This is a genomic window from Vibrio sp. 1401 (assembly GCF_033340295.1).
In genome coordinates this window covers 1-57,671 of sequence record NZ_JAWOWF010000012.1, presented here as the reverse complement: position 1 = coordinate 57,671, position 57,671 = coordinate 1, and the positions used below count along the sequence as shown (strand labels likewise).

At 47.4% G+C, this 57,671-nt stretch carries 42 protein-coding genes and 2 pseudogenes (1 of these 44 running past the window's edge); 25 read left to right on the top strand and 19 right to left on the bottom strand.

All coding sequences use genetic code 11. The annotated features are described in order from the left end of the window. Positions 1 to 1,003, bottom strand: partial view of a maltoporin gene (locus tag R7Z77_RS08735; protein WP_005374784.1) — the 5' portion only. 269 nt of this gene lie to the left of the window's left edge; the window shows 1,003 of its 1,272 coding nt (coding positions 1-1,003); it begins with the start codon at positions 1,001 to 1,003; its stop codon lies beyond the left edge, outside the window. 446 nt (positions 1,004 to 1,449) lie between these two features. Between R7Z77_RS08735 and glgX the strand changes: the two genes are divergently transcribed. Continuing rightward, positions 1,450 to 3,441 (top strand): glycogen debranching protein GlgX, encoded by a 1,992-nt coding sequence (glgX, locus tag R7Z77_RS08730; RefSeq protein ID WP_005374781.1) that lies wholly within the window; start codon positions 1,450 to 1,452, stop codon positions 3,439 to 3,441. A gap of 78 nt (positions 3,442 to 3,519) precedes the next feature. Here glgX and R7Z77_RS08725 read toward each other — a convergent pair whose 3' ends face one another. Then, positions 3,520 to 4,890, bottom strand: coding sequence for an L-serine ammonia-lyase (locus R7Z77_RS08725; protein WP_005383410.1), 1,371 nt, complete (start codon positions 4,888 to 4,890; stop codon positions 3,520 to 3,522). An 11-nt stretch (positions 4,891 to 4,901) separates the two neighbouring features. Beyond that, positions 4,902 to 6,443, bottom strand: coding sequence for a sodium:solute symporter (locus R7Z77_RS08720; protein WP_170889941.1), 1,542 nt, complete (start codon positions 6,441 to 6,443; stop codon positions 4,902 to 4,904). 339 nt (positions 6,444 to 6,782) lie between these two features. Between R7Z77_RS08720 and R7Z77_RS08715 the strand changes: the two genes are divergently transcribed. The 3 genes from R7Z77_RS08715 to R7Z77_RS08705 all read left to right on the top strand — a co-directional run bounded on the left by R7Z77_RS08715 (position 6,783) and on the right by R7Z77_RS08705 (position 10,459). Next, a complete protein-coding gene (locus R7Z77_RS08715; protein WP_017634479.1) occupies positions 6,783 to 8,078 on the top strand; it encodes an MFS transporter in 1,296 nt (431 codons plus the stop codon). A gap of 101 nt (positions 8,079 to 8,179) precedes the next feature. Continuing rightward, positions 8,180 to 9,196, top strand: a complete 1,017-nt coding sequence (locus R7Z77_RS08710) for a nuclear transport factor 2 family protein (protein WP_005374772.1) — start codon at positions 8,180 to 8,182, stop codon at positions 9,194 to 9,196. A gap of 177 nt (positions 9,197 to 9,373) precedes the next feature. Beyond that, complete coding sequence (locus R7Z77_RS08705) at positions 9,374 to 10,459, top strand: porin (protein WP_213967510.1); 1,086 nt, start codon at positions 9,374 to 9,376, stop codon at positions 10,457 to 10,459. Between the two features lie 69 nt (positions 10,460 to 10,528). Here the strand turns inward: R7Z77_RS08705 and R7Z77_RS08700 are convergent, their stop codons facing one another. The 4 genes from R7Z77_RS08700 to hisD all read right to left on the bottom strand — a co-directional run bounded on the left by R7Z77_RS08700 (position 10,529) and on the right by hisD (position 14,342). Beyond that, positions 10,529 to 11,242, bottom strand: a complete 714-nt coding sequence (locus R7Z77_RS08700; protein WP_213873735.1) for an alpha/beta fold hydrolase — start codon at positions 11,240 to 11,242, stop codon at positions 10,529 to 10,531. Between the two features lies 1 nt (position 11,243). Beyond that, complete coding sequence (locus tag R7Z77_RS08695) at positions 11,244 to 12,248, bottom strand: cupin domain-containing protein (RefSeq protein ID WP_213869927.1); 1,005 nt, start codon at positions 12,246 to 12,248, stop codon at positions 11,244 to 11,246. 65 nt (positions 12,249 to 12,313) lie between these two features. Further along, a complete protein-coding gene (locus R7Z77_RS08690; RefSeq protein ID WP_025768659.1) occupies positions 12,314 to 13,048 on the bottom strand; it encodes an SDR family NAD(P)-dependent oxidoreductase in 735 nt (244 codons plus the stop codon). A 1-nt stretch (position 13,049) separates the two neighbouring features. Then, the gene (gene hisD, locus R7Z77_RS08685; RefSeq protein WP_005374756.1) at positions 13,050 to 14,342 is read right to left on the bottom strand and encodes a histidinol dehydrogenase; all 1,293 of its coding nucleotides are present in this window, start codon (positions 14,340 to 14,342) and stop codon (positions 13,050 to 13,052) included. Between the two features lie 289 nt (positions 14,343 to 14,631). Here hisD and R7Z77_RS08680 point away from each other — a divergent pair, with 289 nt between their 5' ends. The 12 genes from R7Z77_RS08680 to R7Z77_RS08625 all read left to right on the top strand — a co-directional run bounded on the left by R7Z77_RS08680 (position 14,632) and on the right by R7Z77_RS08625 (position 27,827). After that, positions 14,632 to 15,381 carry an HpcH/HpaI aldolase family protein gene (locus R7Z77_RS08680; protein ID WP_213967511.1) on the top strand — a complete coding sequence of 250 codons (750 nt, stop codon included), beginning with the start codon at positions 14,632 to 14,634 and terminating at the stop codon, positions 15,379 to 15,381. Between the two features lie 150 nt (positions 15,382 to 15,531). Beyond that, positions 15,532 to 16,488, top strand: coding sequence for a LacI family DNA-binding transcriptional regulator (locus tag R7Z77_RS08675; RefSeq protein ID WP_025768661.1), 957 nt, complete (start codon positions 15,532 to 15,534; stop codon positions 16,486 to 16,488). 267 nt (positions 16,489 to 16,755) lie between these two features. Then, a complete protein-coding gene (locus tag R7Z77_RS08670) occupies positions 16,756 to 17,751 on the top strand; it encodes a TRAP transporter substrate-binding protein (protein WP_213967512.1) in 996 nt (331 codons plus the stop codon). Between the two features lie 58 nt (positions 17,752 to 17,809). After that, positions 17,810 to 18,373 carry a TRAP transporter small permease gene (locus tag R7Z77_RS08665; RefSeq protein ID WP_085569423.1) on the top strand — a complete coding sequence of 188 codons (564 nt, stop codon included), beginning with the start codon at positions 17,810 to 17,812 and terminating at the stop codon, positions 18,371 to 18,373. Beyond that, complete coding sequence (locus R7Z77_RS08660; protein WP_054578612.1) at positions 18,370 to 19,650, top strand: TRAP transporter large permease; 1,281 nt, start codon at positions 18,370 to 18,372, stop codon at positions 19,648 to 19,650. Before R7Z77_RS08665 ends, R7Z77_RS08660 begins: the two co-directional genes overlap by 4 nt. Positions 19,651 to 20,163: 513 nt before the next feature. After that, on the top strand, positions 20,164 to 21,138 hold the full coding sequence (locus R7Z77_RS08655; RefSeq protein WP_053307979.1) for an ester cyclase: 975 nt from the start codon (positions 20,164 to 20,166) through the stop codon (positions 21,136 to 21,138). A gap of 49 nt (positions 21,139 to 21,187) precedes the next feature. Next, entirely contained in the window at positions 21,188 to 22,183 is a 996-nt protein-coding gene (locus R7Z77_RS08650; protein WP_206970576.1) for an ester cyclase, read from the top strand. Then, positions 22,176 to 23,909: a sodium:solute symporter family transporter gene (locus tag R7Z77_RS08645; protein WP_318136645.1), complete on the top strand. Its 1,734-nt coding sequence runs from the start codon at positions 22,176 to 22,178 to the stop codon at positions 23,907 to 23,909. The genes R7Z77_RS08650 and R7Z77_RS08645 overlap by 8 nt, the downstream gene beginning before the upstream one ends. Positions 23,910 to 24,125: 216 nt before the next feature. Further along, entirely contained in the window at positions 24,126 to 25,133 is a 1,008-nt protein-coding gene (locus tag R7Z77_RS08640) for a LacI family DNA-binding transcriptional regulator (protein WP_017820101.1), read from the top strand. Positions 25,134 to 25,279: 146 nt separating this feature from the next. Continuing rightward, positions 25,280 to 25,924: a recombinase family protein gene (locus R7Z77_RS08635; RefSeq protein WP_047102429.1), complete on the top strand. Its 645-nt coding sequence runs from the start codon at positions 25,280 to 25,282 to the stop codon at positions 25,922 to 25,924. Then, positions 25,921 to 27,105: a multidrug effflux MFS transporter gene (locus R7Z77_RS08630; protein WP_318136644.1), complete on the top strand. Its 1,185-nt coding sequence runs from the start codon at positions 25,921 to 25,923 to the stop codon at positions 27,103 to 27,105. The genes R7Z77_RS08635 and R7Z77_RS08630 overlap by 4 nt, the downstream gene beginning before the upstream one ends. A gap of 77 nt (positions 27,106 to 27,182) precedes the next feature. After that, positions 27,183 to 27,827, top strand: coding sequence for an START domain-containing protein (locus tag R7Z77_RS08625; RefSeq protein ID WP_017820098.1), 645 nt, complete (start codon positions 27,183 to 27,185; stop codon positions 27,825 to 27,827). 81 nt (positions 27,828 to 27,908) lie between these two features. On the opposite strand, the gene R7Z77_RS08620 is transcribed toward R7Z77_RS08625, so the two are convergent. Further along, positions 27,909 to 29,663: a hypothetical protein gene (locus R7Z77_RS08620; protein WP_213967515.1), complete on the bottom strand. Its 1,755-nt coding sequence runs from the start codon at positions 29,661 to 29,663 to the stop codon at positions 27,909 to 27,911. A 427-nt stretch (positions 29,664 to 30,090) separates the two neighbouring features. On the opposite strand from R7Z77_RS08620, the gene R7Z77_RS08615 reads away from it, so the two are divergent. Beyond that, positions 30,091 to 31,044, top strand: a complete 954-nt coding sequence (locus R7Z77_RS08615; protein WP_053307982.1) for a M23 family metallopeptidase — start codon at positions 30,091 to 30,093, stop codon at positions 31,042 to 31,044. Then, positions 30,948 to 31,400, top strand: coding sequence for a polymer-forming cytoskeletal protein (locus tag R7Z77_RS08610; RefSeq protein WP_080276973.1), 453 nt, complete (start codon positions 30,948 to 30,950; stop codon positions 31,398 to 31,400). The genes R7Z77_RS08615 and R7Z77_RS08610 overlap by 97 nt, the downstream gene beginning before the upstream one ends. An 87-nt stretch (positions 31,401 to 31,487) precedes the next feature. On the opposite strand, the pseudogene R7Z77_RS08605 reads toward R7Z77_RS08610, so the two are convergent. Beyond that, positions 31,488 to 34,238, bottom strand: a pseudogene (locus tag R7Z77_RS08605) (M16 family metallopeptidase). Positions 34,239 to 34,602: 364 nt separating this feature from the next. Between R7Z77_RS08605 and R7Z77_RS08600 the strand changes: the two are divergent. Then, positions 34,603 to 36,489 (top strand): methyl-accepting chemotaxis protein, encoded by a 1,887-nt coding sequence (locus R7Z77_RS08600; RefSeq protein WP_182038132.1) that lies wholly within the window; start codon positions 34,603 to 34,605, stop codon positions 36,487 to 36,489. Between the two features lie 117 nt (positions 36,490 to 36,606). Here R7Z77_RS08600 and fecE read toward each other — a convergent pair whose 3' ends face one another. From fecE to R7Z77_RS08570, 6 genes are all read right to left on the bottom strand, one after another. Continuing rightward, a complete protein-coding gene (gene fecE, locus R7Z77_RS08595) occupies positions 36,607 to 37,371 on the bottom strand; it encodes a Fe(3+) dicitrate ABC transporter ATP-binding protein FecE (RefSeq protein ID WP_064354988.1) in 765 nt (254 codons plus the stop codon). A gap of 2 nt (positions 37,372 to 37,373) precedes the next feature. Continuing rightward, complete coding sequence (locus tag R7Z77_RS08590; RefSeq protein WP_005374716.1) at positions 37,374 to 38,345, bottom strand: FecCD family ABC transporter permease; 972 nt, start codon at positions 38,343 to 38,345, stop codon at positions 37,374 to 37,376. Continuing rightward, the gene (locus R7Z77_RS08585; protein WP_372061600.1) at positions 38,342 to 39,301 is read right to left on the bottom strand and encodes a FecCD family ABC transporter permease; all 960 of its coding nucleotides are present in this window, start codon (positions 39,299 to 39,301) and stop codon (positions 38,342 to 38,344) included. The genes R7Z77_RS08590 and R7Z77_RS08585 overlap by 4 nt, the downstream gene beginning before the upstream one ends. A gap of 74 nt (positions 39,302 to 39,375) precedes the next feature. Next, complete coding sequence (locus tag R7Z77_RS08580; protein WP_025768676.1) at positions 39,376 to 40,299, bottom strand: Fe(3+) dicitrate ABC transporter substrate-binding protein FecB; 924 nt, start codon at positions 40,297 to 40,299, stop codon at positions 39,376 to 39,378. 101 nt (positions 40,300 to 40,400) lie between these two features. Further along, on the bottom strand, positions 40,401 to 42,539 hold the full coding sequence (gene pvuA / locus R7Z77_RS08575) for a TonB-dependent siderophore vibrioferrin receptor PvuA (RefSeq protein WP_213967516.1): 2,139 nt from the start codon (positions 42,537 to 42,539) through the stop codon (positions 40,401 to 40,403). A gap of 120 nt (positions 42,540 to 42,659) precedes the next feature. Then, positions 42,660 to 44,696 carry a TonB-dependent receptor gene (locus R7Z77_RS08570; RefSeq protein ID WP_005383467.1) on the bottom strand — a complete coding sequence of 679 codons (2,037 nt, stop codon included), beginning with the start codon at positions 44,694 to 44,696 and terminating at the stop codon, positions 42,660 to 42,662. A 250-nt stretch (positions 44,697 to 44,946) separates the two neighbouring features. Between R7Z77_RS08570 and R7Z77_RS08565 the strand changes: the two genes are divergently transcribed. Genes R7Z77_RS08565 through R7Z77_RS08545 form a run of 5 tightly spaced genes read left to right on the top strand, consistent with a single transcriptional unit; the run spans position 44,947 to position 52,194 of the window. After that, positions 44,947 to 46,158: an acetyl-CoA carboxylase biotin carboxylase subunit family protein gene (locus R7Z77_RS08565; RefSeq protein WP_053307985.1), complete on the top strand. Its 1,212-nt coding sequence runs from the start codon at positions 44,947 to 44,949 to the stop codon at positions 46,156 to 46,158. Then, on the top strand, positions 46,155 to 47,987 hold the full coding sequence (locus R7Z77_RS08560; protein ID WP_064369566.1) for an IucA/IucC family protein: 1,833 nt from the start codon (positions 46,155 to 46,157) through the stop codon (positions 47,985 to 47,987). Before R7Z77_RS08565 ends, R7Z77_RS08560 begins: the two co-directional genes overlap by 4 nt. A 5-nt stretch (positions 47,988 to 47,992) precedes the next feature. Then, positions 47,993 to 49,198, top strand: a complete 1,206-nt coding sequence (locus tag R7Z77_RS08555) for an MFS transporter (RefSeq protein ID WP_064354993.1) — start codon at positions 47,993 to 47,995, stop codon at positions 49,196 to 49,198. Continuing rightward, entirely contained in the window at positions 49,170 to 50,999 is a 1,830-nt protein-coding gene (locus R7Z77_RS08550; RefSeq protein ID WP_064354994.1) for an IucA/IucC family protein, read from the top strand. The genes R7Z77_RS08555 and R7Z77_RS08550 overlap by 29 nt, the downstream gene beginning before the upstream one ends. Next, positions 50,992 to 52,194: a type III PLP-dependent enzyme gene (locus tag R7Z77_RS08545; RefSeq protein WP_064354995.1), complete on the top strand. Its 1,203-nt coding sequence runs from the start codon at positions 50,992 to 50,994 to the stop codon at positions 52,192 to 52,194. The genes R7Z77_RS08550 and R7Z77_RS08545 overlap by 8 nt, the downstream gene beginning before the upstream one ends. A 72-nt stretch (positions 52,195 to 52,266) precedes the next feature. On the opposite strand, the gene R7Z77_RS08540 is transcribed toward R7Z77_RS08545, so the two are convergent. Genes R7Z77_RS08540 through R7Z77_RS08530 form a run of 3 tightly spaced genes read right to left on the bottom strand, consistent with a single transcriptional unit; the run spans position 52,267 to position 55,641 of the window. Beyond that, the gene (locus R7Z77_RS08540; protein ID WP_213967517.1) at positions 52,267 to 53,511 is read right to left on the bottom strand and encodes an ABC transporter substrate-binding protein; all 1,245 of its coding nucleotides are present in this window, start codon (positions 53,509 to 53,511) and stop codon (positions 52,267 to 52,269) included. A gap of 2 nt (positions 53,512 to 53,513) precedes the next feature. Next, positions 53,514 to 54,944, bottom strand: coding sequence for a HAMP domain-containing sensor histidine kinase (locus R7Z77_RS08535; protein WP_318136643.1), 1,431 nt, complete (start codon positions 54,942 to 54,944; stop codon positions 53,514 to 53,516). Beyond that, the gene (locus R7Z77_RS08530) at positions 54,934 to 55,641 is read right to left on the bottom strand and encodes a response regulator (RefSeq protein WP_029804119.1); all 708 of its coding nucleotides are present in this window, start codon (positions 55,639 to 55,641) and stop codon (positions 54,934 to 54,936) included. Before R7Z77_RS08530 ends, R7Z77_RS08535 begins: the two co-directional genes overlap by 11 nt. A 253-nt stretch (positions 55,642 to 55,894) precedes the next feature. On the opposite strand from R7Z77_RS08530, the gene ptsG reads away from it, so the two are divergent. After that, the gene (gene ptsG, locus R7Z77_RS08525; protein ID WP_213967518.1) at positions 55,895 to 57,337 is read left to right on the top strand and encodes a glucose-specific PTS transporter subunit IIBC; all 1,443 of its coding nucleotides are present in this window, start codon (positions 55,895 to 55,897) and stop codon (positions 57,335 to 57,337) included. A 94-nt stretch (positions 57,338 to 57,431) separates the two neighbouring features. On the opposite strand, the pseudogene R7Z77_RS08520 reads toward ptsG, so the two are convergent. Beyond that, positions 57,432 to 57,593 (bottom strand): annotated as a pseudogene (locus tag R7Z77_RS08520) (DUF302 domain-containing protein); the annotation flags it as partial. Positions 57,594 to 57,671 lie beyond the last annotated feature (78 nt).

The following is a 57,671-nucleotide window of genomic DNA, read 5'->3' as shown; positions in this document are numbered from 1 at the left end:
CAACAACAGACATTGTTTCCCACTTGTCTTGGCCAGCCCACATGTCTTCACCAACACCGTACACTAGCTGGTGACCCATTTCCCAGCTGTCGCCCATGCCGATTACACCCCAGTTGATTAGGCGGTAACCAGATGCACCGTTGTCAGCTTCTGCGCCGTACCAGCTACCGTCGCCGTAGAATGCCATTGTTTTTGAGTAACCTTCAGTACCGTACTGAAGCACTGTTTTGTTGAAACCAGCGTCTAGACCTTGAGTCAATTCTGCTGTGAACATTACGCCGTTTTTCGCATCTTTAGTGCCGTTTGGCGCAGCGTCAGTTTCGTTAAGAATTGCGTAGTTCAAGCCCATTTCTAGAGAGCCGTTGTCCCATAGAGGAAGACCTGCGTAACGTACGTCTAGAGTGTTTACGTTTGTTGCGCCGCCATCGTTGCCTGGGTCTGCGATATCGCCGCGGTCGTTACGAACCCAAGCGAAAGAAACTTTACCAGGACCAGCTTCGATACCTTCAACACCAGCGCCCGCGCCAGAGATGTTCCAGTAGTAGAAGTCAGAGATATGAATGTCGTGACGTTGGTAGTAGCGTTTACCTGCCCAAAGCGTTGCTTCAGGAGCAAAGTTTAGTAGGCCTTTAGCTTGAACGTTGAACTGACGTAGTGCGAATTGTGCATCGTCTACACATTTCACTTCGCCGTTATCCAAACCACAGTTAGCAGAAGTGCTTTCCCAGTCGTTTGAACCGTTAGAAGTCATTGCAACCATAGAGTCTACGTAGAACGTTTTGCCGTTGTTGTTGTAAACTTCTTTACCTAGTTGAATCTCGCCGTAGATATCGCTTTCATTACCTAGACGACCGATCTTGTTCTTTTCGAATGTTAATTGTTGACCACCGTCAGCGTTCACGCCAACGCCAGCACGCATGTAACCGTGGAAATCCACTGCGAATGCAGAACCAGCAGCTAAAGTTGCAGCTACAGCAGCAGCAATTGCACTTACTTTTTTCATTCTTAACTCCATTAAGGGTATTTATAATTCTGTCTTCCCTGCTCACTCTTTTAGGTGAATATAGGCAGTAAAAACACACCTAAAGAAAGAGAGGTAAGATGGGAACGAATCCCCGTTTGTTTCAACAGTTGTGAGATTACCCGAGGCGTACAAGGATGACTTCCTCCGCCCTAAACTAATTTAAGGGGGATGAGAAGGGAGTAGAAAATTTACCGAATGGTGTTTTTTCGAGTCAGATCACCAATCTAGGGAGGAATTAGTAAGTTTGTTCGGTTTTGAGCCGCTACAAAGTGATAGCCATTTCATATTTTTGACTCTAAGCCGTCACATAAAGTAATTAAATTACACGAATATTTTTATATTTAGGGTGGTTGACCTTAGTAAGACAAAGTTTTTAACTTATAGTTTCCTAAAGGTAGCAATAAATATTAAATAAAGTATCTCCGATGACACGACTTCTCTCTCGCCCCTACCCCCTGGGCGCAACATTGAATAAAGAAGGCTGTAACTTCTCTATTCATGCTCCGGGCGTAAAAGACATTCAACTGGCATTGTTTGCAAACGATGGCAGCTACGAGCTTCACGGTTTACCGAATGAATACGCTGGCATACGTCATACTTTTATTCCAGATATTAAGCCGGGGCAAAAATACGGTTACCTTGTCTCCCACAAGGACGAGCCACTGTTAATTTCTGATCCGTACGCAAAATCAATAGATAAAGCCCTCCACTATCACCCTCCCTACTCTCCAGCCAAAAGTTTCGATATGCCGAAGTGCGTCGTTATCGAAGATGATTTTGACTGGCAAAACACGGATCACCCGCGTATACCCAGAGAAGAGATGGTATTGTTTGAGACGCACGTCAAAGGGCTTACCCAACGCCACCCAGAGGTTGAGGACAAGCTGAAGGGGCGCTATTTAGGTCTTGCATCACCTGAAATGCTGGCCTTTTACAAACAGCAAAACATCAACACGCTGCAATTGCTACCTGTCGCAGCATGCATGCATGAGCCTCATCTACTAGAGATGGAAAAGGTCAATTATTGGGGATACAACCCTTATCTCTTTATGGTGCCCGATCCGCGCTACGCAGAACAAGACGCCGTTACGGAATTAAAAACAACAATTCGCGAATTGCATAAAAACGGCATTGAGGTGATTCTCGACGTGGTTTACAACCACACTGCTGAAGGTGGTGAAGGGCCTACAATCTTCAACCTGAAGGCCCTCGATTCCCGTTTTTACATCAAACATGGCAACCACTTCGCCAATTACACCGGCTGCGGAAATACAGTGGATCTCACCTACCAACCAGCCTTAAACCTTGTGATGGATACATTGCGCTACTGGGTTAGCGAATTTAAAGTCGATGGCTTCCGTTTTGACTTGGCTGCAACGTTAGGTCGACAGGGCGATGATTACAACCCAGAAGCAGCTTTCTTTAAAGCCGTTGCGCAAGACCCAATTTTGCGTGAAACCAAATTGATTGCCGAGCCTTGGGATATTGGTCCAAATGGCTACCAAGTGGGTAACTTTCCATTTGGTTGGAACGAATGTAATGACAAACTGCGTGATATTTCCCGCAGTTTTTGGCGCGGTGATCAAGGCTATTTAAAAGAGTTTGCCACTCGATTAATGGGCTCTCGTGACATTTATAGTGCAGCGAACTGGCCATACAAACTCACCGTAAATTACATCACGTATCACGATGGCTTCACACTGCAAGATTTAGTGTCTTACAAGCACAAACATAACGAAGCCAATGGCGAAGAAAATCGCGACGGTCACGGTGACAATCGTTCAGAAAACTACGGTGTTGAAGGCGAGACGGAAAATCTGATGATTATCGCCACGCGTGAAAAGCAAAAACGCAACCTTATTGCTAGCTTGCTGTTTGCCTTCGGTATCCCACACATTCTCACTGCTGATGTTCTGTCTCACACCCAAGGCGGTAACAATAATGCCTATTGCCAAGATAACGAAACCAGTTGGCTGAACTGGGAAGAGACAGAACGTAAGCAACATTTCAAAGCATGGATGTCACAAATGGTCGCCAACCGAAATCAATACATGGTGCCATTTATCCGAGCTTTCAGTGGCGAGAATCGCAATAACAACCGTATTTTCTGGCGCCGTACAGACGGTCGCTTAATGGAGCACGATGATTGGAACCGTTTAAGCTCTGTCGCACTTCACCTTGGTATCGGTAAAGAAGGGCAAGAGCTGGTCTACCTCATCAACCAAACTAACGCCACAGCTCGCTTTAAGCTCCCCAATGAGCGAAAGCAAGAATGGGTGACGATCTGTGATACAAACGTACGTAATCTCAACCCAGGACATGCTGAAGGCGAAGTCTTGCTGTCACCCACCTCGATGGTGATTTTGCACTATCAACCAAACCAAAGCACACCAAAAGGTGAGCAAACGCATAGCTAAGTTATAAACGCTCCAAAAAAGGAAAGCCGATGCATCTCAGTGCTTCGGCTTTTTTGTTGGTTAGATGTGCCTAACTCATTATTCGCAAGGCGGCGCTAGGTGAATCAAAGCTAACCCACCCAGTGACGTCTCGCGGTATTTCTTGTTCATGTCCTTGCCCGTTTGGTACATGGTTTCAATCACCTTATCCAACGAGATCAAACATTTACTATTACGCTTTAGTGCCATGCGAGATGCATTGATCGCTTTCATTGCGCCCATTGCATTACGCTCAATACACGGTACTTGCACTAAGCCACCTATTGGGTCACAGGTCATGCCTAGTGAGTGCTCCATGGCAATCTCAGCCGCAATACAAATTTGCTCATTGCTGCCACCACGTAGCGCGGTCAAGCCAGCTGCCGCCATAGAGGAAGATACACCGACTTCGCCCTGACAACCCACTTCGGCACCCGAGATAGACGCATTGGTTTTGTACAAGATGCCAATCGCACCGGATACAGCAAGGAAGTCTTTAAGCTGTTTAGTATCGAGCTCTTTGATGAAGCGATGGTAGTACATCAATACCGCCGGAATCACACCCGCCGCACCATTAGTTGGCGACGTTACGACTTGTCCACCAGCCGCGTTTTCTTCACTCACAGCAAAAGCAAACAGGTTAATCCAATCCATGATTTCCATCGGATCGTTTTCGATTGCTGCATTTGCTTCAAGCTTCTTCAGCAAGTTTGGCGCACGGCGGGTCACGTTCAAGCCGCCATCCAAGATACCTTCTGTCTCGAAACCGCGCTCCATGCAACGCGTCATCACACGCCAGATCTGCTCTGCGCGTTGATTGATGGCTTCCATATCCTGAAACGCTTGTTCGTTTTTCAGAATCATGCCGCCAAGGCTCATGCCATTCTTCTCTGCCTGTGCCAACATTTCGTCCGCACTGGAGAATGGGAACTCAACTTCTACGGGCGCAGTCGCGCTGCCATTTTGCAGTTCATCCGCCGTTGCGATGAAACCGCCACCGATAGAGTAGTAAGTTTCAAACCCAACCTGATTGCCGTGCGCATCTAACGCAGTAATCGTCATTCCATTCTCATGCAGAGGAAGGTTCTCTTCATGGAACAACATGTCCGTTTTGTAGTTGAATTCGATTTCATGACGGCCATCGACAGACATCATGCCCTCTTCAATCGCCTTGCGCATCGCTTTGTTCGCAGAAGCGATTTTGATGGTATCTGGTTTGTTACCCAACAGACCCAAAATGGTTGCACGGTCAGTATGGTGACCAATCCCCGTTAACGAGAGTGAGCCGTATAAATCGACTTGAATACGAACCACTTTTGCCAAGTTCGATTCAATCAAACGAGTGAAGTGGTAACCCGCGATCATTGGACCATTGGTGTGAGAGCTAGAAGGACCCACACCAATCTTGTAAATATCAAAGATGGACAGCATAAACTTACCTATTACGACAATGCAGCATAAAGCCAATCAGGGAGAACCATACAAGCAGCGATGGTCGCCACAGCGAACACCAACAGCCCATAATGGCTTGCGGTTGGCTTTGCAAAAAGATGTTTTTGATTATTGATAAAGATTTGTTGCTCGGCAGTCACAGCGCCCCAACGACGGCTCACTAACACACCAAACAAAAGGAAGACGAACGTACCAATTGGCGCGAACCACGGCCAAGCCACGTCGAGATACATCGCAGTAAACACCGCAATCACACTCATGATACTGCCAACGATCACGCCTTTCTCATTGGCTTTCACCCAGAATAAACCAAGCACGAATGAACCCAAACGGATACCAACAAAGATAGAAGTCAGACTAGCGATGGTTTTGAGTACCGATTCATTCGATACCGCCAGAAGAGCTGGCACTACCACCATAGCCGCAGCGAGCAAACTCATCTTTCTTGCGACTTTTTCGTAGTGCTCATCATCGGCACTCTTGCGAACGAAACGCTTGTAGATATCGAACGTTGCGACGGTCGCCATTGAGTTGTAGGTAGAATCCAAGGTCGACATTGCGGCCGCCGCCAATGCGGAAATGATCAAACCAACGACGATTGGGTTAGTGTGGTTGAAGACGAAATCCAAAATCACTTCGTTGCTGTTTTCAAACGATTGATCTTGATAGAAAACACTCAAAAGAACACCGAGTACCGCGAAGAATAAGTACACAAAAAATGCACCGTAACCACACAACAGCATCGACTTCTGCGCCGTCTTTTCACATCTCGTCGCTAACGTGCGTTGGATGATCAATTGGTTGGTGCCGTACACACTCAAATGCAAAAAGCTCACGGCAACCACGCCAGCCCAGAGTGTGGTATCTACGCCTAAATCAAAGTCTAAGTTGATGATATTCAGGTGATCACGAGAAAGGTAATCTGCCGCATTAATCTCTGTCATTAGAATGGCAAAGATAGCGATGCTGCCCGCAACCAATACTGCAGATTGCAACATATCGGTCCAGATCACCGTGGAAATCCCACCCGCATAGGTATAGCAAGCGGTGAAAATACTAATGTAGATAATAGCTTCAGAAATACTGATAGGCAGAACTTGCACTAAGATCAGCGCCACGGCATACAAAATCACACCCGCAGAGATACATTGAACCACAATGAACACAATCGAGTTGATGGTTCTTGCATACACCCCAAAGCGGTGCTCAAGATATTCATAAATCGAAGTCAGACCCAGCTTATAGAAAACAGGCACAAAGAAAATGACGGTGAAAAAAATAACGATGGGATAGTTAAGGTGAATACTCATCGCTTCCATGCCAGAGCTATAAACCCAACCTGGCATCCCTACAAACGTCATCGCACTAATGTAAGTCGCAAGTATCGAAACACCTGCCGTAAACCAGCCAAATTGCTTTCCACCCGTAGAAAAGTCGCCACCATTGCTGTAGCGCTTATTCACTAAATAGCTGATTAATATGGTGATTAACACGTATAACGCAATCACCACAAAACTTGAGTACGTAACCATTTCAGGGTTTCCATAATTCTGGGTGCTAATTATTTGTGCTTGGATATTACTTTAAAAAAGCATATCTAAACGATAATACCGCCATAACTGTGACTAAAATCACCAATATAGACGGTTATATATTCAAAAATGCCAAAAAGACCGATTTAATGAGACTCCCATCACTAAAAACCACTAATTGGGTACGCATTCATTTTAAAATTGATATTGATCACGGATCTAATGACCTTAAAAAAACTATGATTCACCACGACACGAAATCGAAGATGATCCCAATAAGATCGTGTTCTTTAAGTTTGAATAGCAACAAATCCTAAGTGAAATAGAGGTTTATCGGTCATGAATGCCAAAAGACACATGAGCGAAGTTCCTATGATTCAAAGGGTAGCTGCCTATCTAGCGATACTGGTTGGTTACTTTTTCTATTGTTATAACTTTGTAATTATTGACTACGTACGCCCATACATCGTTGAAGCGTATGATGGTATTAGCCTGTCAGACACTGCCCAGTTCTATACATGGCAGTCGGTTGGTGCGCTTATCGGTGCATTGAGCTGTGCTTGGTTCGCAACAAAATTTGGTAAGAAATCCACTCTTATTACCATCACAGCCCTAAACGGTGGCGCAACGATCATCAATATGATGTTCACCGACTACACAACATGGGCAGCAATGCGTTTCATCATTGGTTTGTCACTGGGTGGTTACTTCACCGTGGCAGTAAGCTTGATGATCGGCCTATTTACGCCAACGGTACGTGGTAAGTTGACGGCATTCGCGTCTTCTATGTTCTCTGTAGCACTGATGGTAATGGGTGCATATGCAGCATTTATTGCAAGCATTGATGCACCATGGGAAAGCCTAATGCTTGTAGGTGGTATCCCACCATTGGCAGCAGCTGTTGTCATGATCTTTGTACTACCTAGCGACAGCAAAGTGATCGCTTACGGTGAAGAAGAGCAAGCAAAGGCAGAAGAATCAAATGCACCAGCGAAAAAAGGCTCTTGGGGCGAAATGTTAAGTAAACCTTACCGTAAGATCACTCTAACGTGTCTATTGCTGGCTGGCCTTAACTTCTACGGTTTCCAATTCTTTGGTGGCTTCGTAACCACTTACCTACGTGATGTGCGTATGTTCGACGGTGCAACCATCGGTCTCATCTTCTCTATCTCAGCGTTTGGTTCACTGTTTGGTGCGTGGTTCTGGGGTTGGGTAGCTGACAAATTCGGTCGTAAGGTGAACGCATTTGGCTTCATCCTAGCGGGCATCATGGTTTCAATCTTCTTTGTTGCACCTGGCGACATGGTGATTGGCGGCCTAAACATGCTGGCTCTACTTGGTCTGATTTACAACTTCGGTCTGTCTTCTTCTGCGGTATGGGGTGGTTACTTCTCAGAACTGTTCCCAGCACACCTACGTAGCTACGGCGCGGCGCTATTCCACGGCGGTCGTATCCTCGGTATGTGGGCACCAATGGTACTTATCTTCATCCAAGAACGTACCGACCTACAAACCGCAATGTGGGGTTCACCAATCGTATGGATCCTTGCTGGTCTTCTATGGCTATCACTGCCAGAGACACTAAAAGGCGGCGTGTTCGATAAGAGCAAAAAAGCCGAAGCAGCAAAAGCGTAACTGAATTTCAAAAACTCCGGCTGGCTCCCCGGCCGGATGAAAAAACTTAATTTCGAGTCCTGTTCCCAAAGCCGACTCGACAGCAAATAAGAGAGTTTATTATGTCTAAATATCAAGAAGCGAAACGCGTTGTACGTGAATACTTCAGCGCAATGGAAAACGCAACTCACGAGAACGTGGCAGAAGTACTAAAAGCACACACTTCAGAAGATTACCTATGGCGTGGTGTTTACCCATTCCGTGAGCAACAAGGCGCTCAAGCAGCGGCTGACGTTTTCTGGGCTCCTTTGATGAAATCAATGACTCGCATGCAGCGTCGTCAAGACATCTTCATCGGTGGTGAGAACGAAGTAACATCAGGTGAAATCTGGGTAATGAGCATGGGTCACTTCATGGGTCTATTCGACGCTGAATACCTAGGCATGCGCCCAACTGGCAAAATCATGAACATCCGTTACGCAGAATTTAACTGTGTTGAAAACGGCAAGATCACTAAGACTGGCCTATTCCTAGACCTTCTAGGCGCGATGGACCAAGCGGGTTGTTACCCACTACCACCATCAACAGGTAAGCACTTCGTATACCCTGGTCCTCGTAACCACGACGGTCTACTGTTCGAAGACGCAGCACCAGAAGAAGGCGTAGCAACACTAGCACTAGTGAACAAGATGGTTGATGACCTATCTGCACTGAACGACAGCGGCGCTATGGGTTGCCCACCAGAAGTTCTTGAGAAGAGCTGGTCTAAAGACATGATCTGGTACGGTCCATGTGGTATCGGTGCGTCTTACACAATTCCTCGTTACCAACAGCAGCACCAATTGCCGTTCCGTAACAACCTGAAAGACAAGAAGTTTAATGGCCACGTATGTCGTTTCGCAGAAGGTAACTTCTCTTGTTTCTTCGGCTGGCCAAACCTATCTAACACGCCAATCGGTGGTTTCCTAGGTATGACAGGTGGTGAAGTACGTGCAGACATGCAAGTGGTTGACGTTTACTACCGTGACGGCGACAAGCTATCTGAGAACTGGGTACTGATCGACCTACCTTACTGGCTAAAACAGCAAGGTCTAGACGTATTCGAGCGTACTCAACAGATCCTAAACCCTTCTCTATAAGAAGTCCTAGGGGCGGATTGTCAACCCGCCTTTATGTTGCCTGAATCCCCTCTCGGTTCAGGCGACATGCTCCCAACTCGTGCCTCAAGGATGGGGCACAACCTCAAGATAGAACCCTTATTCAAAACGGGCATGAACGCACGGTGGCTTTCTGCGCCCTGAATAATGAGATTGATGATGAAAAAGTCGACCCTTTCTGCAGTGATTTTAGCAGCGCTTACTTCTAGCTCAGCCTTTGCTGCACACACTTTTGTTAATGACGCTGGCGACAGCCTAACCATCGATGGCCGTTTCGATCTTCGCTACCAAGACCGTGGCGGTGATGACAACGGCGAATGGAACAGCGGCAGCTCACGTTTCGGTTTGAAAGGCCAAATGGGTCTGGATAACGGCTGGACTGGTTTCGGTCACGCGGAATGGGGCTACAACTCTGGCGCGAACGGCGAAAACATTTACGACCGCTTGCTATACGCAGGTGTTGATCACGAAAAATATGGCAAGATTGCTGCAGGTACTAAGCAGTGGTCTACCTTCTACGACGTAGCATGGTACACCGATTTAGGTCGTGTATTCGGTACTCGTGGCTCAGGTGTTTATAACCTAGCTGACTGGGGTATCGCATCCGGCGCGGGTCGTGCAGAAAACTCAATTACGTACCGTAATTCAATCAATGAAAAAGTGAGCTACGGCTTTACTTACCAAACCACGCGTGAAGGTGTTGCTCTAGCAAATAATGCGACAGCCTCACTGAAAAACGGCATAGGTGCGTCTATCACTTACAAACCCGTTGATGGCGTAACACTGGGTGCGGCTTACCATCAAAATGAAGTTGCGGATCTAGACGCAAGCGTGGTTGGCGTAGAAAACGGCGACAACATGCGCATCATGCTATTGGGCGCAAACTACAGCAACGGTGGCTTCTACGCGGGTGCGACTTTCCACGTTGGCGAAAACTGGGAAGCAGTGAGCCAAGGCGGTACGGACGTAATGTTCGATACCCTAGGTGGCGAAATCTACACTTACTACCACTTCGATAACGGCCTACGCCCAACGTTGAACTACAACTACATGGAAGATCGCGGTGACGAGACACAAGGCTACGAGCGTAACTTGCTGATTCCTGGTCTTGAATACCACTTCCAGAAGAACAAATTCCTAGTTTGGACTGAATACCAGTTCGACCTAGGTAAAGATCAGTACGATGGCAGCAAATTCGAAAACCGTGATGATCAATTCGCGGCAGGTATTCGCTACTACTTCTGATAATACTCATCGCTCACCACCTATACCCAAGTAACCTTAAGGTGGTGAGTGATGAAGTTCTTATCAACACTAAGCAAAGTTATCTTGAAGCCAAGTAGTCATCACTTCACTAATAATTAAAGGCTGCTCAAGCGTAGATAGATGCCCACACTCAGGGATAACATGAAGTGTGACGTTTGGGATGCATCTCTCCATGAGCAGATGATTGTCTAGCGGACAAAGCTTATCTTCTTTACCTGTTATCACCAACGTAGGAGCTTGAATGTCCGCCAATAAAGGTCGAGCATCCGGGCGAGTTGCTAACGCTTTAGCATGTGCTTCAAATGCCTCCAAACCTACATTAACCGCCATGCCTTCGATACGCTCAGTTAACGCTTTGTCTTGCAAACGGCTTGGATGAATCAGCACAGGCATCAGAGTGTCAGCTGTAATGCGTTCAAACTCACCACTTAACGCACGGCTAACCAGTGCATCACGCTTTTGTGTCACCTCTGGCTTTTCATCTGCTGCATTGGTATCCATGAGGATCAAGCCTTTGACTCTGTTTGGCGCTTGACGGTACACCTCAAAGGCAAGAATCCCACCCATTGATAAGCCCCCCAAGACAAACTCCCGCGGTGCGTCTTGCAACACTCTCTGCGCCAGCTGTTCCATTGACGGCAATGAAGCCAGCGTCGGGCATGTAGGCTCAACCCAACTTGGCAACGCTCGGTTGATATCCTCAAACAATGTGCCATCACAAAGTAGTCCGGGTAGCCAAACTAACGAGGTGGGTTGCGTCATTTTATTCTCCTGCCAGCGGCTTTGGTTGATCAGAGCCAAGAATGCAATACGTCAAACTATTACCACGCAAGTTCGTCAGTGAGTATGACGCACCTTCTGGAACATTCAGCACATCACCGCGCGTTAAAACAACACTCGCTTGTTCGCCCTGATGCGTGAGGACCACTTCAGTATCGCCATCAAAGTTGATAAGCACTTGTTTTTCTTCTCGCCAGTGTTGAGGAATCGAGCCACCTTCAGAAAGCTCATAAGCCATGATGCTCACTTCATCTTCACTCTTTACTTGGAAGTCATAACTCGCCAAAGGATGACCCGTTAAGGCGTATTGTTTCACGTTGCTTCCGCCGAAATCGCCTTTGATTTCACGATAATCTTTTTGCAGAGCGACAAATGGCATCATCTCTTCTGCGGTGTATGTATCGAAGGTCGCGAGCTCTTCTTCGGTAAGCAGCGGCATCAATTCTGATTCTTGTGGCACCGGGTCGCCATTAATAGTGTCCACGAGTGTGCCATCGGCTTTGAGGTATAAACCATAACCTTGACTGTCTTTAATAACGTTTGGATGCCAAATAACGCCGCCACCTGAATCGTCGCCGCCAAGTACCGAGAACATAAAGCCGTAATCACGGCCAACCACTTCAAATCCACGGAAGAGATTGGTTGGAATCGAGATGACGTCACCGTGAGACAACACCGCCTCATGCTCTCCATCGTTCCCCCAATAAAAACGGAACTGACCTTTGAACACCAAGAAAAGCTCGGCGGTACGATGAGAGTGCAACGAATTTTTGATGCCCGGCGGTTGGCCTGCGGCACCAATGTTAAAGCCCGCCGTATCGCGAATATGAACATGTTGACGACTGCTTTCTGCCACCCCAGCACCGATAATGCAGAAGTTATCTTTCAGATCACTGCCTGGCGTGCGCGCATCAATAAACGCACTCGTACCCGGAATCAGTTCCATGTAGCGGACCAGATTATTATTCATTTTAGATTGTAGAGTCATTGTAAATCCTTGTTGTCCTTGTTTGGACCTAGCCTTTGAATTGTTAGTTACAAACCGAAAGTGTGTTACAGACCTAAAGGTCGCCCACCATCAACCGCGATGGTATTGCCTGTCGAGAAGGTCAGAAGATCTGCCGCGGCGTACACGGCTTGAGCGACTTCTTCATCATTGGCTAAACGCTTAAGCGGTGTGGATTGTTCTTGTTGATTACGCCATGCGTCATCCAAGCCTTTGACAAACTCAGTGTCGACAAGCCCTGGAGCAACAGCCAGAACTCGAACCTCGGGAGACAGAGCGCGAGCTAAAGAACGGGTCATGTTCTCCGCGGCAGATTTACTTGCACAGTAAGCAATGTTGCTCCCCATCGCAGTCTGTGCCGCGATAGAAGTAATGTTCACCACACAACCATTGGCTTGCTTAAGCCAAGGCTCAAACGCTCGAACCATGGCAAAAGGCGCACGGACGTTCACTTGGAAAATTTGGTCAAACAGCTGGTCATCTAAACTTTGCAAATCAGAGTGCGCGACGAATTTCGTCATCCCCGCACAGTTGACCAACAAATCCAGCTTGTCGCTTATTTCACTGACTTGATGTTTAAGCTGTTCAATCGCACTAGAATCTGCCACGTTCAATTTGAATGCTAGATGCTCGTTACGTGGCAGCGAGGAAAGCACATCCTCGGCCGCTTTCTGATTACTGTTGTAAGTCAGAATTACGCGATATCCCGATTCAGCTAGCTTGCGACAAATGGCGGCACCCAGTCCGCCACTGCCGCCTGTGACTAAGGCAAGTTTCGACATATTACGCCTCTTCCACTTTGCCTTTGTAACGGCGCACACGAATATCCGCTTGCTCTTTGTGGCCAGCAAAACCTTCGAGTGCACACAAGCGAGAGCAATACTCACCGACTTTGAGGGACGCCGCTTCCGTTACACGCTGGTAAGTACAGGTCTTGATAAATTTACCTACCCAAAGGCCACCAGTGTATCGCGCCGCTTTCTTCGTTGGCAGTGTATGGTTGGTACCAATACATTTATCGCCGTAAGAAACGTTGGTTTCACGACCTAGAAACAAGGCACCGTAGTTGGTCATGTTATCTAGGAAGTATTTAGGATCTTCCGTCATCACTTGAACGTGTTCAGAAGCGATATCGTCTGCCACTTCCACCATTTCTTCGTAGCTATCACACACAATCACTTGTCCGTAATCTGCCCACGCTTTACCCGCGACTTCAGCCGTTGGAAGAATGGTTAACTGACGTTCAATCTCTTTGATGGTTTCTTGCGCAAATGTTTCGCTATTGGTCAACAATACAGCGGGAGAGTTGTAACCATGCTCAGCCTGACCAAGCAAGTCTGCCGCTGCCAATTCCGGGTCACAGCCTTTCTCATCGGCAATGACTAGGGTTTCCGTTGGGCCTGCAAACAAATCGATACCAACGCGACCAAACAGCTGACGTTTTGCCTCTGCTACAAATGCGTTACCCGGCCCTACAATCATATCGACCGGTGCAATAGTCTCCGTCCCCAGAGCCATTGCACCTACCGCCTGAACACCACCAAAGCAATAGATTTCATCCGCACCCGCCATTGCCATCGCAGCGACAATCGCCACATTCGGCTGGCCATTAAACGGTGGCGCACAAGCAATAACACGTTTTACGCCCGCGACTTTCGCCGTCAGTACACTCATGTGAGCGGATGCAACCAATGGGTATTTACCGCCAGGGATGTAACAACCCACGCTGTTGACTGGAATATTTTTATGCCCCAGTACCACACCAGGCATGGTTTCTACTTCGACGTCTTTCATTGAGTCACGTTGAATTTGAGCAAAGTTTCGAACTTGTTGCTGAGCGAACTCGATATCATGACGAGTCGATTCATCAAGCGCATCCACACAGGCTTGGATTTGCTCTTCTGACAGGCGGAATTGCTCCGGCGACCAGTTATCAAACTTTTCAGACAACTCACGTACAGCGCTATCACCTTTCGATTCAATATCAGCAAGAATGTTTTCGACAATCTGACGCACTTTTGCGTCATTTGATGCTGATGCTTCTTCAGTGATTCCGTTTTTTAAAATGCGTGCCATTGGGTTTCTCCTTGAACATTGAGGCTGACGAACGGTTATTTTTATGCCTTTGGATACGAATGCAAAATCAGATTAAACACTTAATTAACATTTGACAAGTTAAGTAAACAAACCACAAAAACAATCCTTAAGCCTTTGTATTTATTAGTTTAAACAAATAAAAGCAAGTAATAAGGACCTTGATTGAGTTTAATTTTTAATCAAAAATGAGTTTTAGATCACATCATTTTTACTCATCATTTACATTTCGCCGTGTTAGCTTTTGCATACCTTTGCAAAGGAGATAATCATGAGCAATTTTAAGCAACGTCTGACTAAAGAAACGCTATTAGGTACATTTGTTAAAACCCCTCATCCTCACATTATCGAGGTATTGGCACTGGCAGAGTTGCCTTTTGTGGTACTGGATGCAGAGCACGCACCTTTCGATCGTTCCTCGCTTGATCTGTGCATCATGGCGGCCAGAGCGAATGACCTCGCGTGCGTGGTACGAGTACAAGACAGCGCCCCTTCAACCATTTTGAACGCGCTTGACTGTGGCGCGGCGGGTGTACAAATTCCCCATGTTTGTACTGCTGAGCAAGCGACGCAACTGGCGAAAATCTGCCATTACGGCGAAGGTGGCCGAGGGTATGCTGGTTCCAGTCGAGCAGCGCAATACGCCACTAAGCCCATGGTTGAACACTTAAAAGACAGCCGTGCGAATACGATTGTCATTGCACAAATTGAAGACCCTCAAGGGGTCGAAAATGTTGAAGCGATTGCCAATGTTGAAGGTATTGATGCGCTCTTCATTGGCCAAGTTGATCTCACTGTCGCTTATGGTGCTGATAGCGTTCATGATGAGAAAGTCGCACAAACAAGTATGCGAGTAATCGAAGCGGCCAGAGCCGCCAATAAACCTGTTGGCATGTTTGTCGCGACGGCTCAACAAGCTCGGGAATGGCGTGAACTCGGCGTTAGCTTCTTTTGTGTTGGCTCTGAACACAAAATGATCATTGATGGCTTCAAGCAAGAGAGAAATGTGATGAATTCTTGAGTTTTCTCTGATATTTACGCCTTATCAATGTAATGCTCTAGACACAGAAATCCCCTAGCCCATACACTCAGCACGTATGAGAAGGTTCAATGGCCTTAAATAAGGAGTATCACCATTAAAGCGAAAGTAACTTCGATCGACGTCGCGAAGATGCTCGGCGTCTCTCAATCGACGGTATCTAGAGCATTCAGCCCGACTGCGAGTATTAGCGAGAAGAAACGCAAAATGGTGATGGATGCCGCAGCTAAGCTCGGATACACACCGAATGCCATCGCCCGAGGTCTGATTTCGAATCGTTCAGGCTTAGTGGCGATTGCGTTAGATAGCGAATCAAACCCAATGTACGACATGCAATCTCGTGCTTTGGCTGTCGAAATTCAAAAGCGAGGCGGACAAGTTGTGCTTTGCCCTATCGACAAGGACGACCTCGATCTCGCCATTTCACGCGCCATTGAATACCAAGTGGACGGACTCGTTATCGCCACCAGCCGTTTAACCTCACGCGCGTTTGCCCAATGCGAAAAGTTTGGCGTTCATTTAAGCTTGATTAACCGCTACGCCGAGGGTATTAATGCCAATAGCTCTGGTATTGATAACCGATTGGCGGGCCAACAAGCAGCCGAGTATTTAACGCAGAAAGGCGCAAAACAGTGTGCTTATATCAGTGGCGATGCAGGCTCCATGACCAGTGAAGAGCGTTGGCTGGGTTTCTCTTCAAAATTGCAAGAACTCGGCTCCCCGTCACCAACCTTTATCCAAGCCAAGTACAGCTTTGAAGCAGGCTTAGAAGCGGCGAAAGCGATCTTGTCGCACACTAGCAAACCCGATGCAATTTTTTGTGCAAACGACATCCTCGCCATGGGTGTGATGGATGGCTTGCGACAAGCCGGAGCAAAGATCCCCCAAGACTTCTCTGTGATGGGTGTAGATAACATTCCGATGTCTGCATGGCCGAGCTATGATTTGACCACCATTGCTCAACCAGTCGACAAAATTGTTAAACGAGCGGTTGAAGATTTGATGAATCGAATCAACGGCAACCTGGATGCAACTGGCGAATACCTTTTCGAGCAAGGCACCTTGATCGAACGTAGTAGCACCATTTAATAAATCCATTTTTATTCATTCTTCATAAACAAAATGCCTTGCTTTCGAGTAAGGCATTTTCTGTGATCACGATTAAATTTTCACCAATCGTTATTTAATTCCTCATCAATTCATCAATCTTGTTATTGACTTGTTACTTTAATGTTTTATTTTGGATTCGTATGCAAAATGGATATGAATTGCTCAACTAATTTATAAAAACATAAAAAGTTGTGTGACTTGCCGACGAATGCCAATGGCAGGTCATACCAGAAACAAGGAAGAACGATGAAGAAAGTAATCCTTACTTCACTTACCGCACTGGGGCTTGCATTTAGCAGTATGAATACGTTTGCAACCAGTGTTATTCGTCTTGCTCATGACAGTCAAGAAACCTCTCCCGTACACAAAGCAATGCTCTATTTCGAACAAGAAGTGGAAGCTCGCTCAAACGGTGAGATAGAAGTTGAAATCTATCCGGCGAGACAACTAGGCGATGTGCGTGAGACGACTGAACTCGTACAGCAAGGCAACTTACAAATGACGTTTGGTGCGTCAGTTTTACTCTCTCCCTACGTCCCAGAGTTTAACGTGCTCGACGTGTTCTACCTTTTTGATAGCGAAGAGCAAGCACACAAAGCGCTCGACAGTGAGAAGATCGGACAACCATTGTTGAATGCTATGGAATCAAAAGGCTTTCATGGACTTGGCTTTATGGAGGTCGGCTTTCGTAGCGTGACCAACAACAAACAGCCAATTGATAGTATTGAGGACCTGAAAGGGCTAAAGATTCGCTCGGCATCTAACCCCACTCAAATAAGCGCGTGGAAATCTATTGGTACTGCGCCAACACCTCTGTCTTGGGGAGAAATTTTCACCTCGTTACAACAAGGCCTGATTAACGCTCAAGAAAGTGCTATCTACTCTATTTATGCCGAACGTTTTTACGAGGCACAAAAGTACCTCTCTTTAACTAACCATATATACACCAACTACGTGTTGTTCATGAACAAATCGTTTTGGGATTCACTGCCGGCCGCACAACAAGCGCTGATCAGTGAAGTAAGCAAAGAAACCATCGCAAAACAGCGTGAGCTCGCCGCGCAGCAAAACCGAGAAGTAATCAAAGAGCTCGAAGCAAAAGGCATGACGGTTAACATCGTCCCAGACGAGGTACGCAGCATCATGAAAGAGAAAATGAATGCGGCCGTGTACCAGGACTTGCGCAGTAAAACGGGTAAAGACTTGTTTGACAACGTGATGGCCGAGATAGAACGCCTATAACTCCCACTCTTTTGCACGATCTGGCAACAGGTCGTGCTTTCTCGTTTTGGAGGTGAACATGAAGTGGTTTCGCTTACTAGACAAATACCTAGAACCAACCCTTATCGTTATCGCGATCTCAACGATGACAACTTTACTGTGCTTGCAAATCGCCCTACGCCTGTTCGATGCAACGATCGCGTGGGCTGAAGAGCTGGCTCGTTATTTATTCGTATGGGCGATGTACCTGAGCATCAGCTACTGTATCCGAGATGATCGACACATCCGCATTCGTGTGTTCATCGATAAACTTCCGGGCAATTGGACGCAATTCAGTTTGATTGTCTCTGATCTTATCTACCTTGCCTTTAGTGCAACTGTCGCCTGGTTTGGATTTAAGGTTATAAACCGCAGCCTGCAACTCGGTCAGATTGCTCCCGCAATGGAAATACCTATTGCTTGCCTGTATGCGTCCGTTTTGGTTTGCGCAATCTTAAGCTGCGTACGCTTGGTAACCAGCATTTATCAACGTGTGAACGCGTGCTCCACCAGCAATGAACGAGTTCGCTTTTCTCGCCAACGCTATCGCCATATCAAAGCAAAGTATCGTACTTCTAACCGACTATTGGAGTTTAACGCATGACGTCTGCACTTTTGTTTGGCAGCTTTGGTCTGCTTCTGCTCATTGGCGTTCCGGTCGGTATTGCTCTGGCGGCAGCCAGTATGGTCGCGATATTAAGCCTGCCATTCCTTAACATCGAGTTTTTAGTACAAGGCTTGGTGACAGGGCTCGACTCCTTCCCTCTCCTCGCCGTCGTTCTTTTTACCTTAGCAGGTAACCTTATGAGCCAAGGAGGGATCTCAAAACGATTATTGCATGTGGCGGAGGTCTTCTTTGGCCACTTTACTGGCGGGCTTGGTATCGTGGCCATTGTGGCGTGTATGTTCTTCGCATCCATCTCTGGAACAGGGTCTGCCACTGTTGCCGCTATCGGCCTGACGATGATTCCTTCGATGGTGAAGAAAGGCTACGACCGCAGCTTTGCAGGTGCTTTAATCGCGTCCTCCGGCGGAATTGGCGTCATTATTCCACCCTCTGTGGTGATGATCGTCTACGCGATCACTGCTGAAGTCTCCGTCACTAAGATGTTCATGGCGGGCATCATTCCTGGCTTGGTCGTCGGTATGGTTTTGATCGGCTATTGTCTAATTGTCTCAAAATTGCGGGGCTACACAGGTAACGAGCGCAAAGCGACCTGGGCAGAGCGTCTTGATGCGCTAAAAGAAGCCAGTTGGGCAATGCTACTCCCCGTGATCATTCTCGGCGGTATCTATTCCGGTATCTTCACACCTACCGAATCAGCCGCCATTGGTGTGCTCTATGGCTTATTCTTTGGCATGTTTGTTTATAAAGAGCTCAAACCAGCGCAAGTTGTGAAAATCATTCTAGAGTCGTCACTGTTAGTTGGCGCAGTACTCGTCATTGTGGGTGCGTCCGTGACGTTTGGCCGCATATTGACCCTAGAACGTCTACCGACCGAGATTGCTCAGTTCATTCTATCGATTACTGAAAACAAACTTCTGATACTGCTTTGCATCAATGTCCTGTTGTTGCTTGTCGGTACCTTTATGGAAACGCTGGCAGCCATTGTTATTCTCACGCCAATTCTGTTACCCATTACGTCAGCACTCGGCATGGATCCCGTTCATTTTGGGATCGTGATGATCGTGAACTTGGCCATTGGCTTTGTTACGCCTCCTCTGGGTGCCAACCTGTTTATGGCAAGTCAGGTAGGCAAAGTACCGATAGAGTCGCTCTCTAAAGCCATCATGGGTTGGATTGGTGCAATGATAGTGGCCTTGATGTTGATTACCTTCATCCCTGCCATCTCGCTATCATTACCTGCGCTTTTATCCTGATCGTTGCACTCATAGAGCGCTTATGACTGTTATAGCCACTAGATAAACACCTTTCTAGTGGCTTATTCGTTATCTACTTCCGATTTAATAAAAAAGCCTTTAAGCATTCGTATGCAAAGGGAAAATCTGAAAGATATTAGGATAATTGACACCAAAATAGCTGAATATTAGCGATAAAGTCTATTTGGGTGCCTTGATCTGCATGATTATCAGTTTTGGCTTAATCATTTGTTTCCATTCAAACAGATCAAAATAAATTAAGCGATTAAAAAACAATAAGATACTAGAAAATTCATACAAAAAACTTTGACCTCCTTTCTTATTAACACGTCTCGATAAGAGATAGCTTCCATCTCGCCTGTACTTTTTTAGTTTATTTTCCGCTCAATTGTTAAAAATCTGATCATCAGCACGCTATTTAAACAACCGAAAAACAATCCGTTGACAAAATGGCAACATGATATATTTTGAATACGTAATCAAAACATAATTATTCAATTACGGAGGTGATTTATGGCCATGGTTGGCTTCGATGAAAAGTGGCGTGATTTTCCCGACTACATTCTTGGTATCACAAAAGAGATTTGGGAAGACCGAGGTTTAAACACCTTAGAACACTACTACTCTCCCGACATTGTTGTGCGTACTCCACTCTCTATCGTTCAAGGAAACGAAGGGGTGATCAGTGCAACAATGGCGACACTGGCCGAGTTTCCCGATCGCACGCTATATGGCGAAGACGTCATTTGGTCAGGCACCCCGGAACAAGGCATGCTTTCTTCTCATCGAATCATCTCTACTGCAACACACAGTGGCAACGGCTTCTACGGGCAAGCCTCGAACCGCAAAATTCGTTTCCGTATTATCGCAGATTGCCACGCTATCAATAACCAAATCAATGACGAATGGTTGGTTCGCGATCAAGCCGATATCGCGAAACAACTGGGTATGACGTCAGAAGAGTTTGCACGCCAACAAATCGAATTTGAAGGTGGCGTGGAATCAAGCCCATTTCCGTTCACACCTGAAGTCGACATTCCTGGACCTTATTTGGGCGTAGGCAACGACAACGAATATGGTCAGCGATACGAAGCAATTCTCAGAAGCCTTATGAATGCCGAGTTCTCTATAGTACCGAAAGAGTACGACCGCGCTTGCATCGGCGAATACAGTGGCGGTCAAACTGCCCTATCACACTCGGAAGTCGATCATTTTTGGATGGCACTTCGTGCGTCTTTCCCAAATGCTCAATTTACCGTTCACCATCGTATTGGCCGAGATGACGACATGATGTCACCACGCGCGGCAATTCGATGGTCTTTGCACGGTAAGCATGAGGGATACGGGATGTTTGGTAAGCCTTCAGGAAAAGAGGTTTACATCATGGGGATCAGCCACGCTGAGTTTGGCCCTTGGGGTCTTCGTCGCGAATTCACTTTGTTTGACGAGACCGCAATCTGGAAGCAAATCCTGCTACAACAAGGCTAACGGCTGACTAAACACTATTTATTAAAATCACAGACAGTAAGGAAGCAACATGTCACTCAACATCATCGAACAGTTCTACCAGAACTACTTCAAAGCCGCAGACATCGAGCAAAAACAGGCCGCTCTGCAAACTTTGAACCCTGACGTAAAATGGTGCGTGGCGCACCCTGTGAACGATCTTAATGGCCCAGATGCAACCCACGAATCTTTCCTCTCACCACTTGTGAATGCTTTGCCTGACGCCGAGCGCCGACCAATAATTGTGATGCACGGCGAATACGAAGGCCGCACTTGGTACAACTCTACCGGCTACTTTATCGGTACATTTGAACAACCACTGTTTGGCATCCCAGCAACAGGGAAAACACTCTACTTGCGTTACACCGAAATGGTGTGTGTGGAGAACGACCAAATCACCGAATCTTACATGATCCCAGACTTCATCGACGCGATGAATCAAGCAGGCTGCAACCCTCTTCGTAAAAGCTTAGGTCACGATGGCTTGGTTCCTTCTCCTGCGACTTCTGACGGTATTCAACAATCTGTTGTGTCTTTGGGAGAAAGTGAAAAGAGCGCCCAGCTGGTTGAAGATATGCTGTCTTGCTTGGGTCGTTTTGATGGTCAAGATCTTTTCTCGATGGATTTAGAAAACTACTGGCACAATGACTTCATGTGGTACGGCCCTGCAGGTATTGGTACTACGCGCGGTATCAAAGGTTTCCGTAACCACCACCAAGCACCATTCGTGTTCGCCTTCCCTGATCGAAGTGTCGATATTGAGGTCAATTTTTTGGCCAAAAATGACTACGTATCCACAGGTGGTTGGCCACATATGCATGGTACTCACACTGGTCACAGTGGCTGGCTCGGTCTCGCCCCGACAGGAAAACACATCGAACTTCGCGTTATGGACATTTGGCGACGCGAAGGCGATTTACTGAAGGAAAACTGGGTGGCGATCGACATCGTTCATATCCTGCTGCAGCTTGGCTATGACGTGTTTGCACAAATGAAAGAACAGTTAGAAGGACCTAATTATGCATGAGTTTGGCGCACTTAACTGGAGCATCCTTGGGGGATACATCGCCCTAACGCTAGTATTGGGTGCGGTGATTGGTAAGCGAGTAACTTCAGCTAGCCAATTCGCTTTGGGTGATAAGAGCATCCCTTGGTGGGCGATCGGTATTTCTGTCGTTTGTACTTACGTGAGTGCCATGTCGTTCCTTGGCGGGCCAGCTTGGTCTTACAAAGAAGGCCTGTCGGTTATCGCGATTCACCTCAATTATCCGCTGGTGATCTTCTTCATCGTGGCTGTGTTTATGCCGTTTTTCTACAACAGCGGTTTAACCTCCATCTACGAGTATCAAGAACGACGCTTCGGTAAGGCTTCACGACTGACTTTGTCGTTTATCTTCCTTATCAAACAAGCATTGAGCTCGGCAGCCGTACTCTACGCGACAGCAATGATTTTAGAGTTCATTACTGGTATCGACGTGATGTACTGCATCATGATCGTCACTGCAATTGCCCTTATCTACACCGTAATGGGCGGTATCGCGGCTGTCATTTGGACCGATGTGATTCAAGCAGTAATCTTATTTATTGGCGCATTCATCATCATTGAAGCCGTTTGGAATGGCATGCCTTCTCCAATGACGGAGGTCATGGCAGAGCTCAAAGCGAAAGGAATGACCGATGCCCTACAGACAAGTTTTGACCTAAGCCAAGTAACGACGGTATGGGCTGGCGTTATCGCAATGACGATGTTCCACACCACCGTGTATGGCGGTAACCAGATGATGGTACAACGTTGTATGGCCGCGAAAAACATGGGCGATGCGAAAAAGGCAATGTTGATGATGGGCTACGTGGCCTTCTTTATTTACTTTGTCTTTATCTTGCTTGGCGTCCTATTCAGCGCTTATTACGACGATAAAGAGTTTGAAAATGGCAACACCATCATTCTTCATTACGCGAGTGAATATGGAATGCCAGGCTTGATGGGCATCATTGCCGCTGCGATTCTGGCGGCAAGTATGTCGAGTCTCGATTCCGCCTTTAACTCAATGGCGACCGTTTCTGTGGCTGACTTTTACAAACGCTTCTACAAGCAAAACGAGTCGGAAGAGCATTACTTAAAGGTATCGCGTTTCTTCACGGTGGCGTGGGCGATTTTGGTCATCATTCCAGCGATCATGTTTGCCACCAGCACCGGCTCGGTACTGGAAGTGCTGAGTAAGGCAGGCTCTTACTTTGTCGGTGCGAGCTTCTGTATGTTTGTCCTTGGGTTCTACTCAAAACACATTACTGAAAAAGGCTTGTTGATTGGCGTTGCTGCTAGCTTCTTGGTGATTTGGTATGTAGCCGTTGCGACCGATATTGCGTGGCCTTGGTATTGCGTGATTGGCGTCCTTGTGAATGCCGTTGTTGCTTACATTGCTAGCCTTCTCCTGACGGGTAAACAAGATGAAATGCATCTTTACACAGTGAAAGGCCAGCAAGCGGAATATGCTCGTCTAAATAAACCAATCAAGGAAGATGGTTGGTATGTCGTTCCCGGCAAAATCGATGCTCCATGTTATGGCTTACTAGTGATGTTTGTGTTCTCTCTCGTGATGCTTTGGGGGATCAACGCGTTTACCGACAACGCTCCTATGCTGATTAACTTTATGCGTGGCTGCTCTATTCTTGTCGCAACCGCTTGCATCGGATACATGGGGTATTCACTCCTCTCCCCGAAACGTAAAGTTGCAGTCAAACAAGCAAATTAATGTTCTTTACGTAGATACTGTACGTCCAACAAACGGACAGTATCTACGCTCTAGCTCTAGTGCTAGCTCAAAGCAAATCGAATGGGTTAACCCACATTTTGCTTTTTAATACTCCAAAGCCATTATTCTACTTAGGATACCCGTTAGAACATTTATGAATACGTACCTATTTATGCTAGTCTTATGACCTCAATTACTGGCAACTAAGTTTTATTCATGAAATCAATTAAACACGTAGTCACATCAAAAGATGTGGCAAAGATGGCAGGCGTCTCTCAATCTACTGTATCGCGCGTGTTTGTTCCGGGTAGCTCAGTATCCGAAAAGACCAAGCAAAAAGTCTTTGAAGCGGCTAAAGCCCTTAACTACCGCCCTAACGCCTTTGCACGTAGCCTGACCACAAACGAATCGAAATTGATAGGTTTGGTGTTTCCTGATGCGGATTACCCTATCCATATGAAAACACTGCAATTAATTTCCAGTGAGTTACAGAAAAAAGGTTATTCTGCCGTATTGATTCCATGGCAAGTGGATGAAGAAGAGGGCCACTCAATCCCAAATATCTTCCAGTATCGCGTCGATGGTGTCATTGCTGCTTCCGCAACCTTCAATAAGTCCCTTTATGAAGAATGTGAAGAGTTTAATATCCCAATTGTTCAATACGCACGAGTTGTTGAAGGTACTAGGAGTAGCTACGTTATCAGTGACAACTACGAAGCAGGCCAACAAGCTGCGCAACTTCTGCACAAAAGTGGCGTGAAGAACGCGGTTTATTTGACGGGAGAAGTGCCAACCTTTACGAATGACGAACGTCAAAGCGGCTTCTGCTCTGAATTTGAAGACCTAACCGGCAAGACGCCACGCATCATTGAAGCCAGCTATGACTACGCGAGCTCACTTGATAAAGTCCGTGCCATACTGGCAGACAAAAATCGGCCTGAAGCGGTGTTCTGTGCAACCGATAACCTTGCGATGGCGGTCATGGATATCGCCCGTATAGAATGCGGGTTGAGGATTCCTCAGGACTTACAAGTCATTGGTTTTGATAATATTCCTCAGACAGAATGGTTAAGCTATCAATTAACCACGTTCCGCCAGGATTTCCGTCGCCTCGCTCGCGAGTGCGTGAAGATCATTGTTGATCAAATTAATACGAAAAACGGCAGCCTAGTAAAAATGATGGTGCCAGTGAAGTTAATCGAGCGCCAGACAACAAAAGCTTAAATAGCTATAGCCAGCCATTCGGTTGGCTTTTTTATTTGCCTCTGACTCCCAAACGGCTCATTTAGTGTTGTAAGCATTAATGAACCCATGTATATTTATGAGCTATTACACTATATGAACCAAACAAAAAGAGGCTCATAATCCTTATGACCACGTATCTTTACACTCGTTATTCGCCAAAAAATCGAGCTTACCAAGAGCACCTTAATACTCTAAAAGCTTTTGCGCCCGAAGCTCAGCATTTTGAGGATAAGGTTCGTGGTTGCATGCCTCCAACCGAGAGAGAGGCATTCTTACGACTGCTCGATTCCGTCAGAGCTGGGGATACGATTGTGCTCTGGTGGCTGACCGCATTTGGTCGCGACTTTAGTCAAGCATTGAACACGATAAAAATGCTACTCGATAAAGGGGTAACATTGAAAACTGTATGTGAATCAATAACTTTTGAGCCAGGTTCTGTTCAGACTCAAACACTACTCACAGTGTTATCTGGATATGGGAAAGTGCAGACTGAACATCGCCTGTTTGCCGCAGAGCAAGGGCGACAGGCCATTAAAGAGCAGCCAGAATTATGGAAACAGAAGTTTCGCGGCCGCCCCGCAAACAAAACCAAACACCAACAGATCGCAACGTTACTGCTAGAAGGCTACACATTGCAAAACGTAGCAGAGCAATGCGAAGTCAGTCTATCGACTGTGAAGCGGGTCAAAGCAAAGCTAAATGAAGTGGATGACGAAGGCGGCTTAAGCTCACGACGCCAAAAAGGTTGTTTGAATGGAGACCAGTCATGAGTCGCCCAATCAACTTTCATACTATACTACTCGCCTGTCTTATTATTAGCGTTGGCCAGTTGAGCATGGGGCTAGTTATGCCCTCTTTGCCATGGATAGCAAAAGACTTTTCCATCTCCCTCGACCAAGCTCAACTGCTTGTGAGTATTTATTTGCTCGGCTTCGGCCCCTCTCAATTTATCTACGGGCCAGTGTCAGATGCTTTAGGACGAAAAAGAGTATTACTTACCGGTTTACTCATCGCGATGTCTGGTCTGCTGATAATTATTTTCTTCAGTGACACATTTACAGGGATGGTGATGGGGCGCTTTTTACAAGGGTTAGGTACAGGATGCTGCGCGGTACTCGCGAGGGCGTCGACTCGAGATAGATTTAGCGGGGATGAACTCCCAGTGGCAATGCCTTACATCGCCATGGCGGCTTCAATCACGCCACTTATTGCACCTGTGATTGGCGGCTTTATCAACTTCCACTTCGGTTGGAGTATGGTGTTTATTTCTCTGTTGGGCTATGTCTCGCTGGCTTGGGTAATCATCGCCTTTAAGTTCACAGAAACCATCACAAAACGTTCTGTCATTCCGTCACCCCGAAAAATGTTACTCCAATACAAGAGCTTACTTACGTCTCGTTACTTTATGAGTTTCGCCAGTATCAGTTGGTTAAACTTCAGCTTAATGATTACGACAGTCTCTGTGATGCCATTTATCATGCAAGATCAAATTGGCATGACCTCCGCTCAATACGCGATGTGGGCGCTCATTCCCGCTTTGGGTATGTTATGTGGTACCACGATTTGTAACCGAGTAAGGCCAATTATTGGCAATAAAAAAATGCTGCTCTGCACCCCATTTCTTCACCTCGCTGCCGCAATATGGTTATTTTTCTGTCCTGTTGAGCCTCTATTTCTGATGCTAGGACAGCTATTAATGATCTTGGGTAATGGTATTGCCCTACCTTGTGCACAAGCGATGGTAATGCAACCTTATAAAAAGCAAGCAGGTGCCGCAGCGGCAATGTCTGGTGGTGGACAAATGGTCGTCTCCTCATTGGTCAGCTTAACTCTGGTGCAGCTTGGATTGAGTCAAGCATGGCATCTAGCGATCGTTATCGTAATATTTGCATCGCTTACCTTCACCAACATTCAACGTGGCTTCAGTGCAGAGCAACCTTCAGAACGATAACAAAAAACATACTATTGTCCTTATAGTTACGACAAATCGTATAAACTTAAATTTAGGAAAAGTTGGCGGATACTAACATGATGTTGCATTTAAGAATGGGCGCCTTAACACTCGCCACATTGATATCCGCTGGCACTGATGCGAGCGCCAACGAGAACTGGCAGTTCGAGAGTGACAAGAATGGAATCACAATTTACTCCCGAGAACATAGTGACGGTTTAGTTGAGATCCGTGCCCGGATGTTCACACCCACCAGCTATGGTGCATTTTTAACGCTACTGGAAGACAGTGACAATATCCCGAACTGGATTGACAATGCCAGTCATAGCCGGGTTTTAAATCAGATATCGGCCACCGAGAACATCGTTTACACCCAGTTTAAAGCACCATGGCCTGCCAAAAATCGGGATATGGTCACCTACTCAAAGTACTGGGTCGATGAGCTGGGATTCACGATAGAAATCAAAAGCGCACCTGACTCATATCTTGCTGAACAAAATGGTTATGTTCGAATTCGCTCGGTTGATGCGACTTGGGAGTTACAAAAACTCACAAACGATACAACACTCGTGGAATACAAGGCGTTTGCTGACCCCGGAGGTCTATTGCCAAACTGGCTGATCAACAAACTCTCAAAAGAAAGTGCATGGGCGACATTTAGTAATTTAAGAAAAGAGTTACCTGAATATCAGCAATACTCTCATCCTCAAATAGATGAGTAAGCGTCGCTCTTCCCACTCGCTTTTTAATACGGTACATAATAACAAAAGGCGGCTTCAAGCCGCCTTTTTCTACGCAATGTGTTACTGCTGTGCAACCGTTACAGGTTTAGTTGCACCGCGGTAATCAAACTCAAAACCAATACCTTGGTCTGTCACGTCCATCGTCATACCACCAACAAGCTCGCCTTGTAAGCTTTTGACAACATCATCCGGAACCGGCTCCCCTGTGATTGACGACGCACTCTCTAACACTTCCAAAATACGCTCTGAATCAAAATCAAAGCTGAACAAGCCATTTGGAGAAAGTGATTGCGCCATCACTTCTTTGCTTGCTTCCGCAGCACTATCACCACTGTAAAGGGTGAAATGGTTTTCGTTTAGACGAGCAAACACGTCCACCTTCATGCCAGTATGCATTTCTAATAGGTCACTGACATTAACAGGTTGGTTATCCGGTTGAATTTGCAATTGAGCAAGTTCAGGAACGAACATTTGCGCAGTTTGAATAAGCATCATTGGATCATTGGCAGAAAGAGACAACATACCATCTAGCTGGCTAAATACTTCACCATGCTGAGCATTAGTATCTACTTTGATATCAAACATTTGCAGGCTTAACCCTTTAAGGCCATTAACCATGCCTGACCCCATGCTTACAGCGGCTGCTGGATTCTGGCCGCCCATCTCTTGCTGCATTTGTGTCAATAAAGAGCATTGATATTGAGGCTGGGTCAAGTCAGCCCAAATCTGACCAATCGATGGCGCTAGAGTATTAATGTCTAAACCAAGCGCCATACTAAAGAAACTCTTATCACTTTTAGACTCAGCCAATACACCACGAATCGACTTGAGCGCATCTAGAATCACTTTATTGTTGGACTCAACAACAAAAGAACCTTTAATGAACGCCTGATCGCCTTTCATCTTGTATTCTGCAAACGCGACGGACTGAGGCCAGTTTTCTGCAACTTGAGTAAGCTCAGTATGGCAGGCTGGTGAACGCATTTCCTCAATCGTTGGTTCAGGATCTATTGCATCCAACGTGCTGATTTGACGAGCAAACATATTGCCATCTTTCGTCGTCAAACCTTTAATCACTTCGCGATGATCAAAGTAACTAAAAGAGTTGTTGTTTTCACCGTATTTGGCTTGCAACGCCTCAAGGCGTCCACTGTCAGCAATATTTTGACTTGGTGCTTCAAGCCCTAATGCCATTTTAATCGGGTTTTGAACGCCCAGTTGCGGAACATCAACCGTTAACGTAAGCACGTTATCAACCACGGCTACAACCAAGCCAATACCGTCCTGCGGGTCAATTGAATCAGTCATCTCGTAACGACGATACTCGACGTCACCAAGCTTAACCAACTCATGCTTAGCGCCGCTCATCTGCTCTTCATGATCCAGTGTTTTCCATAACGCGGCAGGGTCTTCAATATCCACTTTGTACACCGGTACCATACCAATTGTGTACAACACAGGATTAATGTTTTCCCCGGTGCCCAAATAAGCTTTTAATGTTTCTGGCGACGCAGCACTCTCTAGGTATCCATCGAATAAGTTAACTGCAAACTGCTGTTGTGGAGACAGTGGTTCATCGGCAAAAAGTTCTGCAATCGAGCCTTGATTCGCCGTACCGAATGCGTTCATGTATTTATAATGGTTAAAAGGTTCTGTCTGATACGTCACCATAAGTGAATCTGCAGGAACTTGCGTTAACAGTGAGCCTGCATCACTCGCGGTAGTATTGTTTTGGTACAGGTAGCCAGCGCCCCCTGCTGCTGCGACCACTGCTGTAGCCAATAGTAGTTTTTTCACGACCAACTCCGTTGTCATAGTTATGTGTTCCTAAACGAAATGTAACGCTTAGGTTTAAAGCCAATGAATAGTGCTTTATATCAACCGCTATCATAAACAAGTTATCGATGTAATGAATGTCGGTTTGATAAATTATCCAACATTTATAAGGCAAACCGTGAAGTAAGTTGAATTGCGTGCGGATGCTATTGGCAATATTCACAATCCAATTTCTCGGATAACCGCCTTAAAAATCATAATATTCAGTTAAATGAAGCGATTTGGAGTAATTACGACCAAAATCAGCAGAATATTAAATCTTTATTGAGTCTTTTATCTAATATCTGAAAACGCCTCACGACCTGACACTTCTTTCCAATTTGCCTCTGGCGGTCCCTACTCGTTTTCCTTACATTCCTACTAACTCAGTGACGAGACGTATACCAAATACGAGCAATAGAAGACGATGAAAGACCAGTTGACGATCTCTATATCAACTATCAATGGCTCAAGACATTGGTACTTCAGTAAAAGGATGCAACGCAACATAAAAACGTTTTTCGTTTTTTTTGTTGTTGCTCTGGCCGCGACCGTAATCTTAATTCATCACTTGTACACTCGCGTTGATAATGCAGCGTTAAAACAAGCTGAATTGACAGAGCATTCACGCACCATGGGTGAAGAGCTCAGCACACTGAAAACACTTAAATCAGAGCTAGAAAATGACCTTTCAGAACGGGAAGAACGGGTACAACTTGTTTCGGAACGTTTGGGTGAATTAGAGAAAGTGCTTGGGGTTGGAGAACATACCTCGACAAATAACTTGGATGCTAGGCTCGATGCGGCGGCGATAACCTCAAACGTTCGCATGGTGTTATTAAACCAAATACCAAGTGGCTCTCCAGTCGGCAAGGTACGGCTATCTTCCGGATTCGGTAAGCGTATCCATCCGGTGACAAAAGTTGCCAAGATGCATCGTGGGCTCGATTTTGCCGTAAATATCGGCACCAAAATTTATGCCCCTGCCGATGGGGTAGTGGAAGTCACCCGCCGCAGTAATAAAGGCTCTGGTAACTTCCTCAGGCTGCAACATTCTTTCGGTTTTTCGAGTTCTTATTCGCACTTGAAAGCGTTCAAAGTAAAAAGTGGTCAGTTCGTCAAAAAAGGGCAACTGATTGCAATTTCCGGCAACAGTGGGCTCTCTTCTGGCCCTCACCTGCATTACGAGGTGCGATTTGTTGGGCGAGCACTGAATCCGAAACCATTTGTCGATTGGAGCCTTAATGATTTCGAAGACATTTTTACTAAGGAGCGAAGAATACGATGGGAATCTTTAATCAAAACAGTGGAACAACGAGTAGCTCAGCAGCTTCAACTCTCATCGCCAAAGGCTGTTCTCTTAGCGGAGAACTCAAAGTAGAAAACGATGTCCAGATTGATGGCATCGTCGATGGTCAAATTAACGTGGAAGGCACTCTCGTTGTCGCAGAAAGCGGGCGAGTAAACGGTGAAATTTACGCTAAACAGCTGATCATTAACGGCATGATGGACGGAAACTGTCACGCAGAACACATTCAAGTGCTTGCCAAGGGACGCGTAAGCGGTAGGATCTGGAGCAATAACCTCAGCATTGAACCTGGTGGCAAATTCTTTGGTGAAGCAGCCGAATTACCTGAAAAGGAAGTGGTAACGCTCAAGGGTAAGGCTCAAGACAGTGCGATCACAAAAGAAAACAACACCAACAATGAAAAGCGACTTTCGCGTAAATCAGCATAAAAGCTTTGATTAAAGTGCTTAAAAAAGACGGCTTTCACGCCGTCTTTTTTATTACTATTGCCACGATTTTCGTCAGAAACTACGTGATTATTCGGCCGGATTTAAAACCATCACCGAGCGTTTTGCTTGTGGACCAAAAGCTGATTTTGCATGCGCTTTCACTTCATCTAACGTCACACTTTTAGCCACTTTCTCAACGTCAAGTAACACATCGACGCCGTAATCATGCACCAAATAACGAGTATATGCCCATGATCTCTGTGCTGGGTTGTCATCCAATCCTTGCATCGCGACTGCCAGTTGTTTCGCGGCCGTATCCACTTCTTTTTGGGTAATATTTGACGCTAAATCATCAAACACTTTGCCCAGTTTACTCTCTAAAAGTGCCACGTCTTCGGGCTCAACTTGAGACTCCAAGAGCCAATCAGAGGTGGGTTCGCGATCTTGTGTCATGGTGTAAATGCTCGGGCTGTAATCAAGGCTAGACTCTTCTCGCACAATATCCAAAACACGTGCATTACTAATACGTTGCAAAATATCTTCGATAACCGTGTCTCTTGCCGTACGTTGGTAATCGCTCGTATTAGTCAAACGCATTACATACAACGATGAAGGTTCATGCCCATCCGCAACCACAGTTCGCTCCGGCACTTCCGGGTTAAACGCAACGTGATAATCAATCGAACGACTCGGTTTCATTTCGATAGAGGCCACATACTTACGCAAAAGTGGTGTAATTTCTTCCGGCTCTACGTTTGCAACAATAACCATCTTAAAGCCATCATTGGTTTTGAAAAGTTGCTCATGCACCGCTAGTATCTGCTCGGAAGTCACTTGTTCAACATCATCACTGGACACTATACGATGACGACTCCCCGGCAAATAAGAATTGCCGTTTGCTTTTTGAATCAGTTTTCCCATCGGTGATTCAAAAAAAGCGCCGCTCTGCTGTTTAAACTCTTGCTTCGCTGCCGCCATCTGGCGCTCGTCGACTTTAATCTCCGTCGCTAGGTTGTATAGTCCATTCAAAGCATCAGTTAGGTGCGTATTTGGCGCCGTAATTTGAGCTCCGTGACTGGTCGCATCAAGCATCGCGCCAAGCGCAATGTTGTTTTTGCGTAAGTAGCTATCTAGCTCTGAACCAGAAAATGTCCCTAACCCACTGCGTATTGCCGTTGTTGCTGCGATTTCATAAGCGGCATACAACGTCGGATCAACAGCGGCTTTACCACCTTGGCTCGCATAGTAAATATACGCTCGACCACCCGCTTTAGTATCTTTTTGGAACCACACTTCGATACCGTTTGATAGCGTATAGACTTGAAAACCACCCGCTTCCTGACGCATGCTCGTGATGCTGCCTTCCTGGGTAGGCTTTAAGAATCCATCCACTTTGTCATACATCTCTAACGGTTTTTCGCCAGTTTGAAGATAGGCACTGTTTAGAGCGGCAAATACACCATTGAACTGTTCTGACGTTTCGCTTTTCCCCAAACCAATAAAAAAGCTTGGCTGCTGAGATAACAAAGCCGTCAATTGTGTGTTAATGCTCTCTAAATTCTCGTTGTTGATGAATTCTGCCAAACTCTGGGCATAATTCTCTTTTGATTGGCTGACACTGTCTTGTCCAATTTGAAAAACACGTGCTTCTGCGTAACTGTTTGGCTTACGCTGACTCTAATCTGAATCAATATTTGCAAGTTCACCTTGCCAATTTGACATAACGCTATCTAACTCGGATTGAGTCGCACCATAATCTCTTAACGACGCCAAGGTACGAATGAAAGTCTGGTGCATTTGTTCGCGGCGATCTGGTGCAAACGAAATCCCTGCCGACATCATACGCTGATAGTTAGAGTAATAGGGCTCTGCATAAGCGTATTGAAAAGGTTCAGCGGCATCACTGAGTACACGGATCAAACGCTGTTGAATGAGTTGTGTTGCGACTTCATCACGCCACACTTCATGTTGTTGCTCAATCGTCGCGCTGCCACTTAGACCACGCTCAATCACTAAATGAAGACTTGGTGATTCCATCGTGTTACTTGGCAAGATTCTGTTTTCGTTGTTCACTCGAATATCACGGCGCTTCTCTATTACCGTATCCGAGGTACTTTCCCAGTTCGAGAACTTGCTTTTGATAATCTTGGACAGTGAATCTACGTCGATATTACCAGTCACAATCAACTCGGCATTTTGTGGCTGGTACCACTTGTCGTAAAACGCCTTTAACTTACTCGAGGAAGCGTTTTGAATCGCTTCGCGAGTACCAATTGGGTCATGTTCACCATACATAGTGCCTTCAATCGAGGCTTGGTAAGCATGCATAGAAAAGGACTTATCATCTGGATTAGCACGTCGCCATTCCCCAAGAATCACCCCTTTTTCTTTCTCTACTTGCTCAGGAGCAAACTCAAGTCCGTTACCGATATCTCTCATCCACTTCAGGGCATCTTCTAGCTTCGTATTATTCGCAAGGTCAAGTTGGTAAGACGTTTGCTGATAACTGGTAAAAGCGTTGATATCAGCGCCAAAGCTACCACCAGATTGCTCAAAAAGTTTGACAACGTCGTTACCGGTAAAATGCTCACTACCATTAAACGCCATATGCTCAACAAAGTGAGCGTAACCCTTTTGAGAAGATGTTTCTTGGAATGAGCCGATATTCATCACCAAACGGACCGAGACTTCTTGGTCTTCTGTTGGATAGAGATGGTATTTCATACCGTTCGATAACTGGTCCACGTGCCAGTTGGCGTCAGGTTGAATCGGCGTCGACTGTTGTATCAGAGCACACCCTGACACTAATAACGCGGGGACTAACAATATACTGCGCATAACGATTGCCCATAACAATGATTAAGCTAATCAATATATATCCGGTGCTATAACCTTCACATTTTTAATGGATTATCAGACACGCAAACGTGATAAAGATCACCATTTATTGAAATCAATTCTCATTTACAAAAATCGACAAATCCTTACTTTACAAATACATAAATAATATCGTTCCAAATCCTTTTGCTTATTTGGTGTAAAACTCAAATTCGCGACATGGAGTCAGTATTTATTTTGAGCAATAAAATATAATTATTGAACAGATTCGAATCTGACTTTCTGCTGCATATTCAACAGCGCAGAGAGCACTGATGAGAATAAAAACACAACAACTATTATTCAAAGATCTATTATTCGCTTTATGTTCAAAAATCTATCATTAAAAAACAAACTGGCAATCTCTGCCAGTGCCGCCATCATTCTAGGGGGAGTGCTGGTAGAGGGGCTGTCTTTTCGAGATTCATTAAATAGGCTCGATGTCGAAGTCGCACAGCGACTAGAAAGCACTAGCGCATCTTACAATCAATACGTAAAGGACTGGCTACTCTCTAAAGAGCGCGCACTAACTTCACTCTCTTCTGATTCAGAGAAACGTTCTCTGGTTACGCATTTGAAACAAGTCCGAGACTCTGGCGCGTTCGATAACGTTTTCCTCGCTTACCCGGACGGGTCACAAGACAACGCTAATGGGGTGGTTTTGCCACCAGGTAATAACGATCCTCGTAAGTGGGGCTGGTACACCAATGCAATCGCCAACCCATCGAAAGTCTTTATGGATAACCCGACCGTCGCAGCTGCCACGGGGGCTAACGTCGTGTCGCTCGGTAAAGCCCTGCAATTGCATGGTCAAACCGTCGTTCTGGGTGCTGACGTAGAGATCGGTGATATCCTGAACAGTCTCAACCAAGTGATCCTACCGGGTGAAGGTTATATGTTTATTGCCAATGAACAGGGCAATATTTTCACTCATAACAACGGTAAACTGCTGAATCAACCGGTTAGCAAGCTGGGCCTCAACAACAACGACATTACGTCTGCCGCACGTTCAGGTACAGAGCGTCGCGTCTCTATTAACGGCACCGAATATGTGATTTACGCGCGCCACATAGAGGGTACCAAGCTCACAACAGTGACGGTGTTAGATCAAAACTCGTTGGTTGCCCCACTTTACGATGCTGTTTGGGATCAGATCATCGCAACCACCATCGTCGTCGTTATCTGCGTAGCTTTGTTTAATCTGCTATGTAACATCTTGTTCCGTCCGCTCTACAACGTTTCGAATGCGCTTGCACAAATCGCAAACGGTAGCGGCGACCTAACTCAACGTATCAAAGTAGAAAACCGTGACGAAGTTGGTGAGCTGGCTGAAAACTTCAACCAGTTCGTTGAAAGTTTGCAGCAACTTATTGGTCACATTCGTCACCAAGCGGAAGAACTGAGCCAACAATCGGAGCTGAGCACGACTCGCGCGAATCAGTCGGTTTCTGATCTGAACCATCAGCAACAAGAAATCACTATGGTGGCGACCGCTGTGACCGAAATGGCATCGGCAACGCAAGAGATTGCCGCACATGCAGAGCAGACGGCTAAAGCCGCTCAAGACTCTTCAGCAAGCACACAAAATGGTCATGAGTTGGTGATCAACTCCAAATCGTCCATCAATAATTTGTCTTCTGAAGTCAACCAAGCGAGCGTTGTCATCGGTGAGCTCAACCAGCACGCGCAAGACATCTCAACCGTGCTATCAACGATTCGAGACATCGCAGAGCAAACCAACTTACTGGCTCTGAATGCGGCGATTGAAGCGGCGCGTGCAGGAGAGCAAGGTCGCGGTTTTGCCGTTGTTGCAGACGAGGTTCGCGTGCTATCACAACGCACACACACCTCAACCGAAGAGATTCGCTCGACGATCGAGACCTTGCAGCAAACCACACAACGCGCAGTGACCATCATGGATACAAGCTCTCAGCTCGCGCAAGGTTCGGTGGAAGATGCAGATCGCGCAGCACTGGCTCTGGATGAAATCAACGCGGCCGTTGCGCTGATCAGCGATATGGCAACGCAAATCGCGACCGCCGCCGAAGAGCAAACGCACGTAACCAATGAAATCACGCAAAATGTCACGTCCATTAAAGATGTGACCGATCACTTGGTAGTTGGTGCCGAAGAATCGATGAATCAATCTGCTGAGCTGAAATCGCAAGCTGAGGATCTCAACTCGAAAGTGGCGACGTTTAAACTGGCTTAAACGCCACATTAAGGACGCTCTTAAAAACAACAAACCCCGCTAGCAACTTTGTTACTAGCGGGGTTTGTTTTTATGGATCGACGTTTTTATTGCAGATAGCTTTCCAAAGACGTAAACCTACACCGCCACACACATCGGCGTGCCTGAGATTGGGTCATTAAATACTCTCGCTTGTAAATCAAACACCGATGACAACATGCCTTCTGTCATTACCTCTTGCGGTGTTCCCTGCGTGACTAACTGACCTTTTTCCAACACCACCAAATGATCGCAGTAACGGCACGCTTGGTTTAGATCGTGCAGCACTACGACCACTGTTTTGCCTTTGTCGTTCATCTGCCTCATGAGTTTCATCAGCTCAACTTGGTGAGAGAGATCCAAGTAAGTGGTTGGCTCATCAAGCATCACTACGTCGGTATCTTGCGCCATTACCATCGCAATCCACGCTCTTTGCCTTTGACCGCCAGACAACGATTCAACTGGCTTGTCAGCAAACTCAATCACGCCAGTATCTTGCATTGCTTGCTCGACCAAGGCTTTGTCTTGTTGACTTAACCTGCCCCAATGAGAGAGATAAGGCGAGCGGCCATATTCGACCAGTTTTCTGACGGTAATACCTTCAGGACTGACAAGAATCTGCGGCAGCAAAGACAACGAACGCGCCAAGCGTTTATCACCGTAGCTGCTTAGTGGTTTGTCGTTATACAACACTTGGCCAGAAGCAGGTTTATTGATGCGTACCAAGGTTTTTAATAGTGTCGATTTACCGCAACCATTTGGACCAACTAGTGCGGTAATTTTACCTTGAGGAATCGACAAAGAGAGATCTGGAATGATGGTCTGTTTGCCGTACGCGACGGATAAGTTCTGCGTTCGTAACATGCTTACCAACCTCTGTAACGATACAAAAGAAAAATGAAATATGGTGCGCCAATAACAGATGTTAGCACTCCCGCTGGTAGCTCAATTGGCGGCTGTAAGCCTCTCGCTAAACCATCGGCGCAAATCACCAACAAAGCGCCAAGGGTTGCAGCGGCTGGAATCAACAACTTGTGGTTGTGGCCAAACAGCAAACGCGCAAGATGCGGCGCAAGCAGGCCAACAAAGCTGATCGTGCCTGCCACAGACACACTGATGCTCGCCAATAGCACGGCAGCAATCAGCGCAAGAATTTGGATCTGTCTTGGTTTCGTGCCAAGTGTAGTGGCGCTTTCTTCTCCCAGTCCCATAACATCTAGCCGCCAAGCCAGCCAAAACGCCAATGGCAGTAGCAGCAATAAAGCACTCCAAATAAACGGCACTTGTTGCCAGTTTCGTCCCCACAAACTGCCGGTTAGCCATACCATCGCCGTGTTGATTTCAATAGGGTGCACAATCAGAAGAAAATCGATACCGCTGGCTAAAAATGCGCTGACAGCAACACCAATCAGCGCCAAACGTGCTGGTGTTGGTTTCGACCAGTAAGCCAGCACAGCAATAAAGCCAGCAGCAAGCAAGCCTCCCGCCATGGCGACCATCGGCAACATTGCCACTGGCGCATTCGGATACAGCACCAAACAAGCGGTAGCCGCCAGTCCTGCTCCGGCGCTTATCCCCATTAAATCTGGTGAGGCAAGTGGATTACGGATGACGCCTTGAACTAAAACGCCTGACAGCCCCAACCCAGCGCCCACGCCAATGGCGAGCAACATTCTCGGTAATCGATATTGGTGAATCACAAAGTCCGAGTCAGAGAAAGAAAACAGTAATGCAAAAACCTGTTGAGCCGACATGTTCGCCGCGCCAACAAACAGCGTGAGAGAAGACGTAATCAGCAACAATCCAACTAATGCAAACAGTTTGGTTTGATTCATCATGATGATTTCCTCATTGCAATCGCGATAAAGCAAGGTGTGCCCAACAGCGCGGTAATCACGCCCACTGGCGTTTCAGCCGGAAAAGCAATCGCGCGTGATAAAGCATCTGACCACGTCACTAATGTCGCGCCACACAAGGCGGAAACCGGAATGAGAATGTGATAGTTGTGACCAACAATCGGGCGCACCAAGTGCGGCACTAACAACCCGACAAAGCCAATTGGTCCAGCAATCGCTACGCTAGTTCCTGCCAACAGCACAACCGATAAACCACTGATAAATCGCGTAAGACGAATGTTACCACCTAGCCCAACAGCAACTTCGTCCCCCAACGCGAGTAAATTTAAGTTTCGCGCTAAGCCCATGGCGAGCACCAAACCTAAAGTCGCAAAAGGCCACAGTTGCTGCCACTGCTCAGAATCTACCGCAGAGAGTGAACCCGTTAACCAATGCAACACGCTGTAAGCCATGTCATCCGCCAAAATTACCGACGCACGAGTTAACCCTATCAGCAGTGCACTGATGGCAATGCCCGCTAGCACTAAACGCAATGGGTGAGAACGCGCGGAGAAAAAACCGCCCAACAACATGACCGCACCACCACTTAGTAGCGCGCCGAGTACTGCGTTGATGATTGGGTTCAATTGACTAAAGAATGGTACGCCGATAGACGCCAAGGCCATAAAACAAGCCGCACCAGCATTAATGCCGAGAATGGATGGCGACGCCAAAGGGTTACGAGTTAATCCTTGCATCAGCACTCCGGATACCGCAAGCGAAGCGCCAATTAATAACCCAGCATAGGCACGAGGCGCACGCAGCGTCGCGAGGATTTGATGCAGCATATTGCCCTCAGCAAACGCAAACCAATAGCTTGTCAGATCATTAACGCTCAAAGAAAAGTTGGACCAGCCAATCATTGAGGCTGCATAGCCTGAGAGCGTACACAACGCCATAGCACAGACAAACAAGCTCGCTTTCCAATGCGATTTGCTAACCGAAGACGCGCTTTCCGAGCTTATCGCCGAACTCATGAGCGCTCCAATAACGCTTCAAGATTGCGGGCAATTTCTTCCGCAGCCAACATGCCGCGATTTAACGACCACAGCTCAGGAGAGACCTCAACAAGTTGCTGTTTTTTCGCAGCGGTTAGCAGCTTAAATAATGGGTTTTTGCGCCACTCATCCACAATATTTGGTTGAGAGTAAAGTCCAACTAACAACCAATCAGGGTTGGTTTTTAGTAAAAGTTCGAAACTGGTTGGGATATACGCTTTTTGCTCAGATGGAGCCAGCGGGCTTTGGATGCCCAGCATACTCAAAACGCCCCCAGCGTAAGAAACCGGGCTATGCAACCACATCCCTTTGTCAGAAACCACACCAAACTGAATGGTTTCCTGTGTTGCAAAATGCTGTTTGAACTCCGCCATTGTCTGTTTGTGCTGCTCAATTCGTTGTGTCATTTTCGCTTGTTTGCCAATTGCCACGCCGATTTTGTGTGCGGATTCGAGATTTTCTTGATATGTCTCACCACGGCTTTTTAACAGCAAAGTTGGCGCAATTCGCTGCAAATCTTGATAAATTGCGCGATGACGTTCTGCATCAGCAATGATCAAATCCGGCTTGAGCACCGCAATCGCCTCTAAACTCGGTTGCGAGCGCATGCCGACCGATTGCCAAGGACCAACCTTGGCACGAACAGCAGGAATGACTCGTGTGGCATCGTTGTCATCGGCGACGCCTACAGGTGAGACATCGACTGCCGCTAATGCATCGACAAACGAAAATTCTAAAACCACAATACGTTGAGGTATCGCTTCTAGCTCAAAAGTGCCTTGCTCATCTTGCACGCTGCGCGCCTGAGAAAATGCGCTAAATGACATCAAAGCTGAGCTCAACAGCATCAGCAAAACTGTTGAAAAGTGTTTGATCGTAAATTGTTTTTTATTTTTCATCTTGCTTTTTTCCAGTGCTAAGAGTTTTCCATTACCTAAGATCGGCAAAGTCGCCAAGGTAAATTGGCGACTTTTCTTTTCAAACTCGGTGAACGAAACGCTTAAAACTGATAGTTCAGATCCAGTGTGTAAGAGCGTCCCGGAGCTGGGTACCGACCAACTGGGCTTGTATCAATCCCGCGGAAGTAATACTCCTCGTCAAACAAGTTGTTCACCGCAACATTCATGCGTAACTTGCCTTTGTCGTCTTTGTATAAATCCGTCCCCAAGTTGAAGTTCCACACCATGTAAGATGGTACTTTACCCGTTGCGCCAGTTGCATCTTCGGCACTGGTGTTGGCGTTATCGGTATACGAATCACTAAAGTAGAAGCCCGATAGCGTGGTGTCCATGCCGTAAAATGCGTAGGTTGCATCCCAACCAAGCTGATGCTTAGAGGTGTAAGGCAGTTGATTACCTTTATTCGCGCCTTCTTCTTCAAGCGTAGCGTCTAGATAGTTGTAGCTTGCGCCTAAACTCAGTGCAGGTAGTGCTTCAGGCACGTAACGAGCAGAAAGCTCTATGCCTTGGTGAAGTGTTTTTCCGATGTTATCGAAGGTCTGCGTTGAGCTTTGCCATTGCAATTGATCTTCAAAGTCGATGCGATAAAGTGCAGCGTTAAAGCTGGTCGCATCTTGGGTGTAACGCGCGCCGACTTCGTAGTTCCAAGCCAGTTCGCTACCTTCTTCACCCAAACCTCGGATGTAGGCAATTTGTGGCGCACGAAGTGATTTTTGCGCGTTCGCATACGTCACCCACTGGTCAGTTAAGTTGTATGCCACCGTCAAACCTGGCAACCATTCCGTCACGGTGTTGTCTGCCGTTTGTTTTTTACCACGATCGGTAAACGTCATTCGAACCGACTCAACACGCAACCCAGGCGTTACCTTCAATGTATCATTGAACAAACCAATTTCGTTGCTAACGTATCCAGCAAACGCGTCCGTATCTAGATGCCAATCACGCGGAACGCTGGTTGCACCACCGGCGATTGGAGTCTGAGTGAGTTTGTAGTAAATGTCTTCATTAACATAACGGGTACCCACGATCCAGTTTTGAGTAACGGATTTACCTTCGCCAAAGTACATCGCCATTTTTGGCTCTATATCATACACGGTAAATTCACGTGGAGAGGTACGAACGTCCGTCGCTGGCAGAGCCGGATCCGCCCAATGGCCACCCGCGCTGTTAAAGCCCCACTTGAAAAGACGCTCTGACTTATGGCCAAACGTTAGCACTTCTAGCTCGGCACTGTCGGCAAATGGCAAATCGTGGATGTACTTAACACTCCAGCGCGTCGACTTACCTTCATAATCATCGTAAGGACGTTTCGATTGGTGACGATCTTGCTCGTAATCTTGTGGCGAAAGTGCGCCCGGCATTTGCGTTTCAGCATCGTAACGTTGCAGGAATGCTTGAATCTCTTGAGTGTCACTCAGTAGCCACTGTGCTTTGGCTTGGAAGTTCTTCACGTCCGTATCGGAATGTTCACGGAAGCTTTCACCTTTTAGGAAGTTACCTTCCAACTGTAGTGCAAATGTGTCGCTTAACCAGCCGCCCGTGCGTAGGTAAAAATCATTCAGCGGCGCATCACCGCCATCAAACACGGTAAGGCGGTTACTGATTTCAGTTTGCCACGTGTGTGGAATCGGTTTGGTCACTAAGTTGATCACACCACCGACGTTGTTTGGGCCGTACTGTACTGCGGCACCACCGCGTACAATGTCAATACGATCAAGCATCGACAGTGTTGCTGGGAAGATAGACTGACCAGTGTGACCATATGGCGCAAGTGTTAGCGGTACACCATCCATCAAGAACTGAGCATGACCACTACGGCTTGCTTTCAAACCACGTACGGAAATGTTAGGCAATACGCCCGTTCCGCTTTCATCCTGAACTTTAATACCCGGCACGCGCTGTAGCGCGTTATCAATCGAGCCTGCGGCGGTTTTCTCGATTTGATCGCGGGTAATGACGGTACGAGCACCTGGGTACTCTTTGACGTCTTCAATTTCAGATTTACCAATCACGCTACCAGTGACAACGACGGTTTCCATCGTGGTAGTTTGTTCTTTTTTAGCAGGAGCAGCAACCGCGCTCATGGATGTGGCAGAAGCGATTGCAATCGCAAGCACACTGTAAGTGGTAGACAAACCAGCACGTACACGCACTTTACCATCCAAATTCTGGTAAGACATTAAGATCTCCTTTGCGAGAAATTGAGCCTCGGGCAGAATACATCCCGTAGGCTCTAGGGGCTAAACATCCTCAATATGAGGCAAAAATCGGCTAACAGGCGCTAACTACGCACAAAAAGCCTAGAACTGATATCCGTAGCTGAGCATGAACTCGGCTGGTGCGCCGTAGCCAATCTGGTTTAAGCCAGACGTGCCGTTTGTTGCGCCAAGAATGTATTTCTCATCCAAAATGTTGTAAGCGTTCGCTTGGATTTTGTGACGACCAGTGGTGTACGCCGCCATCAAATCCACCGTTGTGTAATCGCCAAGTGCGACGGCTTCGTCGTTACCTGCGTAACGGTCGCCCACGTACTTCACACCACCGCCTAAACGCCAGTTGTCATCCAATTGGTAAGTGCTCCAAAGAGAGAACAAGTGGTCTGATACATCGTTAGGCTTTTTGCCTGTGGCTTTGTCTTCCGCATCTAAGTAGCTGTAACCAACAGAGATGTCCCACTGTTTGGTGATTTGGCCGCGAGCCTCTAATTCAATGCCTTGGTGACGCACTTCAATTTTATCGATCACATCGCCGTCCACGTTAGTTTGTGGTTGCTCTTGATCAATCTGGAACAGTGCCGCATTCAACATTAATGCGTTATCCAAAAGGTACGCTTTCGCACCCACCTCTTTTAAGTCGGTGTGGAAGAATTCCGCCAATTTTGGATTGATGTAGATACCAGCGTACGGTAACTGCCAAGAGCGCGCTAAACTGGCGTATACGGATGTGTCGGAATTGATGCGGTATACCAAACCAGCACGGTAGCTGACTTTGTCATCATCCAACTTTTCCTTATCTGAGCCCGCTTTTTGTTGTTCGAGCTCCATCGAGTCGTAACGCACGTTACCGATCAAAGAAAGGTCGCCCCACGTATAGACGTCTTGCACATACAAACCTGTCGTGGTGGTGGTATTGTCACGAAATGGCTTAAAGCCCGGATCAGGCGTTGGACCAACGACTGGGTCGTATATATTTTGCGGAGGAAGCGTTTTGTCACTTGCCAACGTTAGGTCGATATCGATCTGGTTGAAATCTGCACCCACCATCAATTGATTGTCCCTGGTTTCCCAAACCAACTCAGATTGTAAAGTGGTCGTAGTACGTGGATCGTAACCAAAGTTGTTGACGGTTTGAGACACTTCATTACCCGTCACTTTGCCCTGACGCGTGCCTTTTTGCTCAAGTTCGATATGGTTGAACGCCGCTCGGTTGTTCCATACCCATTGATCATTCAGACGCCATTCGTAATCCACCGCAATACGGAGACTGTCTGACTCCTGATAGTCGTTTGTACCGCCAAAGTAAGTGCTTACTGGCAAATCAACTGGCTTGCCATTTTTTGATGGCACACCACGATACGGCACTAGTTCTTGATGGGCGTATTCCACGTCAATATCAATGGTGTGACCTTCCGCTGGTAACACACGAATGGTCGGTGCAATGAAGAAATCGTTTGAATCAACATGATCAACGTACGAGTCGGCTTGACGGTATTCCAAGTTAATACGCCCGTTGACCTTATCTGTAAACGCCATTGAGCTGTCGACCTGACCAACATATTGGTTGTTGCTGCCTACACTACCGTTTACGTGAGTAAAATTCTCACCGTTAGCGCGTTTCGTCACCAAGTTGATGATGCCCCCAGCCGAACCACGGCCATACAAAGCACCCGCAGGGCCTTTCACAATTTCAACGCGTTCAACGTTCGCTAAGCTGCGGTAAGACTGCAACGTACCGTCATCTCGCAAGCCATCACGGTACATATCGTTGAGTGAATCAAAACCACGGATCATGAACTGATCGCGGCTGCCTTCGCCCAAGGTGTTATTGACCCCGGCTACCCCATCTAGCGCATCCACTAAACGCACCGCGCCTCGGTCTTGCATTTCTGTTTTCGTTACTACGGATACCGCTTGTGGCACATCAAGCCATTCCACATCGGTTTTGGTGCCTGATTGAGGCATGTGTTCAGCATAACCTTCGTACTGATGACCGAAGACTTGAATCGTTTCAGTTGCTGATGGGGTTGAGTTCGTCTCTTCTGAAGCCACTGCGCTTGGTGCTACTAATGAAGAACCAATCGCGACCGCCAAGGGGGTCAGGGTCAATAATTTATTCATTCCATAATTCCGTTTAGTTGTTATAAAGCCAACGGATGGAAATAAGAACAAATATTATTTCTATTTGCAATATTAATTTTATGCTCTATATTTATTTACCCTAAAAACACAACTAACAACAAAAAAAACCAAATATCATAACAATAAATACTAAAACTTCTGCCCTCCGTCTCGAGAGAGGCACATTGGAAGACGACCGTGAGCGACTTTATCAACGTTAGAAGAAAATGTTAGAAAATTAGGAAAGCTCATGAAATCTACGATGATTATCGTAAGTCATGTCGTTAACGATGCAGTCACTCACGGCTTTGTGCCTGCAGCTAAAGCGATGGACCTTCACGTCGTTCTTATCACCGACCATAAGCTCAGCCATTTAGAGTTGGCGAGTCATGATAGTCACTTTAATCCGGATACCATTCTAGAATGTGATGTCTTCAACCCATTAGAACTCATCGAAACCATCACGGAGCATGAATTAAAGCCAGACGCTATTTTCAGCAATAGTGATCACTTACAAACTTCCACCGCCATCTGCGCGCAATTTTTTGGCCTCCCATCCAAAGATTGGTCTGTCACGTTAAAGGCCAAAAACAAACACTTAACTCGACAAGTGTTAAATGAAAAATCCTTACCCAACACACAAAGCTGTTTGCTGCATCGCCATTCGAATGTGGCATTAGGCATGGCCTTCCCTGTCGTAGCAAAACCCAAAGAAGGCGTGGCGAGTTTAGATGTACAGCGCTGTGACTCCCAAAGCGAGCTCGATGCTTACTCCGAGGCGTTTTGGCAAAAGCACCCAAACGCCGCCATTCTGGTGGAGCAGTTTCTTCAAGGACCGTTGGTTACGCTCGAAACTTTAGGAGACGGTAACCAACTTATCGCCGTGGGCGGTTTTGATGTGTCGCTCTCTGAGCCGCCTTACTTTATCGAAACCGCCGCAGACTGGAACGGACCAAACGGCATTGCTCACCGAGAAGCTTGCTTGGCTCAACTTAAAGCGTTCGGCGTTGGTTTTGGAGTTTGCCACAGCGAATTTATCATTACAGAAAATGGCCCGGTTCTGGTGGAAATTAACTACCGCAGTATTGGAGATGGCCGCGAATTCTTGCTCAACAATCTCGCTCACTTCGGTTGGTTTAGCACAATTTTGGGTCTGCATTTGGGCCGAAGATTGGCCGGCGATTACCAAATTCATGGGTCAGCGCACGTGCACTATGTGGTTGCGGAGCACAGTGGTGTGATTGACGGAGGTTCGACGTCGTTCATCCAACACGATGACGATATCATCACCCAGCAACAGGTACTAAAAACCGCTGGAGAACACTTCCAACAGAGTTATTCCAATAAGGATTATCTCGCCCGAATTTCGATTGTCTCACCATCAGGGCGAAACCTCGACCAAGCGCTGCAGAACGCGCTTAGCAATTTCGATCTAGCTCCGACTCGTGAGGTGGCAGCATGAACGACAACGCTTTGTATCTAACGCAACGATTGATCGACACTTGCTTACGCGAAGACATGTTTGGCATTTTGTCAAAAGCCAAGTTCAGTAGCGACGCGCCAAAAGAGGGAATTGTTCCTCAAGGCGAGCAAGTCTGGCTGATATTTGCCAACTCTGATTTCACGTTGTATTTACCCGTTGCGCCAACGTATTACATGCAGCACTGGCGCTACGGTCACGCCAATGACGAAACACCACAAGGTTGGTGGGTGGAGAAAAATGGCCAAGTCGAACATCAACAACATTACAAAGAGTGGATTGCACTACTAACGACACTGGCGCATGACAGCTCTCACGAATTGTTGGCGGGATACCTTCAAGAACTAGAATGTGCAGAGCAACACAAAGCGCTGTGTGACCAAGCGTTTCATCATCACGCAGACCACATTTCTCAACCAATATCCGAGCTTGGTTCTTGGCATCAAAAACTGCTGCTAGCCGACCAGATCGCTTCTTACCTTGACCATCCGTACTATCCAACTGCGCGGGCGAAGTTTGGTCTGAGCGATGAAGACCTTGCTAAGTACGCGCCCGAGTTTGCACCAAGCTTTGCTCTGCATTGGATTGCGATTGAAAAATCACTGGTGACATTAACCAGCGAACAACCTGATTGCTGGCCAACCATGGAGCAAGTTGGGCTTCCTGCTGATTTTGCACTGAGCCACGTACTGTTCCCTGCGCATCCGCTCACCCTGCGATCTTTAGAAGCCTTACCCGAAGGTATGATAGAAGCGCCTTTAACGTATCTAGACGTGACGCCGACGCTTTCCGTTCGTACGGTGGTCGTCAACGACGCACCGCACATTCACATCAAAGTTCCGCTGATCATGCGATCGCTAGGCACGAAAAACATTCGCTTAATCAAGCCTTCAACACTGTATGACGGCCACTGGTTTGAACGCCTACTCAGCCACCTTGAACAAACGGACGCAGACTTAAACAGTCGCTTGTTCCATTGCAACGAAAAACACGGTGGACACGTCGGCGAGGATAAAACCTTCGCGTACATCGTACGTGAGTACCCACTTATTCATTGCGAAGACAAAGCGCTAGTTCCGGTTGCCGCACTGGCAAGCCCAATGCCTGACGACCGCTTGTTCTTAGAACACTTGGCAGAGCAGTACTATCAACAAGATACGCTGGCGTGGTTCAAAGATTACGTCGACCTATTATGCCAAGTACACCTTACCTTGTGGCTTCGTTATGGCATTGCATTGGAGTCCAACCAGCAAAACGCCATCATTGCATTTGATCAACAGGGCAAAATGACGCTCGCGATGAAAGACAACGACGCAGCGCGAATTTGGCCAGAGCGCTTCCACTTTGCAACAGAGCATGCTGCCCAAAAACACGGCGCAAAACTACTTCCAGTGGATTGCGATGAACTGCTCGATCAACGCATCAAAGTCGACAATGAATTGGCGCTCGGTCAGATGTTTACCACCATCACATTACAACTGGATATCGCAGCGATTGTAGAAGCCATGGCAGCGAAGGGCATTGCCTCTTCAGCATCGCTTTACGCCATCGTGGCCAAAAGCATTTCAGAACAACTCAACCGATTAGAAGGCGAAGGGTTAGAGACGAAACTGGCACGCGAGTTACTGCAAGAGGCGCCTGATTTGTACGCCAAGTACTTGTTGAGCTCTGGCAGTTTGCTCTCGAAAGAAGCCTCCGGCGCGAGCGACATCAATAAGTTCTATGGTTTGTCGGCCCCGAACTTCTTACTGCTTTCTAGCGAAGAAGCGCAACGCGCCTACATAGAAGCCATCAAAAAAAGCGTACGTTAACGATTATGACCAAACTCATCTACAGTGTGTTGTTGTGCCACTTTATCGCTGCGTTTGCCGCGTTAGGTATGCCGCTATTTCTACCCGTCGTGTTGCCAACGTTAGGCGCAAGCATTGATGCGGACTGGGCAGGGGTATTGTTTATCCTACCTACGTTTTGTACTGCGTTGGCGGCGCGATTTTGGGGCAACTTTGCCGATCGCTACGGTCGCCGCCGCTCACTCTTGCGTGCACAACTTGGCCTTGCAGCAGGGTTTGCGCTGTGCGGCTTGGCAGACAACCTCGCCATGTTTGTGTTTGGTCTTATTGTTCAAGGAACCTTTGGCGGCACCATGGCCGCCTCGAACAGCTACTTATCTAGTCAAATTAAAGAAGCCAAAACACTCGGCAAGTCACTCAATAAAACCCAACTATCTGCTCGCTTGGCGCTGATCGTTGCGCCCATTGGGCTCGGCTGGAGCTTGTCAGAGACCAACCCGCTCAACGCGTATCTTTGGTTATGCGTTTTGCCTTTAATTGCTATGGGCATCACGCTAACACTGCCTGCGGATAAACCTGCCGAACGAAACCTCGAAAAGCCAAACTCAGAATCTCAGCAAGAAAAACCGGTTGCACAGAAAAACGCAATGCATGCCATTCGTTGGATCTTCTTTGCTCAGTTCGGGTTTGCGTTTTCCATGGTGGTGACCTTTCCTTATTTCTCGCCGTTTGTGCAGCAATATGGCATCACTCACCACGCATGGATCGGTTTTTTGTACGCACTGCCGCATGGCATCTATCTGTTGCTGGCAGGCAAAATCCACGTGTTGTCAGATGGGCTGAATCGCCATCAACCGCTGCGCACGTTGTGGCTCGGGTTTGCATTGCTTGCCGTGAGCTCTGCCTTGCATTTGATTGCGTCCGAAACCGCACTCATTGCTGCGAGAATTGTCTTCGGCATCGCGATGGTGTGTTGCTATCACGGATTGCATCAGCATCTTGCGAGCCATCTGGATCGCAAACTCAGTGGCAAAGTATTTTCTCGCTTTGATGCCATGTCCAAATGGGGTGGCGTGGCAGCGGGATTTTGCGCTTCTTTCATTTCTAGCTTGGGGCTACTTGAGGTTCCTTTCCTACTTTCTGCGATAGTCAGCGTAATCACCTTGATCGCGCTGGTTCTCCATTCAAAATTTGGAAATCAACATGTTACAAACTCAATCCTCTCAGACTAGCGAGTTGCGCGCGCATGATGTGCAGCTCAATCGGGAGAAGGCCCAACTCAACACGATTATGGGTGTTCTTAATTGTTACTTACGTGAATTTGCGCTACCGAATCAACAAGTGGAATGGCACTACCAATCGACATCGCTACCCCAAACGTTAAAACGCAACTATTCCGCCAAGCAGCGGGTAGCCGTTTATCTTTCTCAACAAAATGGCGTGCTGGTTTTGCCGATTCACTACGCGAGCAAACTGGGCAAAATCAAATTGGCAGAACTGCCATGGGCGAAAATGCCGGGATCTGGTTGGGCGAAATTGGATGCCACGCAAACTCTTACGCTTTTGCTTAACTATCTCAAGCAGGTATTGGCGATCCCATTTAACCATGAGCTGATCGAACAACTGGAAAATAGCGTGCTGGTTACCGAGCAGTTTCTCAACGTCGCGCCCAAATCGCATCACAACGAGTTTATCGCTTCGGAACAGTCTCTGATTTGGGGGCATACTTTCCATCCGACCCCAAAAAGTCGTTCGGGCGTCACCATGGATGATCTCTTGGCGTTTTCTCCAGAAGTCGGCGCGCAAGTCCCGCTGTACTGGTTTGAAGTGGATACGTCCTTACTTGATGTGCTGAGTTCCGACGGAGAAGCTAACCCTGCTCAGCACATGCTACAACAGCTCGCGCCACAACACGCCACCAGCAATGGGAAGACCCTCTACCCTTGTCATCCTTGGGAAAGCTACACCATTTTGAGCAACCCAAGCGTGAAGCGTGCCATTGAACAAGGCAAGATCACGCCACTGGGTTTAGGTGGTGAAAAGATGCAGCCGACCTCTTCAGTTCGTACCCTCTACCACCCAGATATGGATTGGTTTGCGAAATTCTCCATCAACGTACGATTAACCAATTGCGTGCGCAAAAACGCGTGGTACGAACTCGACAGCGCCGTGCAGCTCACGTCGATTCTCAAACCAATTCGAGAAAACGAACAGCTGCACAACCCCGTATTTAAAGTGATGACAGAGCCTTACGCCACCACATTGAATCTAGAAAGTGTCGCTGAGCGTAATTGGGATGACAACACCAAAGCGCGCGAATCGTTTGGGATTTTGTATCGCGAAAATTTCTCGCTGAGCGAAGTCGATATCTTAAAACCAACCCTCGCTGGCGCTCTGTTTGCTTACGACAAAAACGGCAACAGTTGCATTGCTCAACGCCTTAAAAACAAAGCGCGTACTACGCAAAATCGCTATTCCGACATCGCGACACTGTGGCTTGAGCGCTATTTGCATTGCCTAATTCCGGGCGTGTTTAATTACTACTTCAAACACGGGGTGGCGTTTGAGCCGCATTTGCAAAACACCTTGATTGGCTTTGAGCAAGAGATGCCGTGTTGTGTTTGGATTCGTGATTTGGAAGGCACTAAATTACTGCCAGAGTTCTGGCCAGCAGAAACATTAACTGATTTGTCTGAACGCGCGCGACAATCGGTTTACTACAGTCGCGAACAAGGCTGGAATCGCATCGGATACTGCACCTTTATCAACAACATCAGCGAAGCGATTTTCTTCATCGCAGAAGGTGATGAGCCACTAGAGCAAACGCTATGGAATGCGGTGCAAAGTGCCATTGTGCGTTGGCAATCAGTGAATGGAAAACAGCCGGAACTAGAAGCGTTGCTGAATGGCGGTCACTTCCCGAGCAAAAATAATTTCACCACGCGTTTGATGCAAAAAGCCGATAAGGAGTCGGGCTATACCCAAGTCGCCACGCCTTGGCAGCAACACGAAAAAGGAGCGCAACATGTCTAATTCCCTCTCTCTACCGACACGCGTTAGCCAACAAGTTCACACACTCGCACAGCAGCAAAGTCAACCCTTGTGCGCATACGTGTATGACCTAAGCGCCTTAGAAGAACACATCAAACAACTGCGTCACGTTTTGCCGAGAAATGTCGAGCTATTTTACGCAGCCAAAGCCAATCCATCGGGCCCGATTCTTAAAACGCTCGCGCCGTATGTCGATGGTTTTGAAGCGGCATCTGGCGGGGAGTTGACACACCTCCACCAGCAACAACTCGATAAGCCATTGATCTTCGGTGGCCCCGGAAAAATGCTAAGTGAATTGCAACAAGCGATTGAGCTTGATGTTGATGCAATTCATGTCGAAAGCCTCACCGAGCTACAACGCATTGGAGCACTAACCGAGCGCCTCAACCGCCCTGCTTCGATCTTTTTGCGTATGAACATCGATATTGGCGACATCACGCTCAGCAAGTTGGCGATGGGTGGCAAGCCGACTCCATTTGGCTTGGACGAGTCCGAGCTGAGTAATGCTTTGATGTTGCTGCGCGATTTCCCGCAAGTGTCACTCAAAGGCTTCCATTTTCACTTGATGTCGCATCAGCTCGATGTTGAACGTCACTTAGCGTTAATGCAGCGCTATTTCCAAGTCGTGAAAACGTGGCAGCAGGAGTTCGAACTCAGTGAGCTGATGATCAACTTGGGCGGCGGCATGGGGATTAACTACCAAAACCCTGAGCAACACTTTCCGTGGATGGAGTTTTGCGACAAGTTGGAATTCCTCATCGCCAAAGAGCAAGTGCAAGACTGGACACTGCGTTTTGAATGCGGACGTTTCATCACGGCGGCATGCGGTTATTACGTGATGGAAGTACTGGATATTAAGCAAAATCTTGGCGAAAACTTTGTCATCGCGCGCGGAGGAACTCACCACTTCCGCACGCCAGCGGCGCAGAGCCATGATCATCCATTCGTCATCCTGAAAAGCGAGCAACACCATGAGATTTCTCATCCAATTCAGCATGCACAAGCGACCTTTGTCGGCCAGCTTTGTACGCCCAAAGATGTGCTGGCACGCAATCAACACGTCGCCCACGTCGATATTGGTGATTACGTTGTGTTTACCTTAGCGGGCGCCTATGCGTGGAACATCTCCCATCAAAACTTCTTGATGCATGAACCGCCGATCTTCCACTATTTTTAAACGGCATACTTCGCTTTACTCAGCCCCAATCATTGGGGCTTTTTTATTCCACTCGGCACAAATTAATTGCCATTAACCGCTTTGCGAAATAGCAATAATGCGTTTTATCAGCTCGTCGGGTTCCATCTTGGGATTGCGGTAAAAACGGAAGATTTCCGAGTTTATCGCTTGCTGAGCAACCGGATTGACCGCCATTGAATCAATCATACTCGGCACAGCGAGGTTGTGTTTAACGCCGTAGTGAAAGTCTTGATATGACTGGACCTGACACGGATTAAAATCGCTGATGTCGATATCGGTACGCACCGGAATCGAGCCTTTTACCTTATTGAACTTAGCTTGAAACTCGACGTCTGCCAGCGCGCTTGCGGTTTGCTGAGCCGCCTCGGCAGAAAACGACTTGCTCGACATAAACACCAAGCTGTCCATGTTGTAGAGGAATACACCATCGCTGTCCGGCGTTGGGTAACAGCCGACCTCTTGCGGAACCGAGACTTGATTGACGAGCAGCTCACCTAATATCCAATCACCGCCGATTTGAAACAGTGCTTGACCGTCGGCTAGCGCTTGGGTCGCCGTATCCCACTTACTGTCGGGCAATTGGTTGTCGATCAACAAACTGAGGCGACGAAATTGCGTCAGTGCTTGGCGCAGGGTGTCGCTGTCGATGCTATCTCGCTCAAGTTTAACCATCGCATTGGTGTAGAACTCAACGCCGCCAGTGGAGATCACTAAGTTCTCGAAAAGTTGGGCGACTTGCCACGGCTGCTCACCGACCGCGATCGGTACAATGCCATTTTGCTTAGCAAGCTCCATGGCAGCGAACATCTCTTGCCAGTTTTTCGGCGCGGACAGATTCAGTTGTTTAAGCAGTTTGTGGTTGACCCACAACCAGTTCAAACGGTGCAGCGTAAGTGGCAGGGCGATATAGCCGTTTTGTGTTTTATTGATTTCAATAGACAGCGGGTAGAGCACCTCGTCCCAGCGCTGCTCATCCGCTACCGTGTTGACGTTGTGCAAAATACCGATGGCATCCCACGCCTTAATACTTGGCCCTTCTATTTGCGCGAAGCTCGGTGGATTGCCCGCCAGCGCGCGAGCTTGCAGTACCGTCATTGCGCTGTCGCCACCACCGCCTAGCACCGGGCTTTGCAGCAGCTCAATATCGTGCCGTTTTAGCTGAGCTTTGAGTGTTTGCAGCGCTTGCTGTTCGCCGTCAGAAGTCCGCCAATGTAAAAACTCTACCCCTTGTGGCGACTCAGCGTGAGCGACGCAAGGGGCGAGCAACAGTGGGAACAAGAATGCCAGTTTGTTCATAGTCAGTCTCTCGGGAAAGTCAGCGTGGCGCAGAGGCCGCCAAACTGAGAATGGCTCAGCAACAAGTTGCCGCCATGAGCCTTTGCAATACTCTGTGAAATGGTTAACCCCAGCCCACTGCCTTCTTTATCGTTGCTAGCGCGGAAGTATGGCTGGCAGAGCTTTTCAAGTAATAAATCGTCAACGCCGCCACCGTGATCTTCAATTTCAATCTGGATCGACTCTGGGCTTTCACTCAGCGTAATGTCCGCTTGATGGCCGTATTTGAGCGCGTTATCGACCAGATTCTGAATGCAGCGCTTAATCGCTAACGGTTTACCAGCAAAGTGGGTGCGGATTTCACCGTGGATGCGAATTGTGTCCGGCGCATCGGCGATATTGGAGGAAATGTGCTGAATCAGTTGGGTGAAATTGATCGGCTCGATTTCCTCGTGGATATCGGTCTCTTTAATGCATTGCAATGCGCCTTTGACCATCAAATCTAGGTCGTTACTCAGGCGGATAAAGCGTTCTCGGTCGGCGTCGTCATCCAGCATTTCCGCTCGCAGTTTTAGGCAGGCAATCGGCGTTTTCAGATCGTGGGAGATGGCGCTGAACAGCATCTCGCGGTCTTTAATGTGGCTGTCGATGCGTCGATTCATTTTGTTAAACGCACGTACCGCCGCTTTCAGTTCGTTACTGCCGCGCTCAGAAACTTCGGGCACGTCTAATCGGCTCGACATCAGGGTTGCGGCTTTTGCCAGCTCTCGAATTGGTTGAATTTCTTTGCGAACGATAAACCAGGTACACAGCAACAGCATTAGCGCGGACAGCAATAGCGTCAGCCATTGGCGCAGCTCAAAATAGTTAGTCTCTAGGTTGATGTAAGGCGCGGGTAGCACCGCCGCGAGATAAAACCATTCGTTCTGCGCGACTTCGACCTGCATCACCAGAATGGGTGGATTGAGGTCACCAAACGAAAGCGAATAATGCGCCCACAATAGTGGCAGTTCATCGATAGGTAGCTCGTTGTTGAACACTTTGAGTTTGTCGCGCTGGGTGAACTCCACCTCGATATTAGGAATGCCGCTCAGCTCGCTTTCTAATACTTCACGAACTTGGTTGATGACCAGCGTTTTGCGCTCGCTCTCTGGCAGCGGGTCGACGTCAATCTGGTGATTGTTGAGTGAGACGAAAAAGCGCGTACCACCCATGTTGCGTAGTTGATTGAGCACCAAGTGGTGATATTCCGAAGGGAGGGTTTGAAAGAAGGCGATGGTAGAAGAAGCGCTCAGTGCTAAGCTTTTGACTGTGGTGGTCAGGCCCTCTTTATCGCGTTCGCTGGCGTGTTGATACCAGATAATTCCGGATAATACCTGCGCCAGAATGATCACCAGCAACAAGAACACACTGGTGCGAACGACCAGTGATCCCGTCCAGCGTTTAATTCTCATAATGCACGTCCGTGGTCAGCATGTAGCCTTTATTGCGCACTGTTAGGATCAGCGAACGGTCTTTATCTTCAAGGTGATGACGCAAGCGGCTGATCTGCACGTCAATGCCGCGTTCAAACGGGTCGGCATCGCGTCCCCAGATCTCGCGCGCAATGTCATCGCGAGACAATATTGATTGCGCGTGGTTGACGAACAAACCGAGCAGCGACAAATCCGCGCCACTAAGTTGCTTAACCTCGCGGCTAGCAACGTGGGTCAGTTGCCGGGTTACGGTATCTAATAACCAATCGTCAAAACGCACTTTACGCGTCAGTTTGCTATTGGCGGTCGTTTGGCTGCGTCTCAGAATCGTTTTGATGCGCGCGAGCAGTTCACGCGGACTGAATGATTTGGTGATGTAGTCGTCAGCGCCCATTTCTAGTCCTGCGACTCGGTCGGCTTCTTCAGTGACTGCGGTCAGCATGATGATCGGGATATCGGAGTTTTTGCGCAGTTTCTGGCACAGGGTAAAGCCGTCTTCACCGGGCATCATAATATCGAGGATGATTAAATCAGGATGGTGATCGTTGAGCAGTTGCCACATCGCGCCGCCGTTTTCCGCGCAAAGCACTTCAAACCCAGCGCGACCAAGGTAATCCGACAACGCTTCGCGAAGGTCGAGGTTGTCATCGACGACCAGTATCTGCTTGTTTTCCATCCTACTTTCCCTGTGTCCGTCCCTGAGTTTGGCGCTGGCCAATATGATGCATTCTTAAACGCACATTCACAATCGAGCCGATTACAATTTTCACTTCTCGGTGTAAGAGATTTGTAAGCGACCACTTACAAACTGATTGCCTTTTGTAACCTTAGGCGCCGCCTTGCTCGCTATGATCATCCTGACCTTACGTGAAACAACATGACCTGAAGGAATCAGGTCCTACAACACTGGCATTCGTCAGGAGGAAACCATGTTTGCAAGTATATTTGGACAACTACAAAAAATAGGGCGGTCGTTGATGCTGCCTGTGGCGGTGTTACCAGTGGCTGGCTTGATGCTGGGTATTGGTAACGCGGGTTTTGCGTTTATTCCAGACGCGGTCAACAAAGTGATGCTCGCCGCCGGTGAAGGCGTGTTCGGCAACATGCAGTTGATGTTTGCGGTCGGTGTGGCGCTCGGGTTATCAAAAGGCAATGACGGTGCGGCTGCGCTCGCAGGCTTAGTTGGCCTAATTATTATGAACGCATCGCTCGGTATCGTGACTGGCCTGCGCGGCCTAGAAACTGACGCCACGATCATGGGCGTTGAGACGCTGCAAACCGGGGTGTTTGGCGGCATCTTTATCGGTGCGGTGGCGGCAATCATGTACAACCGCTTCTACAACATCAAACTGCCGGAATATTTGGGCTTCTTCGCGGGTAAGCGATTTGTGCCCATTGTCACCGGTCTATCGGCGATCGTCGTTGGTGCGATTCTCGCGTTTGCATGGCCACCTGTCGGACAACTTCTTGATGCATTCTCTCATTGGGCAGCGTACCAAAACCCTGTACTCGCGTGGGCGGTTTACGGCGCGGGCGAACGTTCACTACTCCCGGTTGGTTTGCACCACATCTGGAATGCGCCGTTCTTCTTTGAAGTCGGCAGCTATGTAGACCCAGAAACCGGCAAAGAGTTTACCGGTGAGCTCACTCGCTTCTTCGCGGGCGATAAAACCGCAGGTTATCTGTCTGGTGGCTTTATGTACTCCATGTGGGCGCTACCAGCAGCGGCATTGGCGATTTACCACTGCGCGTCTCCTGAGCGTAAGAAAATCGTCGGTGGTTTGATGATGTCTGCGGCGTTGACCTCTTGGTTAACTGGTATCACAGAGCCAATCGAATTTACCTTCCTATTCGTCGCGCCAGTGCTGTACGTGATCCATATTTTCCTAACTGGTATTGCGTTTGCGATCACCGCATTTTTGGAAATCAAACACAGTACTGACTTTGCGCACGGCGCGATCCAGTTCTTCCTTTACTACCCAATGTCGAGCAACGCGTGGATGTTCATCATCATCGGTCCAATCTGGGCGACGCTGTACTATGGCTTGTTCCGCTTCCTAATTGTGAAGTTGGATCTAAAAACGCCGGGTCGTGAAACCGACATTGCAGAAGTGAAGATTGCCGGACAGCCTGATGAAATTGCGGTGGATGTAGTCGCTGCATCGGGCGGCAAAGCCAATATTAAGTCAGTCGATGCGTGTATCACTCGTCTGCGTGTCTCGGTGAAAGACATCGCTAACGTTGATGTTGCTAAGCTAAAAGAACTTGGCGCGCGAGATGTGTTAGTGATTGGCGACAGTTTACAAGCGATTTTCGGTACGCAGTCTGACTCAATTAAGTCAGAAGTGCACAGCGTACTCGCCACCTCCTGATCTTACCTCCCCCAATCTAGGTAAGATTTGCCAACCTCCTTGTGAGGTTGGCTTTTTGTTTTCGGAGTAAAAAAAGCGAAGCCAATAACCAGCCCTACTTCGCCGCCGCGTTGGTTAAATTGCTCAGCACGCCGCTGATTTTGTTCAATACCTCGTCACAGCCTTCAATATGATGGCGCTGCTTTAAATACATCGGATCGTTGTAAGCTAACCACGTTTTACCTTCAGCATCTTCATACACCAACACTTTTTGGGGTGTGCGACGTGAAGTCGTATGAAGCGCTGTTCACCGCTTAATGTGTGAACCATCTGTATCACCAGATGAACCTAGGAC

Coding starts and splice junctions, on each gene's coding strand:
- ptsG (WP_213967518.1), top strand. CDS start 55,895: ATGTTTGCAAGTATATTTGGACAACTACAAAAAATAGGGCGGTCGTTG.
- R7Z77_RS08555 (WP_064354993.1), top strand. CDS start 47,993: ATGACCAAACTCATCTACAGTGTGTTGTTGTGCCACTTTATCGCTGCG.
- R7Z77_RS08540 (WP_213967517.1), bottom strand. CDS start 53,511: ATGAACAAACTGGCATTCTTGTTCCCACTGTTGCTCGCCCCTTGCGTC.
- R7Z77_RS08550 (WP_064354994.1), top strand. CDS start 49,170: ATGTTACAAACTCAATCCTCTCAGACTAGCGAGTTGCGCGCGCATGAT.
- R7Z77_RS08710 (WP_005374772.1), top strand. CDS start 8,180: ATGTCTAAATATCAAGAAGCGAAACGCGTTGTACGTGAATACTTCAGC.
- R7Z77_RS08560 (WP_064369566.1), top strand. CDS start 46,155: ATGAACGACAACGCTTTGTATCTAACGCAACGATTGATCGACACTTGC.
- fecE (WP_064354988.1), bottom strand. CDS start 37,371: ATGTTACGAACGCAGAACTTATCCGTCGCGTACGGCAAACAGACCATC.
- R7Z77_RS08545 (WP_064354995.1), top strand. CDS start 50,992: ATGTCTAATTCCCTCTCTCTACCGACACGCGTTAGCCAACAAGTTCAC.
- R7Z77_RS08725 (WP_005383410.1), bottom strand. CDS start 4,890: ATGCTGTCCATCTTTGATATTTACAAGATTGGTGTGGGTCCTTCTAGC.
- R7Z77_RS08635 (WP_047102429.1), top strand. CDS start 25,280: ATGACCACGTATCTTTACACTCGTTATTCGCCAAAAAATCGAGCTTAC.
- R7Z77_RS08670 (WP_213967512.1), top strand. CDS start 16,756: ATGAAGAAAGTAATCCTTACTTCACTTACCGCACTGGGGCTTGCATTT.
- R7Z77_RS08630 (WP_318136644.1), top strand. CDS start 25,921: ATGAGTCGCCCAATCAACTTTCATACTATACTACTCGCCTGTCTTATT.
- R7Z77_RS08715 (WP_017634479.1), top strand. CDS start 6,783: ATGAATGCCAAAAGACACATGAGCGAAGTTCCTATGATTCAAAGGGTA.
- R7Z77_RS08700 (WP_213873735.1), bottom strand. CDS start 11,242: ATGACGCAACCCACCTCGTTAGTTTGGCTACCCGGACTACTTTGTGAT.
- R7Z77_RS08530 (WP_029804119.1), bottom strand. CDS start 55,641: ATGGAAAACAAGCAGATACTGGTCGTCGATGACAACCTCGACCTTCGC.
- R7Z77_RS08590 (WP_005374716.1), bottom strand. CDS start 38,345: ATGATGAATCAAACCAAACTGTTTGCATTAGTTGGATTGTTGCTGATT.
- R7Z77_RS08570 (WP_005383467.1), bottom strand. CDS start 44,696: ATGAATAAATTATTGACCCTGACCCCCTTGGCGGTCGCGATTGGTTCT.
- R7Z77_RS08640 (WP_017820101.1), top strand. CDS start 24,126: ATGAAATCAATTAAACACGTAGTCACATCAAAAGATGTGGCAAAGATG.
- R7Z77_RS08615 (WP_053307982.1), top strand. CDS start 30,091: ATGAAAGACCAGTTGACGATCTCTATATCAACTATCAATGGCTCAAGA.
- R7Z77_RS08585 (WP_372061600.1), bottom strand. CDS start 39,301: ATGGCGTTGTGTACGCTCTCAGGCTATGCAGCCTCAATGATTGGCTGG.
- R7Z77_RS08535 (WP_318136643.1), bottom strand. CDS start 54,944: ATGAGAATTAAACGCTGGACGGGATCACTGGTCGTTCGCACCAGTGTG.
- R7Z77_RS08660 (WP_054578612.1), top strand. CDS start 18,370: ATGACGTCTGCACTTTTGTTTGGCAGCTTTGGTCTGCTTCTGCTCATT.
- R7Z77_RS08565 (WP_053307985.1), top strand. CDS start 44,947: ATGAAATCTACGATGATTATCGTAAGTCATGTCGTTAACGATGCAGTC.
- R7Z77_RS08690 (WP_025768659.1), bottom strand. CDS start 13,048: ATGTCGAAACTTGCCTTAGTCACAGGCGGCAGTGGCGGACTGGGTGCC.
- R7Z77_RS08680 (WP_213967511.1), top strand. CDS start 14,632: ATGAGCAATTTTAAGCAACGTCTGACTAAAGAAACGCTATTAGGTACA.
- glgX (WP_005374781.1), top strand. CDS start 1,450: ATGACACGACTTCTCTCTCGCCCCTACCCCCTGGGCGCAACATTGAAT.
- R7Z77_RS08610 (WP_080276973.1), top strand. CDS start 30,948: ATGGGAATCTTTAATCAAAACAGTGGAACAACGAGTAGCTCAGCAGCT.
- R7Z77_RS08705 (WP_213967510.1), top strand. CDS start 9,374: ATGAAAAAGTCGACCCTTTCTGCAGTGATTTTAGCAGCGCTTACTTCT.
- hisD (WP_005374756.1), bottom strand. CDS start 14,342: ATGGCACGCATTTTAAAAAACGGAATCACTGAAGAAGCATCAGCATCA.
- R7Z77_RS08580 (WP_025768676.1), bottom strand. CDS start 40,299: ATGAAAAATAAAAAACAATTTACGATCAAACACTTTTCAACAGTTTTG.
- R7Z77_RS08720 (WP_170889941.1), bottom strand. CDS start 6,443: ATGGTTACGTACTCAAGTTTTGTGGTGATTGCGTTATACGTGTTAATC.
- R7Z77_RS08650 (WP_206970576.1), top strand. CDS start 21,188: ATGTCACTCAACATCATCGAACAGTTCTACCAGAACTACTTCAAAGCC.
- R7Z77_RS08645 (WP_318136645.1), top strand. CDS start 22,176: ATGCATGAGTTTGGCGCACTTAACTGGAGCATCCTTGGGGGATACATC.
- R7Z77_RS08600 (WP_182038132.1), top strand. CDS start 34,603: ATGTTCAAAAATCTATCATTAAAAAACAAACTGGCAATCTCTGCCAGT.
- R7Z77_RS08655 (WP_053307979.1), top strand. CDS start 20,164: ATGGCCATGGTTGGCTTCGATGAAAAGTGGCGTGATTTTCCCGACTAC.
- pvuA (WP_213967516.1), bottom strand. CDS start 42,539: ATGTCTTACCAGAATTTGGATGGTAAAGTGCGTGTACGTGCTGGTTTG.
- R7Z77_RS08695 (WP_213869927.1), bottom strand. CDS start 12,248: ATGACTCTACAATCTAAAATGAATAATAATCTGGTCCGCTACATGGAA.
- R7Z77_RS08675 (WP_025768661.1), top strand. CDS start 15,532: ATGCTCGGCGTCTCTCAATCGACGGTATCTAGAGCATTCAGCCCGACT.
- R7Z77_RS08625 (WP_017820098.1), top strand. CDS start 27,183: ATGATGTTGCATTTAAGAATGGGCGCCTTAACACTCGCCACATTGATA.
- R7Z77_RS08620 (WP_213967515.1), bottom strand. CDS start 29,663: ATGACAACGGAGTTGGTCGTGAAAAAACTACTATTGGCTACAGCAGTG.
- R7Z77_RS08665 (WP_085569423.1), top strand. CDS start 17,810: ATGAAGTGGTTTCGCTTACTAGACAAATACCTAGAACCAACCCTTATC.